Below are 57,671 nucleotides of genomic sequence, written 5' to 3' on the forward strand. Positions count from 1 at the left end.
AATTTGTCACTCCTTAAAATTATTGCAATGGATAAATACCAGTTTGACTCATTGCCTATTCAATCTACTGTGGTGTGACACGAACGTACTGTGGGACAGCAGTTCAACCTGCATAAAACGAACGCTGCGAATGAGGAGCCGGTTATCAGTCTTTTTTACGGACGCGAAGTCCAAGAAAGGCAGACGATATACCTATTGCTCTTACATTCTAACAGCTTAAGCAACAAGATGGATAATGTCCTAACTGGTTGTTAGGTACTATGACCATAAATATATTGTAGTAGAAAAGAGTATTAAATGGAAAAATATATTGAAAAGGCCAAGATTCTGATTGAAGCCTTGCCCTATATCCAACAGTTTAAAAAGAAAACCATGGTCATTAAATATGGCGGTAGTTTTATGTATGACGAGGCCCGAAAACAATCGGTCATGGATGATATTTCGCTGATGCGGCTGGTTGGTATCCGTCTGATCATTGTTCATGGCGGCGGCAAAGATATTTCCGGGATGCTTAATGACCTCGAGATCCAAACTGAATTTGTGGAGGGTCTGCGGATCACCAATGAAAAGGTCGTCGAAATTGCCGAAATGGTCTTATCCGGAAAAATCAACAAGGAAATTGTACAGCTGCTCCAGAACCGGGAAATGAACGCCGTCGGGCTTTCTGGCAAGGACGGCGGGATGATCAAGGTTAAGAAGAAATTTATCAATAATCTGGACATCGGTTTTGTCGGAGATATTATCCGGGTCGATAACCGGCTCTTGAATACGCTGTTAAAAGACGACTATCTGCCGGTGATTGCGCCGATTGGCACTGATAAAACCGGCCAGAGCTATAACATTAATGCTGACCATGTGGCCTATGCCATTGCCAAAGCGATGAAGGCCGAAAAGCTGATCTATCTCACCGATACCGATGGGGTCTATATGGATCCGGATAACCCGGATTCGATTATTCGGCGGCTATTTGCTGAAAATGTGCCCAAGCTGATTGAAGAGGGGATTATCTCCGGTGGAATGATTCCCAAGGTCGAAAACAGCGTCGACGCCTTGAACCAGGGGGTCAATTCAGTACATATTTTAGACGGCAAGGTGGAACACTCGATGTTACTGGAGCTGTTCACTGCTGCCGGGGTGGGGACGATGATTCGACGTTCCATTATTTAGGAGGACAATATGGATTTAATAACACGAGGAAACAAGGTGATCATGGAAACCTATAAGCGTTTTCCATTGGTCTTTGATAAGGGTCAGGGCTGTGTCCTGACGGATAATAATGGCAAAGAATATCTGGATTTTGTGGCTGGGATTGCTGTCGATGCCTTGGGGCATTCCCATCCGGGTCTGCTGGCGGCGATGCAGGCGCAAATGGAAAAACTGGTTCATATTTCCAATCTTTACTGGTCCGAACCGGGAATTGAACTGGCCGAAATGCTGACTAAAGCCAGCGGGCTGGACAAGGTTTTCTTTTGCAACAGCGGGGCGGAAGCCTGTGAAGCGGCCTTAAAACTGTGCCGGGTTTACGGCAAGCTCAAGAAAAATAAGGAAGCCGTGGAAATCATTGCCATGCAGCAGTCCTTCCATGGCCGAACCTATGCTGCGATTACCGCCACCGGTCAGCCAAAATACCAGGAAAACCTGGAACCGCTGATGCCGGAAATCTCACATGTGCCTTACAATGATATCGGCGCCCTGAAGGCTCAGATCAGCCCTAAAACCTGCGGCATTATTTTAGAACCGATTCAGGGCGAAGGGGGAATATATCCTGCCGGCCCGGATTATTTAAAAGAAGTCCGGAAAATTTGTGATGAACAAAACATCGTGCTGATTTTTGATGAGGTGCAAACAGGCATCGGCCGTTCGGGAAAACTGTTTGCCTATCAGCAATACGGAGTGGTCCCGGATGTGGTGACCATGGCTAAAGGCTTAGGGGGTGGGGTCCCCATCGGCGGCATTATTGCCAAAGATCACGTGGCCGAAGTTTTTACCCCGGGTACTCATGCTTCCACCTTTGGCGGCAATCCATTTGTGACAGCCACGGCCAAATATGTCATTGAAACCCTGACCGCACCAGGATTCTTTGAAGCGGTGGTTGAAAAAGGGGACTATCTGAAAACTAAACTGGAAGCGTTGAAAAAAGTCCATCCAACCATTAAAGAGGTTCGCGGGATGGGACTGATTGTGGGGATTCAGATTGATGCTGATCTGGGGGCCATCGTTGCCAAAGCGATGGAAAAAGGCTTACTACTGATCACCGCCGGTAGCAATGCGATCCGTTTTGTGCCACCCCTGGTGGTTACCAAAGCCGAAATTGATCAGGCTGTTCAGATTTTTTCTGAATGCCTATAAAAATAAAACAGGGCGATCTGCCCTGTTTCAGACTGTCAAAAAAGATAACCTAGTACCGACAATTGTTACATCATGTTGTACGCATCGGAGCGGACACGGCAGAGCCTGTCCGATTCCGCGGCGTACAACAGATTAACAATTGGTCGGTACGGTAGTTTATCGACAACCTCAAACGGGGCGATCTGCCCCGTTTTATTTTTAATGTTTTTTCAATAAAATGGTAGCCTGGGTGCCCTTGTTTAATTCACTGGTAATGACCAGTCTACCGCGATGAATACTGATGATGCTGTCAATAATTGATAAACCGAGGCCGGAACCGCCAGTGGATCGGGAACGATCGCTGCTGATGCGGTAAAAGCGTTCTTTGATTTTTTCAAGTTCGGAGGGGGGAATCCCACAGCCTGTATCGCTGACTATGATTTCATTCATGGTTTTGCTGTGGACTCGACAGCTCAGGGTGATGGTTCCGCCAACCGGAGTGTATTTGCGGCTATTGTCCAGCAGACCCCGAATGGCCTGAATTAACAGGCCTTCATTACCTCGGACAAAGGCATGATCACAGGATTCCATGATGTATTGGTGGTCCGGATCGATCATTTGACACTGAAAGAATATTTTTTCCAATAACGTCGAAACATCCAGAATAATAAAATCTTCATCAAAATAATTATTTTCAATTCGCGTAATCAACAGTAAATCTTCGACCATCTTATTCATACCCTGAATTTCATCCCGAATCGCCTCGATCGATTCATCCCGGAGCTGGGGATCGTTTTTGCCCCAATCCGATAAAATATCGATATAGCCCTGTATGACTGTCAGGGGAATCCGCAGCTCATGGGAGGCGTCAGAAACAAAGCGTTTCTGGTTATTAAAAGCCGACTCCAGTTTTCTAATCATTTGATTCAGAGACATGATCAGCTGATCCAGTTCATCCTTGTTTCCGGTTTCTTCGATCCGGACATTGAGGTTGTTTTCGGTAATGTTTTTGGCTGTTTCGGAAATTTCTATCAACGGTTTCAGGGTTTGTTTGGTACCATAAATACCGATCAGGATAATTGCAATCATTCCCAGAATGCTGATAGCGATCATCAGGACAAACAAGGTGGTCATAAACACGTAACTGTCATTAAGGTTTTTGATAATTTGCAGATAGATAATATCGCCGTCCTCAAGAACATAGTAAGACCCCAGATAATAGTATTCGATCTGGTTGTAGCGCAGGGAGTTGACCGAGATCATCTGATTATTATCGTCATTAAAACTGAACTCGAATAAATGAAAATTGTATTTTTCCAGATTTTCAGCAACCAGCAGATCAGTCAGAATTTCCGAGGACTGATAAATATTGCCCTGGGTGTCTTTGAGCTGATAGGCAATCAGGGAGTTGTCTTTAACATAGGGGTACAACTTATCAGAAATGAATTCCAGTCGCTGGTCCGCTGGTAAACTTAGCAGAGTGGCCATGTTTTCATCCAGGGTATTGATGACATAATTATTAAACCGGATCATCGTCGATTTGCTTTCGTTTAAAATAAGCTGTTGCGAAAAAAAGAACACCATTAAAAACGAAAGGGTCAGAACAGCGGTGAGGGCCAGAATAAAAAAGAAAACAATGCGGTGATAAATTTTCAACGGCTTTTTGCGACCCGGGATATTCAGCTTATCGAACCACATAGCCTCGCCCCCGAACGGTCTGGATCAGTTTTTCATCAAAATCCCGGTCAATTTTGTCGCGCAGATATTTAATATAAACATCAACAATATTATCCCCACCGTCATAATCAAAGCCCCAGACCTTGTCCAGGATCTGTTCCCGAGACTGAACCAGATCATGGTTGAGGACGAGATAATAAAACAGATCAAATTCGGTCCGGGATAAGCTTATTTCCCGGGATTGGCGTTTGACGCTGAAGGAGTCCAGATCGATTTCAATGTCTTTAAAAACCAGATGGGTGTTCAGTGCTGCTTCCGGCGTGTTTTTCCTTATATTGGCTTTGATCCGGGCCAGCAGCTCGTCAAAATTAAAGGGCTTAGTCACATAATCATCGGCCCCTAATTCAAAACCAGTTACCACATCGTTGGTATCATCCCTGGCGGTTAACAGGATAATCGGCAGGTGATGATTCTGGGCTTTGATATATTTGAGAACATCATAACCGGAGACTTCCGGCAGCATAATATCAAGTAAAATCAGATCAACGGCTGGGTTTTGGTGATAGGCTTCAATCCCTTCCCGACCGGTAAAAGCCTTAACCGTTTCAAAGCCTGCATGCTTAAGTTGCAGCTCGATGATCCGGGATATTTTCTTATCATCTTCAATAATAAGTATTTCTTTCATGAGGAACCTCCATAACCAATCGATAAGTTGAAAAACAAAAGCAATACCAACAATGACTTGGGGGTCAAACCCTTGTCAAAATAAATTAACAAGTGGTCGGTATGGTAGTTTTCAATTATTTTAAAATAATATCATAGTTTCCTTGTTTTATATAGCTTTAAGATTTCAGATCTATAATTAGACGTTAGCTTATAATCAAAATTCAAAATATGGAAGGAGTCGCTTTATGCGTATACTATTTGTAGAAGACGAAAAGAAAATAACCGATGCACTCCAGGAATTATGTAAAATACAAAACATCGATTGTGACATTGCCAACGATGGGGAGGAAGGTCTGTTATTTGCACTAAACCCTATTTACGATGTCATTGTTTTAGATATTATGCTGCCGATCAAAAGCGGGATCGAAATTCTGCAGCAGATCCGCGACCAGGGCATTAATACCCCGGTGCTGATGCTAACCGCAAAAGGGACCATTGATGATAAGGTCAAAGGCCTGGATTTGGGCGCCGATGACTATTTGATCAAGCCATTTTCAGCCAAAGAACTGTTTGCCCGGATTCGGGCCCTGGGCCGCCGCCCGGATCATGGGATCAAGGGCGAAACAATCGTCTTTGAAGACGTCAGCTTCAATACCAAAAAAAATATCCTGCAAACCGAAAACAAGGAATTCAAACTGTCTGTTAAAGAAGCGAAGATTCTGGAAATGCTGTTAAAACGGCCCAATCAGGTTTTCACCCGCGAACAGATTCTGGATCGGGTGTGGGGGTTTGATAAAGAAGTCAATGAGAATAATATTGAGATCTATGTTCATAACCTCCGTAAAAAAATTGTTGATACGCAGGTTAAAATTGATACCATCCGAGGGGTAGGATATACGCTTGGGAAAAAATAGGTTGGAGAGTTAAGGCCCATGTTTAAAGAAATTAAGCGAAAAATTACCTTGTTCAATACCCTGATCCTGGTTATTTTCATGTTTATGTTTATCTTTCTCCTGGGTTTTTTAGTGAACTGGAGTCTTACGCTTTCCGGAGAAATGTATTTGACAACGGTGGCCAAGGAAATCATCTCAAACAACGGCCAAACAACCGCTCAACCGATCAATTCCGGGGATTCGGTTCATGATAAATTTGGTTATCAATTTATTATGTGGGACAGCAGCCACGTTGTTAAATCGATGAAGGTAGAAGACCGCAATTTGATTATGATGGGTTACGAGCTGGCCATTAAGAAAAATGAAACCCCGCAGTTTAATCTGCTGGTCTCGGAAAATGTCGAGTATCGGGTGTATACCTTGCCATACTCCAATAATTCCAACGACTATGTACTCCAGGTCTTTCAGCAAGTATCGACTGAACGGTCCATTATAGCTTATGTTATTTCATTTTTGTTTTTAATTGGGTTAGGGTCCATTGCTGTGCTGATTCCGATCTCTTATTTTCTGGCCGGGAAATCGCTGCAGCCGATTAAAGATACCTTTGAGGATCAGAAAAAATTTATTGCCAATGCTTCCCATGAGCTGCGAACCCCGCTGACGGTTATCCAAACCAATGTTGAGGTGCTAAAGCTCAAAGAGGATGAACAGATCAAGGATAACATGAAGTGGCTGAACAACATTGCCAGCGAAGGGGAAACCATGGCCAAACTCATTTCGGAGTTATTGTTGCTGGCCCAGGCCGAAAATCAACGGCTGGCTATTGATAAGGAGCTTTTTGATTTATCTTCCATGTGTCAGCAAATGGTCGAGCTGATGACTGAATTGGCCAACGAAAAAGAAATAGAACTTAGTGAGAACATTTCACCCGGGATCCAGTACCGGGGGGATGAAGAACGACTCAAACAGGCAGTTCGGATTTTAGTGGATAATGCCATTAAGTACACGCCGATGGGTGGAAAGGTGCAATTATGTCTGGTCCAGGGAAAACGACACCTGGTTATCGAGGTTAAAGATACCGGAATCGGGCTTACCGAAGAAGAAAAGGCAAAAGTGTTCAGCCGTTTTTATCGGGTCGACGACGCCAGAAACCGGGAAACTGGGGGTGTCGGGCTGGGGTTAAATATTGCCGACTATATCGTTAAAAAACATAATGGTAAAATTAAAATTGACTCGATTCCCAACAAGGGCAGCACCTTTTCGATTGTTTTACCCAAAAGTAATCAAAAGCCGGATTCAAAGAAGAATAATATTAAAGGGGATACCCTTCAATAAAATGATTAATAAACATAACCAGTAATAAAAGTTCAATTTCTTTGTTGGTGTTAAGAGCACCCCGGATTTCCGGGGATGATCTTAAAAAAAGAAAGAAATTGGGCTTTTTTTCGATTATAATAAAATATGCAAATAATTTTAATGAAAAGGAATAAATATGAATATTTTACTGTATCAACCAGAAATTCCCCAAAACACCGGAAACATTGCCAGAACATGTGCATTGACAGAGACGAATCTTCATTTGATTAAACCGTTGGGTTTTTCATTGGACGAAAAACATTTGAAGCGGGCTGGCCTGGATTATTGGGAGCTTGTCAATGTGAGCGTTTACGATTCATTCGATCAGTTCATGGAAAAAAATCCCGAGGCAAAACTTTATATTTTAACGACCAAAGCCACCAAATTTTATCACCAGATTGAATATGATCAGGAAGCATTTCTGATGTTTGGGAAAGAAACTGCCGGAATTCCCCCGGAAATTCATGAAGCCCATCCCGATAACCGGTTCCGTATCCCGATGCGAAATCATGAAAAGGCCCGTTCTCTGAATCTTTCGAATGCTGTTAACATTGTCTTATATGAAGCGCTACGACAACACGAATTTCAGGGATTGATTTAGTATGAAAATTCATGAAAATTTCATGAAAATAGCTGAAAATTACATTACTTTACCATAACAGTGTGTTATAATTAGTTCAATTGAAATTAGGATGGTACACAATGGATCAAGCAGGAAGTAAAGAAAAGTTTTGGAAATCAGAATTTTGGAAAAAATACTCGAGCTATTTGTTCTTTGTTTTTTTAATCAGTGCAACAGCAATTGTGATCTTAACCCAAGTTGATCCGGAAACCTTTATAAGAACAATTAAACAGGCCAATGGTTATTTTCTCATTCTTGGAATTGGTTGTGTTTTTGGCTATTGGATATTAGAAGCTTATATGTTGTTAAAGCTGATGCGGCGGGATAATCCCAGTGAGACCTTTCATTTTGCCTGGACCGTGACAATGATCGGCCAGTATTATAATCTAATCACTCCCAGTGCCACCGGAGGACAGCCCCTTCAGCTCTATGAAATGTCCAGAAAGAACTATGGCTTTGGTTCGGGTACGGCAGTGCTGGTACAAAAATATGCATTGTATCAAGTGACGGTCACATTTCTGGCCATCATCGCTACAATACTCAGTATTACGACATTGCATCAGAGTTTGGATGCGGCCAAATGGCTGATTGGGATTGGCTTAATTGTGAACGTAGCCGGGGTGGTGCTGATATTTATCCTGGCCTTTAACGCCAATGCCGCAAAAGGAATTATGATGGCCTGCGTGCGGCTTTTATTAAAGCTTCGTATTTTAAAAAATGCGGAAAAATATGTTGAAAAGGTCAATCACTTTATCAAAGAATACCAGCTTGCCATCGATGCGCTGAAGAATCATAAAATGCAAACTGCAAAAATGTTTGTTGTTTCAATTTTACAGATCCTGATCTTTTACTCAGTCAATTACTGCGTGTATCGTTCATTGGGATTAAATGAAACCAACGCCATTACGATCATTTCACTTCAGGCGATTCTTTATGTGGCGGTAGCCTTTGTACCGACGCCAGGAGCCGCCGGAGGTGCAGAAGCAGGGTTTTTACTTTTATTTGGACCGATTTACGGCCCCGGCAATACAGCGGTGGCGATGATCCTGTGGCGTCTGATCACCTTTTATTTCGTCATTCTCTTTGGCGGAATCTATCTTTCCATCCACTCCATTAGAGTTGGAAAAGATAAAGCGAAGCAAATTGAAAAAGAGTGTGATGATCAAGTGGATAGCCTATAGAAAATCATTAAAAATAAGGAGAGTGCAGTGAAGAAAATTGGAATTCAGCAGATTATCGATCATGTGGCTGAAATGTGTATTGAAGCCAATACCTTTTTATCAGCAGATATGATGGAAGGTCTGCATCGGGCAAAGGGGTCAGAGGAATCAGAAAATGGCAAAGAGATTCTGGAAACCATGCTTTGTAATTTCGAAGTAGCTAAAAATAAAAATATTCCCATTTGCCAGGATACCGGCATGGTTGTGATGTTTGTCACTTTTGGGCAGGATTTGACCATTGTCGGGGGAAGTCTTGAAGAGGCCCTCCAGGCTGGCGTTGCCAAAGGATACGAGCAAGGCTATCTGCGGAAATCCGTTGTCGCCGATCCTTTTATTCGAACCAATACTGGGAATAATACCCCGGCAGTGATTCATTATCAGGTTGTGGCTGGTGACGGTTTAAAAATAAAAATCTTGCCCAAGGGCTTTGGTAGTGAAAATACCAGTGCGCTGAAAATGCTGAAACCTTCAGATGGTATGGCTGGCGTTAAAGAGTTTGTCCTCCAGACGGTGGAAACCGGCAGTCCCAATGCCTGTGCCCCAATTGTCGTCGGCGTTGGGGTTGGTGGCACGATGGAAAAAGCGGCGATTATGGCAAAGGAAGCCTTAAGTCGGCCGTTAGGAAAACATAATCCGCTGGGGCATATTGAAGCCTTGGAAGATTACCTTTTAGAAGCCAGTAATGCCCTGGGCATCGGGCCGATGGGGCTTGGCGGAATTAACACCGTGTTGGGCGTCAATGTGGAAGTCTTTCCGACCCATATCGCCGGCTTGCCGGTGGCGGTTAATATAACCTGTTACGTTAATCGACATGTGGAAAGGGAATTATAAAATGGCTGTTGTTGAGATCAAAACACCTTTAGATAAAAAAACCAGAAAGAAATTAAGAGCCGGCGATCATGTGCGGATTTCCGGGATCATTTATACAGCCCGGGATGCGGCCCACAAACGGATGATGGAAGCCCTGGAAAAGGGACTGCCTTTACCCATGGATTTTGCCGATGAAATTATTTACTATGTGGGTCCCTGTCCGGCGAAGCCCGGGGAAATTATTGGTTCAGCCGGACCAACAACCAGCGGTCGGATGGATATTTATACTCCAGAGCTGCTGGATCGCGGGCTGGCCGGTATGATTGGCAAGGGCAATCGCAGTGAACGGGTTATCAATAGCATGATGAGCAATGATGCGGTTTATTTTGCCTGTGTCGGTGGCGCCGGAGCGTTATTGCAGGACTGCATCAAGTCAGTTGAAATAATCGCCTATGAAGATCTGGGTACCGAAGCGATCCGAAAAATAGAAGTCGAAGATTTTCCGGCGATTGTCGTCATTGACACCCTGGGGAACAATTTATACGAAACTGAAAGAAAAAAATTTACAAATAAACTATGGATTTAGTGGGAGGAAACATGAAAAAAGCAGAAATGGTTATTGAAACGTCGTTGCGGGAGGGTGGTACCGACCCGATCTTCAGAATTGCTGGAGAAGCAGCAAATCGTACTAAAGAATTGGGACCGGAGGCTGTCATTAATTCAACCATCGGAGCTCTGATGGATGACAATGGCGAATTGGTGACATTCAAATCAGTTTATGATACATTGAAAGGTTTGCCGAATAATCTGATTGCTGATTACTCAGGACTGGCTGGTCAGCCGGATTTTTTAGAAAAAATTACGGAAGCTTGTTTTAAAGACTGTAAACCGGAAGGTTATATCCGGGCTGTTGCAACTCCCGGCGGAACTGGTGCGGTGCGCCATTCGTTTTGCAACTATACCCAGTTGGGCGACACGATTTTACTGACCGACTGGTATTGGGCAGCCTATGCCACTATCGCCGATGAAAATCACCGAAAGGTAACCACCTTCCCACTTTATAATGAAGCAGGCGGATTCAATTTAGAAGGCTGGAAAAAAAGCATGCTGGAGTTACTGGAAAAACAACAGCGCGTTTTAACCGTTCTCAATACCCCAGCTCATAATCCCACCGGCTATACCATTTCACTGGAAGAATGGGAAGCGATTAAGACCTTTGTTACCGAAACAGCCAAGGCTCAGCCTGAGTCCAAAATTATTCTGCTGGTAGATCTGGCTTACATTGATTTTGCCGGCGAAGGAGATGAAGCCCGCCAGTTTATGAAAATGCTGACCGGGATGCCCAATAACGTGTTGACTCTCTACGCATTCAGCTGTTCAAAGGGGTATACCATGTATGGACTGAGAAACGGTGCCATTCTTTGTGTGGCACCCACCGAAGAAATCGCCAGTGAATTTGCCAATGCCTGTACCTATTCCAACCGCGGCAATTGGTCAAATGGCACCCGAGGTGCAATGGAAACCATCACTAAAATTTTCAATAATGACGAATTGTATAATCAGGCCATGGCTGAACAGAGCTTCTACAAAAGTATCTTAAGACGTCGGGCCGCCGCCTTTGTAGAAGAAGCCCAAAAGATAGGTCTGGAAATGGTTACCTACTGTGACGGATTTTTTATCAGCATTCCCTGTGATAAACCAAAAGAAGTCAGCAGTCATTTAATGGAAAAAAACACTTTTGTTGTCGCATTGGGAAAAGGTCTCCGCTTTGCACCCTGCGCCGTGTCAGAAGAAAAATGCCGCCGTTCGCCCCAGTTAATCCTGGAAGCTATCAAAGAGGTGGAAGGCTGTTAATAATCGGCCGATAAATAAGTGATTGCGGATTAAAAGTTGCTGACGGCAGCTTCGCAATCACCTATTGTTTATGAAATTTGAAAGGTAAAGAGATGAGAGTAAAAATAGTAGATGTTGCCAGAGAAGCAAACGTTTCCGTTGCAACAGTATCCCGAGTTGTCAATAATATTCCCTTAGTAAACGAAGAAACAAAGGAACGGGTATTGGAAGCTATCAAAAAAACCGGTTACAAACCCAATGCCATTGCCAGAAGTCTAAAAATTCAAAAAACGAATACCATGGGGATTATGATCCCAGATATTACGAATCCCTATTATACCGAGATCGTCCGTGGGGCCGAAGATGTTTGCGGTATCTATCATTACAACATCATTTTGAGTAATACCGATTTCGATCCAGAAAAAGAAAAAAAATCACTGAATGTATTGGTCGAAAAACAATGTGACGGGATCATCTACGTCGGCAAAGATCTCAGTGCGGAAATGCAGGCCGAACTGATTGACGCTCCCAGCGAAGTCGTTTTAGGCTGTATTCCCGATGATAGCGGATTTCTCAGCGGGGTATTAATTAATAATGAAACAGCGGCTTACGAATTAGCCATGGAACTAATTAAAATGGGCCATAAAAAATTCATGCTGTTTTTCGATGAATTGGAAGAAGGCTATATTTATCAGGAACGAAAAAAAGGTTTTATCAAAGCATTTGAAGAAAATAACATCGAATTTGATGACAGCCGTATCCTAAGAGAAAAGCTGAGTCTTTCCGGCGGTTACACGATGATGCAGGAAGCCATTAATACAGGGGTCGATTTCACCTGCGTGTTCTGTTTTAATGATCAGACCGCGCTGGGGGCGATTCGCTGTGCCGAAGAGATGGGCAAGAAAATTCCCGAAGACATCAGTATCTGCGGCTTTAATAATTTCTGGATTGCCGAATGGACCAGACCACAGATTACGACGGTGGCCCAACCGATGTACGACATCGGAGCGATTGCCATGCGGATGTTGATCAAACTTTGCGAAAAAGACGGCGACCGAACCGTGAAAAATGTTTATGTACCGCACGAGGTTCATATTCGGGGTTCGGTAACAGAAATAAAGAAATAACTGGGCTTTTCATGAAATACATCGATTGGAAAGAAACCGATCCACAAATAAATCTGGCCTTTGAAGAGTATGTGTTTAATCAAATGGATAAAGACGAGAGCTATTTTCTGTTGTGGCAAAATGATAATGCCGTCATTGTCGGAAAACACCAGAATACCATTGAGGAAATCAACCAGGAGTATGTCAGGGAAAAGGATATTAAGGTGGTCCGCCGACTTTCGGGGGGCGGGGCAGTTTACCATGATTTGGGAAACCTGAACTTCACCTTTATTGTCAACGATCATGGTCAGGAACAATTTGATTTCCAGACCTTTACCCGGCCCCTGGTGGAGGCCCTTAAAACCCTTGGCGTCAATGCCGAATTTAACAGCCGCAATGATATTGCCATCGATGGAAAAAAGTTTTCCGGCAACTCCCAGTATGCAAAAAGAGGACGGATTCTTCACCACGGCACGATCTTGTTCAATTCAAATCTGGCGACCATCCAGAGTGCCTTAAAAGTAAAAAAGGATAAGATTGAATCCAAGGGGATCAAATCGGTTAAAAGTCGGGTCACTAACATTTCTGACTATCTGGATGAAGAGTATACGCTGGATGATTTCAAAACGGCGTTGCTGAAAGCGATGTTTGAAAATGATAATCTGGAAACGATCACGCTTTTAGAGGAAGAGATCCAGGCCATCGAACAATTAAAAACAGAAAAATATGCAACCTGGGATTGGAATTATGGAAAATCCCCCCAATATAATCTGAGAAAAGAACGAAAGTGTGACTTCGGCTTGATCACAGTCCTACTTCAGGTTGTCAAGGGTGAAATCAAAGAGATTCATTTTTATGGCGATTATTTTGGCAATGGGGATATCCAAGAACTGGAAGCCCTGTTTACAGGGATCAAGCCGACTGAAGAAGCCTTGCTGGAAGTATTGAAAAATATTGAACTGGCCGATTATATTAATGGACTGGATTCAAAAACATTAATTGATTTAATTTTATATTAAACTCAGCAATTAGGCGTTAGAAGAGCTGGTCAGCGTGATTGATTTTGGATCATACTGCGCTGACCAGTTTTTCTGTTGGGCCTGAAGAAAGGAAGTTCATTGGAATCAAATATTACACGGCTTAATTATAATGGCAAAGAAATTATTTTAATTGGTACGGCTCACGTTTCCAAAAACAGTGTCGATGAAGTCCGGGAAACCATAACAGCGGAGCAGCCTGATTCCATCTGTATCGAACTCGATCAACAGCGGTACGAAGCGATCAACCAGAAAGACAAATGGTCTAATACCGATCTGGTTCAGATCATCAAAAGCAAACGGGCCGGTTTTATGTTTGTTAATATTCTCTTGTCCAACTATCAACGCAAGCTTGCCGAGCAGTTCGGGATCGAATCCGGTCAGGAAATGATGGAAGGGATCGCCTGCGCCAAGGAGTATGGCGCGGAACTGGTATTGGCTGACCGCAGCATTCAGATTACCTTCAACCGGATCTGGCGGGGCTGCAGTTTATGGGAAAAGGTCAAGGTGCTTTTTTCGATTGTGCTCAGCGTGGTGGATGATGAAGAAATTACCGAAGAAGATCTGGAAAACCTGAAATCTGATGATATGCTGACCGCCGCTCTTTCAGAAATGGGTTCGGCTTTTAAAGGTGTTAAAAAATATCTGGTCGATGAGCGGGATCAGTACCTGGCCTATAAAATCAAGAACGCCCCGGGAAATAAGGTTGTCGCCGTCCTTGGCGCTGCCCATGTGCCGGGGATTAAAGAAGAAATATTTAAAGAACAGAATATTGCGGAGTTGGAGGTTGTTCCCCCTAAATCCAATGTCGGCAAGGTGATTGGCTGGATGATCCCAATCATTCTGCTGGCGCTGATTGTGGTGACCTTTATTGCCAACCCCAGTTCCGGTTGGGAGCAGGCCAAAACCTGGATCCTCTGGACGGGTCTGTTGGCGGCGTTGGGAACGCTGCTGGCTGGCGGGCATATCCTGTCGATTCTGACCGCGTTTGTGGCAGCACCGATTACGACGCTCCATCCGTTGCTGGCCGCGGGATGGTTTGCCGGAATGACCGAAGCTCATTTCCGGAAACCAAAGGTCGAAGATTTTGAATCACTGCCCAAAGATCTTGGCAGTATCAAAGGTCTCTGGCGGAATAAGGTTACCAAGGTGTTGATGGTGGTCGTTTTTGCTAACTTGGGAAGTAGTATTGGCACCTGGTTGGGCGGACTCAACATCATCGGAATTTTCATCAATACCTTTTCATAAGAAGTGAATAAAGCTTCTCACAGATCGTTTAAATATGCATTGGGTTTTAAAAAAACTTGTTAATGTTTACAAAATAATATATAATTAACAACATTAGGAATTTAGAAAGGAGAAGACTATGAAAAGAAAATTATTAGGTCTATCACTGGTTGTTTTACTGTTATCGGCACTTGTTCTGACTGGCTGTTCCTCCGGAGGATCTAAAACATCAGAAGATGCTTTAGCGGATGGTGTGTTAAGCATTGGTGTGGATGATACTTATTTGCCAATGGAATTCAGAGATGATCAAAATGAATTAGTTGGTTTTGACATTGACTTTGCCAATGCCTTAGCTGAAGAATTAGGGGTTAAAGTGGAATTCCAGACAGTTGCCTGGGATGGTATTTTCAATGGCTTAAATGCTAAACAATACGATGCTATTATTTCCAGCACAAGTATTACCCCAGAACGTCTTGAAGGCTTCAGTATGACAGATCCTTACGTTGCCAACGGAATTGTAATTGTTTCAAGAAAAGACGCAACTCCAGTTAAAACTTTTAAAGAACTTGAAGGAAAAACCCTGGGTGCCCAAATTGAAACCACAGCCGATATTGCGGCAGAAAAATTAAAGGTTGAAGAAGGCGTCAATGTTGAAATCAAAAAATTTGACGGTATGTTAGATGCATTCGCAGCTCTTCAAGGCAAACAAATTGATAACGTCATTACTGATGTCGGGGTAGCGATGTACTACGTTGCTCAAAATCCTGACCTGTATGTTGTCAGTTCTGATGTCTTAACTAATGAACCAATCGGAATAACCTCCCGCTTAGCTGACACCGCCACAACTGAAAAGTTTAATGAAGCCATTAAAGCTTTACAGGAAAGCGGTAAAATGACAGAGATTTCGATGAAATGGTTTGGCGAAGATATGACAAAAGATATCGATACCAAACTGGTTGTCATTGAATAGGATTGTCAATAACTGAATAAATCAATGGAATAGGACTTGGTACAGTTTCTGTGACAAGTCCTGTTCATATGTTTACAGGGCGGAAGTGATCCGGATAAGTATTGCCAGATTATCCCTCTGTAACGCTAAATGAAGAAATCCACCCCGTGTGTTTCTGTGCATCGTGAGCAAATGTTCGTGAGGGTTGGAGACAAAGTAATTAAGCTGTTAATGTCTTTTTCAGTGATGTGTATGACTGCGTTTTTGCATGGTTGAAAAAGGTTTTGTCTGCAGTCTGACATGAGTCAGTGTTCAAATTTTTTAATGACGAAGGGAAGATCAACGTGTTAACTGAAATCCAATTATGGGCAATTTTTAACGGAACCATTGTAACGCTTGAAATTGCAATTGTAGCAATTGTTTTTGGTGCGATTTTCGGCGTAGTTGTTGCTCTTGGGAGACTCTCGAAAAGCAAGGTAGCCAATGCGCTATCCTGGTTTTATATCTGGTTTTTTAGAGGAACCCCATTATTGCTCCAATTATTTATTATTTATTATGCCATTCCAATTATATATCTGGATGCAACCGGCATTACATTCGAAATCAATCCGATGATTTGTGCTTTTGTGGCATTTTCTTTGAATGCGACAGCTTATCTGGCGGAGATTATTCGGGCGGCTATTGAATCCATCGATGGTGGTCAAATGGAAGCCTCAAAGGCGTTGGGAATGAGCTATCGCCAGGCGATGACAAAAATTATTATTCCTCAAACCTATAAACGGCTGGTAGCCCCCCTGGGAAACGAGCTGATCATGCTGTTAAAGGATACCTCGCTGGTATCTACAATCGCTTTATTTGATTTATTAAGAACCACGAAAACAATGGCAAGTGCAACCGGATCATGGATTTACTACATTTATGCAGCCGCCATTTATCTATTCTTAACAACTATTATCCAGGTAGTATTTGATAAGATGGAAAAGAAACTTGGAATTTACGAAAGATAGGGAAATGAATATGAGTATGGTAAAATTAGTGAACGTCCGAAAATCTTTTGGAGATTTGGAAGTGCTCAAGGGTGTTAATCTTGAGGTTCAGCAAGGCGAAGTAGTCTGTATAATTGGTGCCAGCGGCTCAGGAAAAAGTACCATGCTGCGTTGTCTTAATCAATTAGAACGGATTTCCGATGGCGAAATATATATTGAAGATGTCCTCACGGATAAACGTGCCAACGACAAAGATCTGATGAAGATTGATCCCGTCACGGTGCAGTCATTGTGTACCGAACTGGGAATGGTTTTTCAGAACTTTAATCTGTTTCCGCATCTGACGGTAATCGATAATGTCACCATTGCCCCCCTGATTGTAAAAAAAACCGATAAAAAAATAGCCGAAACCAGAGCCCTGGATCTGCTCAGTATGGTCGGTCTGTCTGAAAAAAAAGACGAATATCCCTCCCGTTTATCCGGTGGTCAGCAACAGCGGGTAGCGATTGCCAGAGCTCTGGCCATGGACCCCAAGATTATGATGTTTGATGAGCCGACATCAGCGCTGGATCCCGAACTGGTTGGGGAAGTCTTGGCAACGATGCGGCAGCTGGCTGAAAAAGGAATGACAATGCTCATTGTAACCCATGAGATTGGCTTTGCCCGGGAAGTGGCCGATCGGGTTATCTTTATGGATGGTGGCGTGATCTGTGAAGAGGGAACCCCCGAAGAAGTGCTTCTCAATCCTAAAGAAGAGCGGACCAAAAGCTTTCTTAATAAAATTTTATAAACATGCTTTAAAAAAATTGTCGTATTGGCAATTTTTTTTTATTTGCTTTACAATACATGTCATGATACAATCATCACATGCAAACTTTTGGAGGGATCAAAATGTTACTGGCAAATTATCACGTTCATTCAGATTATTGCGATGGCACCAATACCCTTGAAGAAATGGTACAAGCTGGAATTTCAGCGGGACTAACCAGTTTGGGTCTGTCAAGCCATTTTCCCCTGCCATTTGCTAATGACTGGACAATGAAAGAAGAGAATATCGAGAGTTATCTGGACGACATCAAAAATCTGAAAGAAAAGTATGCATCACAAATTGAACTTTACTGCGGCATGGAAATTGATTTTTTCATCGATCGTCAGGATATCAGCGATCTGGCCAAAGCCGTGTTACCCCGATTGGACTACACGATTATGTCCATTCATACCTTGGGAAAAACCACCGGCGATGATGTTTCCTACATTGATGAATCCCAGCAGGATTTTAAGCGGGGCATCGAAAAATATTATCAGGGAGACACGCAGGCTTTTATTAAGGATTATTACCAGGGCATTGAAAAGATGGTGGAGATCTTTGAACCTGATATCTTGGGGCATGTAGATTTAATCAAAAAATACAATCAGAACAACTATTTTTTTAATGAAAATGATAACTGGTATCAGGAAACGGTGCGAGCCTGCCTAGATGGCATCGCAAAAAAAACGACGCGACTGGAAATTAATACCGGCACGAATATGCGGATTCCCGGAGTGGGTCGTTACCCCTCTGATTGGATGGTACCAGAAATGAGAAAAAGAAATATTCCCATTACAATTGGTGGTGACAGCCACTCCGTTGCGGGAATTGTTTTCGAATATAACCAGGCAGAAGTGTATTTAGAAAAATGTGGCTATCACGAATATTGGGTACTAAAAAAAGGCCGATGGGAAGCACAGCCTCTGGGAGTGTAATATGGATAAGCTCGATCGCAATAAAATCCTGTACATTCTCATCGTGCTTGTTTTTTTGGGCGTTTTTTGGGGTTGGTATCATTTTAAAGAAAGTAATGAGGCAACACTACGGGTTGCCGATACCACCGCTGTAAAAGAGGCAGACGGCGAAAACAGCCAGGCCGGTGAGAGCCGAATAATGGTGCACATCACTGGTGCAGTCAACAAGCCTGGGGTCGTTTCACTAAATCAGGACGCCCGGCTGATCGAGGCCATTGAAATGGTTGGTGGATTGACAGAATCTGCTGATGTTAATTCCTTGAATCTGGCCAGAAAATTACAGGATGAAGAGAAAATTCATATCCCTGCTATTGGTGAGGTTTCACAAACAACGACCGCCAGTGAAAATACTAAAGTAAATATCAATACTGCCAGTCTGGAAGAACTGAAAAGCCTGCCGGGGGTTGGCGACGTCATTGCTCAGGGGATCATCGATTACCGCGAAAAGAATGGTGGATTTACACAATTGGACGAATTAAAGAATGTGACACGGATAGGTGATAAAATATATGATGGACTATCTGAATCAATAACGATATGAAAAAGGTTACATGCAAACAAAATGATAAAAAATTATCAATAGAGTTTAAAAAAATATTTTAACTGTTTACAATAGAACGATATGTGTTATACTTAATAAATCAAACAGTCAAAGGGGTTGAAGATGGAGTTATCAAATAGACAAAAAGAAATTATCGAAATTGTTAAGGAAAAGCAACCCGTAAAAAGCAATGAAATTTCGGAGCTGCTCAATATCAACCGGGCGACGATTCGCCCTGATCTTAAGATTTTGACGATGATGGGTATTTTAGAAGCAAAACGAAAAGTCGGCTATTATTATACGGGCCGATCATTGTTGCATATTTTGGGAAGCTATATCAAAACCATTAATGTCATGGACATCCAGACAGAGCCAACAGTTGTAGAGGAAACATCATCCATCTACGATGGTATTATTACCATGTTTACCAAAAATGCCGGAACCTTATACGTTGTTGACGGGAAATACCTTTCCGGGATCGTGTCCCGAAAGGACTTTATTAAGGCCATGATTGGAAGAAAAGAGGTAGAGTCGCTGCCGATTCCGATGATTATGACCCGGATGCCCAATATTATTTACCTGGAACCAACTGAATCTGTATATGATGCCGCTTATAAAACGATGTTTTATGAGGTCGAATCGCTGCCTGTTGTGACCAAAGAAATTGATGAAAAGGGCGCTTCGCGGTTAGTCCTGATTGGTAAGGTTTCACGAACAAATATTACCCGCTATGTGGTTAACATGGGAAAAAGTGTTGAATAATGAGGTTAAAACTTGAAGAGCATAGTAATTTTCGTCGTTTCAGATACGCCCACTGAAATTGGTGAGCTGCTGGTAAAAGCAGGGACCAGCGTATTTGAAAACTCCATCCGGGAAGTACGGTTTCATCCCTTTGTGGATGATAAGCTGAGTATTGACTACCTGTTGGATTTGGCAAAACAGGAAAACGGATTGGTCGTTTATCGTTTTGCGTCAATCGAATTAAAACATCATATGGAAACTGAAGCTAAAATTAAGGATGTTCCCATCTACGATGTGATGGGGTCACTGATGGAAACACTGCGCAGCATAACTGGTGAAGAACCGGTCAGGAACTTGAAGTCCAGTCGGGAACTGGATGACCATTACATAAAAAAAATTGAAGCCATTGAATTTGCTGTAAAGTATGATGATGGCAAGAACACTTCCGACCTCGATGAGGCGGATATTATTCTGATTGGGGTGTCAAGAACATCCAAAACACCAATCAGTATCTATTTGGCCAACAATAATTACAAGGTGGCCAACATTCCGTTAATGCCGGAGGTTGAACCACCGCAGGAATTATTCGAGATTTCAAAAAATAAAATATTTGGGCTGATCCTGGATCCAAACCATCTGGTCAATATCCGCTCAGAAAGAATCCGGGCCATGGGGCTTACCGGAACATCAAACTATGGAAGTTACGAAAGAGTTATGTTGGAGTTAGAAAAAGCACAACAGCTTTTCGATAAATTGGGGTGTACTGTCATTGACGTCACATCAAAAGCAATTGAAGAAATTGCAGCGATAATACTTGCAAATATAACGAGGAGGTAGAGGAAATGTCAAAAAAATGGGTTTATTTGTTTAAAGAAGGTAATGCAAACATGAAGGAGCTGCTGGGGGGAAAAGGTGCAAACCTTGCGGAAATGACAAACATCGGTTTGCCAGTTCCAGGAGGCTTTACTGTAACCACCGAGGCTTGTACTGAATATTACAATCAAGATAAAAAACTTTCCGATGAAATAGTCGGTCAAATTAATGACTACATGAGTGTTCTGGAAAAAGAATGCGACAAAGAATTTGGCAATGCCGATAATCCGTTGCTGGTTTCTGTTCGTTCGGGAGCCAAGTTTTCGATGCCAGGAATGATGGACACCATCCTGAATCTTGGACTCAACGATGAAACCGTGGCAGGAATTGCCAAAGCGACTGACAACGAACGGTTTGCCTTTGACAGCTACCGACGTTTTATTCAAATGTTTGGGGATGTTGTTCAGGAAATTGGTAAAGAAAAATTCGATCATGTTCTGGAAGCTGCTAAAGAAAAAAATGGCTATAAAGATGATACCGAACTGACTGCCGACGATCTCAAAGCAATTGTTGTTGCTTATAAAAAAATCGTCAAAGACGAAACCGGGGAAGATTTTCCCTTGGATCCCAAAGATCAATTATTGATGGCGATTGAAGCAGTATTCAGATCCTGGAATAATAATCGAGCCATCAGTTATCGAAATATGAATGATATTCCTCACGATATTGGTACCGCTGTCAATGTTCAATCGATGGTTTATGGAAACATGGGAAATGATTGCGGAACCGGGGTGGCTTTCACTCGAAATCCCGCCACCGGACAGAAAAAATTGTTTGGTGAATTCTTGATTAATGCCCAGGGCGAAGATGTTGTGGCTGGAATCCGGACTCCCAAGGATATTGATGAGCTGAAAGATATTATGCCAGCAGTTTACAAACAATTCCATGAAACCGCCGAATTGTTGGAAAAGCATTATAAAGATATGCAGGATATTGAGTTTACCATTGAAAAAAGCAAACTCTTTATGCTGCAAACCCGAACCGGTAAGCGTACAGCTGCTGCTGCGATCTGTGCTGCCGTGGAAATGGTCGAAGAAGGGCTGATCACAAAAGAAGAAGCCATTCTGCGACTGGATCCGATTGCCCTGGATCAATTGTTGCACCCGACTTTCGAAGCGGCCGCTTTAACAGCCGCCGAACTTCTGGCCACTGGTCTACCGGCTTCACCGGGAGCTGCCACTGGTAAAATTTACTTTACTGCCGAAGCAGTTTGCGCCGCTGTCGCTAATGGCGAAGAAACCCTACTAGTCAGAAAAGAAACATCCCCAGAAGATATTGAAGGGATGTACGCCGCCAATGGGATTTTAACCGCCCGAGGTGGAATGACCTCCCATGCAGCGGTTGTTGCTCGAGGAATGGGAAAATGCTGTGTGGCTGGATGCGAATCCATCAAGGTAGACGAGGCAGCTAAACAATTCACCGTCGGTAACCAAGTTTTCAAAGAGGGGGATTATATCTCTTTAAATGGAAGCACCGGCAGTGTTTACAAGGGCAGTATCAAAACCGTCACCCCAGAACTATCAGGACATTTTGGACAGATCATGGCCTGGTCCGATGAATTCAGAACCCTGAAAGTCCGAACCAATGCTGACACTCCCAAAGACGCCTCTGTGGCTGTCGGTTTCGGGGCGGAAGGGATTGGCTTGTGCCGGACCGAGCACATGTTTTTTGATGAGCATCGGCTACCCAGTGTTCGTCGGATGATTCTCTCCGAATCAAAAGAACAACGGGAAAAAGCCCTCGCTGAAATTCTGCCAATGCAGAAAGAAGATTTTATCGGCATTTATAAAGCGATGGAAGGCCGACCGGTTACCGTTCGTTTGCTTGATCCACCACTCCATGAGTTCCTGCCCAAAGAAACCAAAGATATCGAAGCCTTGGCAGTTGATATGGGTTTTGCAGTGGAAGATATGCTGACCATTATTCAGGGATTGGAAGAATTCAACCCAATGCTGGGTCATCGTGGTTGTCGTCTGGCCATTACTTATCCTGAAATTGCCGAAATGCAGACTCGGGCCATTATGGAAGCAGCTATTGAAGTCAAAGAGAAATATGGCTTCAATGTAATCCCTGAAATTATGATTCCCTTAATTGGCATTAATGAAGAATTAACCTACCTGGATAAGGTGGTAAGAAATACAGCTGAAGTGATTCGGGATGAGAAAAAATCGGATATTGAATACCTGGTGGGGACCATGATGGAAATCCCCCGGGCGACTCTGATTGCCGATCAAATTGCTGAAACCGCCGAATTCTTCTCCTTTGGCACCAATGACCTGACTCAAATGACCTATGGTTTCTCTCGTGATGATGCCGGTAAGTTTATTACTGACTATAAAGAAAAAGGTATTCTGCCAAATGACCCATTCCAGAGCATTGACGTCGAAGGCGTTGGTAAGCTGGTTGAAATGGGTGTGACCTTGGGTCGTAAAACCAAGCCTGATCTTAAAATTGGGGTTTGCGGTGAACACGGCGGCGATCCTAAATCGATTTTCTTCTTCCACAGTGTTGGCTTGAGCTATGTTTCCTGCTCACCATTCCGGGTGCCAATCGCCCGTCTGGCAGCAGCGCAGGCTGCTTTAAGCAACAATAAAAGCGCCTTCACCGATAAATAAATCGCAAGAAACCCTTCGAGGTTTCTGAGGTTGTCGCTAAACTACCGTACCGACCAATTGTTAATCTGTTGTTCTCCGCGGAATCGGACAGGCTCTGCCGTGTCCGCTCCGATGCGTACAACATGATGTAACAATTGTCGGTACTAGGTTGTCTTTTTGACAGTTTGAGAAACCCTTCGGGGTTTCTTTTTTTTCGAAAAAGATCTATAATAAAGAGACGTTAAGGATTAAATAATAAAAATAGAAATAGAGGAACATGATGAAAATTTTAGTATGTGGCGGCGCCGGGTATATTGGATCACATGTGGTCAGGGTGCTGGTGGAGCGGGGCTATGAGGTGGTGGTGCTGGATAACTTCTCTACTGGACACCCGGGAGCGGTACCTGACGAGGCAGTGATTGTAGAAGGTGATATCCGGGATCAGGATTTTCTCGGCCAGGTTTTTGAGAACCACCAGATTGACTGTGTCATGCATTTTTGTGCCAATTCCCTGGTGGGAGAGTCGATGGAGCAACCGATCAAATATTACCATAACAATGTTTATGGCACCCTTTGTCTGCTGGAAACAATGGTGGCACATGGGGTTAAACGTTTTGTTTTCTCGTCCACCGCAGCTGTATACGGGGAACCGGAGGAAAGTCCGATAACGGAAGACAGTAGCAAAAATCCCACCAATACCTATGGTGAGACAAAACTGGCGGTCGAAAAAATGCTGCCGTGGATGGATCAGGCCTATGGTTTAAAATCGATGACCTTCCGTTATTTTAATGCCGCGGGGGCCCATCCCAGCGGAGAAATCGGCGAAGATCACAATCCCGAAACCCATTTGATCCCGTTGATTTTAAAAACCGCCCTGGGTCAGCGCGATAAAATCAGTATTTTCGGCGAAGACTATCCTACTCCTGACGGCAGTTGCATCCGGGATTATATTCATGTCATGGATATTGCCTCGGCCCATATTTTAGGGATGGAAAAACTACTGGCCGGGGCCGAAAGCGATGTATATAATTTGGGCGACGGCAAAGGTTTTTCTGTCAAAGAAGTCATTGCCAAAACAAAAGTGCTGACCGAAAAAGTCTTTGCTGTAGAAGTCACCGCCCGCAGAGTCGGAGATCCGGCTGAACTGATTGCTTCTTCTCAAAAAGCCCAGCAGAAATTGGGCTGGACTCCAGTCTATTCAGATTTAGGTGAGATCATAAAAACAGCCTGGAAGTGGCATCAAAACCACCCCCAAGGCTATGGCGAATAAAATATTGTTAAGCATGTAGAATAGTCAATAGATTAATAATTGATCGCGATAATTAGTTTCAGAGCGGTTAAAGATAAAAAATAAGTTAGAATTCCAGGGTGCTGAAATACTCGGCTGCCGTTAGATCCATGGCAGCGAGCAGTTTTTCAATGCCCTTTAATTTTACTGAATAGTGCATTTCCACACCGATTTTGCGGTTTTCGAGAATCCCGGCTTCCCGAAGTATTTTCAGGTGTTGGGACAGGTTGGCCTGGCTGTAGTCAAATAACTGATTCAGGACGCATACACACTGGGGTTCAATTAAAAGAAATTTTACGATTTGTAAGCGAACCGGATGTCCCAACGCTTTGAAGATTTTTACTGAAACATCATCAGCATTCATAATTGCCTCTTTTCTGTTAATCTTCTTTGGTGGCATCATAAAACTGAAAGCCCCCGGAGAGATTAAATACGTTTTTAAAGTCATGGTTAAGTAAAATGTTCTGGGTTGCATTACCGGTGACGCCCTTATTGCAATAGGTAATCACTGGTTGGGTCTGATCGAGTAGCGCCAGTTTGTTGCGCAGATCCTGATGGGGAATGTTTTGCGCTTCCGGCAGATGACCGGCAGCGTATTGTTCAGTTATCCGGGTATCAATAATTTGATAAGTTTCCCCATTATTCAGTTTTTTTTTAAGTCCTCGGGAGTGATCAGTTTTCGCCCTTTGTTCAGGGCGTTGTCCAGGATCATCCCGGTATAGTGAACCGGATCCTTGGTCGTTGAAAATGGTGGGGCATAAGCCAAATCCAGATTAAAGATTTCAGCCACGGTGGCGCCATAGGTAATCAGGGTGACAAAGACATCCAGTCGCTTGTCAACTCCTTCATAGCCGATGATCTGAACCCCCAGGAGTTTTTCGGTGGCCCGGTCGGCAATGGCTTTGATCAGCATTTCTTGCCCGCCATAATAGCCCGGCTTATCGGGTTTGATATTATGAGCAATCTCGACATCATAACCTTGGCTGCGGGCTTCCGATTCCGATAAACCGGTACTACCGATGCTGATATCAAAGACCTTAAAGATACCGGTACTCAGATTGCCCGGGTAAAGCACATCGCCCCCGGTAATATTATCACCACAGATGCGACCGGTTTTATTGGCAGTAGAGCCCAGCGGCCGGTAATGGGGTTTTTTAGTGACCGTCGACCAGGTCTCAATGCAGTCGCCACAGGCATAAATATCGGTATCGATGGTCATCATCCGCTCATCAACCCGAATGGCTCCGGTAACTCCCAGCAGTAAGCCAGCTTCCCGGGCCAGGGTTACATTGGGTTTTACACCGGTGGCCACAATGATCATTTCGCCCGGGATCAGCGTACCATTTTCCAGAACGACACCCTGGCTGGTGGCTTCAACGACATTGGCGTTTTTTAGAATGGGTATTTCTTTTTTGCTCAACAGTTTTTCAAGATATAAAGACATATCTTCGTCAAGGTTGGGGGTCAGTTTACCAGCCCGTTCAACCAGCGTTACCTTAATGCCACATTCGATCAGATTTTCCATCACTTCAAAGCCAATAAAGCCGGTTCCGACAACCACGGCGGTTTTAGGATGCTGACTGTTCATAAAGGCTTTGATTTTTACGGCATTTTGAACATTTCTAAGAAAAAAGACATTATCTAAATCAATTCCCTTTATTGGTGGAACAAAAGCTTGGGCACCAGTACTGAGAATCAGTTTGTCATAGGGATCTTCAAAAACGGCTCCAGATTGTAGATTTTTAACCACGACCGTTTTACCCGGAGTATTAATCTTTAAGACCTCATGGCGGATACGCACGTCAATATTGTATTTGGATTTAAAAAATTCAGGCGTTCGGGGGGTCAAGGCCATGATCGATGGGACTTTTCCGCCAATAAAATAAGGAAGCCCGCACCCGGAATAAGAAATATCCTGATCTTTTTCATAGATAATAATTTCGGCCGAGTCATCATTTCGTCGGGCTTTGGCTGCCGCCGAGGTTCCTCCGGCTACTGCTCCTATGACTATAATTTTCATGGTTTTCTCCTTTATTTTAAATCAGACTGTCGACAGCAGGCAGAAAGATAAAGCGCGTGCCTGAAAATAACGTTAACTACATTATAATCAATCAATGATTCAAAAGCAATGAAGATTTAGGGAATCGGGTTGCGAATCGCAGTAAGAAAAATCGGCTCAGGGGTAATTTATGGCTTTGTCGATGGCAGTGAAAATTTACCCCATGAAATCAGTTTCAATGAATATAAAAAGTGATAAAATAGTGAGGCTGAGAAAACTAGGTAATAGTAGCCGCTTTGTGTTTCAATTTAAAAAAAAATTGGTATAATAAAAAGAGCAGCAAAACTTTGAAAAGAACAGATGAGGAGAAAAAATGTTAAAACTCGAAAATATTTCGTTTGAAGTCGAAAATGAAAAAGAAATTTTGAAAGATGTTAATTTAACCATCGAAAAAGGTAAATTTATCGCCATAACTGGTCCAAACGGCGGTGGGAAATCAACTCTGGCCCGAATTATTTCCGGAGTATTGAAACCCACAAAAGGTAAGATTACTTTTTATGGCGAAGATATAACCAATTTATCGATCACTGAACGGGCCCAAAGAGGGATCAGCTTCGGCTTTCAGCAACCCGTGCGGTTTAAGGGAATCACTGTCCATGATCTGGTCAACATTGCCAAGGGTGAGGACCTGTCAGTAATGGAGGCCAGCCACTATCTGTCTGAGGTTGGTCTTTGTGCCAAGGATTATATCCATCGAGAGCTTAATGATGGCTTATCAGGTGGGGAAATCAAGCGGATCGAAATTGCCACCATCATTGCCCGAAATACGAAACTGTCAATTTTTGATGAACCGGAGGCCGGTATTGATTTGTGGAGCTTTAATCACCTCATTGATATTTTTATGAAAATGCATCAGAGCAAGGAAAATTCCATCATCATCATTTCCCATCAGGAACGGATTTTAGACGTTGCCGATGAAATCATTGCCATGGTTGATGGTGCTATTGTCAAGCGAGGCGCCAAAGAAAGCGTATTGCCGGAGCTCCTGCATTGTGAAGATCCGAAAAACTGTTTAAACTGTCAAGATATATTGGAGGCATAAGGAATGAACGACATTGCAAAAAAATTATTAAAAGAAGTCAGTGGTTTGGATGAAATGCCAAAAGGGGCCTATAATATTCGCGAAAATAGCAAAAGTGTGGCCAGACAGTCAAGCGAAAACATCGAGATCGTCAGCAAAGAGGACAAATCCGGCATCGATATTATTGTTAAACCCGATACAAAATCAGAAAACGTCTTTATTCCGGCGCTCGTTTCATGTAGCGGGGTTCATGATCTGGTCTATAACGATTTTTTTATTGGCGAAAATGCTGATATCACCATTATTGCCGGCTGCGGCGTCAGTACCGGGGACAGCTGTGACGGATCGGAGCATAATGGAATTCATCGTTTCTTTTTGGGAAAAAATTCAAAGGTTCGTTACGTTGAAAAACACATCGGTGAAGGAACGGGTACCGGTAAACGGGTTATCGATCCGGTCACCGAGGTGATACAGGAAGAGGGCAGCTACATGGAAATGGAAACAACCCAGATCAAAGGGGTTGATTCCACCCGACGCTTTACCACCGCCAAACTTAAAGATGGGGCAAAGCTGGTTATCAAAGAAAAACTGATGACCCATGGTGAACAATTTGCCGAATCCAAGTTTGAGGTGGACATGGATGGGGAGGATTCCAGTGTTAACCTGATTTCCCGCTCCGTCGCCCGGGATTATTCGCGACAGACCTTTATTTCTAAAATTAACGGCAATACCCGCTGTATGGGTCACTCCGAGTGTGATGCGATCATCATGGACCATGGCGTCGTCAGTGCGATTCCCGAAATAACGGCCAATAGTCTCGATGCCACCCTGATTCATGAGGCGGCGATCGGAAAAATTGCCGGCGACCAGATGATTAAGCTGATGACTTTGGGTTTGACCGAAGGGGAAGCTGAAGCAAAAATTATTGATGGCTTTTTAAATTAATCGATTCCGGAACTGAGAACTTCTGATTGCTTTTATCAGAGGTTCTTTTTTAGCCGATGCGGAACAATTTGAATATAAACGCAGCAATTGGGTAAGAAATCATGGAGTCATTGAAATTTATAGCGACCACGGTTTAATCTGTGTTGGTGCCAAAAGCGACATTGGATAAGAGTTAAAAATGCCGCTGGAAAAATAAACTAAATTTAGATTTTTAAGGGGAACCGCATCATGAATAAAGACATGGACATCAATACCCTTCAAGCCAAAAAAAAACGAAACCAAAGCAGTCTCAAAATGCGGGCGTGGTCTTATAATTATTTAATGAAACCATCGACTCTGGGGGTGCTTGTTTTGTTTGGGCTGCTTTTAGTTGTTTTGTTTATACCACCGGTCATCGGAATGGGTGACGATGGCAGCACCGCCGCCATTATTTCGGGCAGTAATCTTTATAATCTCGGGGAACTGAGTCCCAAAGAAGCGCTGGCTTTTTTTCAAAAAGACTGGGGTATTATGGAATATTTCAACGATACCGGTAATGCTCAGATCACTGCCCAAACGCCTTTTCTTAATGCCGCAAGAAATCTGGATCGGGCCTATACCTGGGATGGGCTGTTTGATATGCGGTTTTACGGTGCTGTCATTGCGTTTTTTTATCTGATTGCGATGTACTTTTTATTTGAAACAGTTACCTATGGCAAGCGTGCCACGTGGACTTATATCATTGTTGGTCTGGGGGTGATTATTTTCGGAGATACGGCCTATACCGCCTGGGTCAATTCGTTTTACCCCCAGGCCCTCAGTTTTTTTCTGGTGACCATTCTGGGGTCATCGCTTATTCTAATGGGGCAGGAAAAGCTGAATGATTATCTCCTGATTGGCTGCTTTTTCTTAAGTGCGCTATTGCTTTGCCTCTTAAACCAGCAATATGCCCTGCTTGGTCTTTTTTTGGGAATTCTGGGGATCAATCTCAAATACGTGGATGAAAAAAAACACTTTCAACGAATTTGTGTTATTTGTGGCAGTCTGCTGTTACTATCTTCACTGGCGGCATTTTTTATCATGCCCAATGAATTGTCAAAGCTAAGTACTTATCATAGTATGACTCGGGGGGTATTGATGACTGCCGACAACCCGGAGCAAGCCCTGGAAGAATTTTCAATCAATCCCCAGTACGCCGTTTTAACCGGAACCTCCTATTATCAGGCGATTTCGCCGGAAACCATGGACAGTCCGGAGATGGCGGCGACTTTTTTCAGCAAGGTAAATCCCACCGGGGTGGCGATTTATTATCTGGCCAATCCCGGTCAATTATATGAAATGCTCAATCGCTCGGTGGACAGCAGCTTTAATATCCGACCAGCCTGGCTTGGTAATTACGAAATAACCCAGGGTTATCCGCCGGGAGCTCAAACCAGCTTTTTTACCCTATGGAGTTATCTCAAAGCCAATTACTTACCAGGAAATTTTGGCTTTATCATCATCTGGACAGGGGTGCTTATTGGGGTTTACGTCCGCTTTTTCAGAAAAGGGATCATCGAAAAAAACGAACGCAATACCCTGCGTTTTGTGGGGCTGATGACCTGGCTGTTTATCGGGCTCTGGGAATTGTATGTGGCGATTATCACTTCCGGGGATACCGATACCCTGGGCCATTTATTTATTTTTTCGCTGACTTTTGATCTGATATCATTTGTTATTCTGGGGAAATTCATCCATTGGCTTGAGAAACAATTGCGAAAGGTTGATTGGGAGGCTCGCAAACAGGCATTTTTGCAGCGGAACAAGGATAAGCAAAAGAATCGGGAACAGCGAGGTTATCGACTATGAAGCAGAGCATTTTGATTCTCATCGTGTTGACTTTAATCGTTTTGCCGATGCCGGCTATTGATGGAGAAGAGGCTGACGCGAAAGATAACCTCACCATGACCACAAAGGAGGTATTACTGATCTATGACCAGTTGGCCGTGGACACGGTTTATCGCGATAATCTCAACACCGTGGAAACTCTGTTGAGTGCGCTGTCCCAGACGGCGGAAATAGTTGCCATCGATGATTACGATGCTGGACAGATGTCCGGTTATCAAAAAGTGATCATCTTAAAAAATACCAAAAATGTCATTAATAACCCAGCTTTTATGGCAGACTGTCAGAATTATTCCGGGGCACTGCTTTATATCGGCTTTGTTGCTCCGGGACTGATTCCAAGTCTGGACAGTGTTCCGATCAGCCGTCAAATGGGACGGACAGTGTCTGTGAATCTGAATGGCCTGGCTAGCAACAGCATCTGGGTTGATGATTTACGGGTAGTTGATGAACAGCCTGGTCCCGGACAAACAGCCATCAGCGTTGGGACATCAGTCTATCCGTTTTCCAAAACGATGGAGCGACTGACCTTTGTACCGACATTGATTGGTGATCCAGGGTTTACCCTGGGCCTGGGAGAAACCCTGAAAGACTGGTTTGGGCTGGCAGCAACGGCCCAGATGACCCTGTTAATCCCGGATATTTATCCTTTTTCGGATTTAAATATGGTCATCGAAACCAGTAATGCTTTTTACGCCAACGGTATCCCTTTTGCTCTGGGGGTGGTTCCCATCGATGATAACATGGATTTTCCGGCTATGGCCCGTTTTTATCAGGTATTGCGATATGTTCAGTCAAGAAATGGTACCATCATTGTCCACCGCCCCAGTCCTGCCACCGTGAGCGACGGCAATGCGGTGCTATCGGAAAAAATGTATGCGGTCATTACCAAAATGGTTGAAAACGGCGTCTATCCTCTGGGTCTGGCAACTGGAGAAAGCCTGTTTTTTGATGAAGTCAGCAACGTTAATCCCTTAAATCTTTTTTCATCAGGAATTATCCTGCCAGATTCCGGTGTTACTGAGCCAGGTAGCAAAGAAACCTGGGCGCTGCGTTGGGCCAGCCTGGGAGTCAGTCTTGAAACGATTGCCGGTACCAGCAGCCAGAATCGCAACTTTGGCAATTATCCCATTAATACCACCATTATTATGCCGCTGCCGGCAAATGAAGCGGCCCTGGCTGCCCAGCTGGGGATTATTAATAATAAGTGGCTTACGCTGACAGATTATAAACGGCTGAATAATTATTGGACCATCGGCCAGAATACCATCGCAAGCAGTGCTTCGGGAATTTGGGTCAATGGTCTTCCGGTCTCGCTGAGCTATGATGAAGAACCCATCGAAGCCGATTATCGCTATCAAAAAGCGCCGGAGTATAGTCTGGAAAAAATATTTACGGCTGGCAACACCTTTCTGCTGACGGTGGTCGGGATCATCATTTTACTTTTTATCGTTATCGTCATTTTTAGTCGCCGGGTGTATCTGAACAAGTTCAGAAAAGTAGTCAGCAATGAAGAAAAAAAGGAGCCGGTCAAAAATTTACCAGATCAGGAGGACAACACCCCGTGAATGTTTTTGATTATTTAATGCTGATCAACATCTTTTTAATCTGGAGTCTCTTATTTGTGAATATTGTCTTGATTGTGGCCGGATATGTTTATTATCTGAAGGTGGAAAAGGAGCCGCCACCGGAAATAATTGGCGAACATCCCTTTGTTTCGATTATGGTTCCGGCTCATAACGAAGGGGTGGTTATTGTCAAAACGGTGGCGGCGCTGCTGGCTTTTGACTATCCCTGGGATCGTTACGAAATTATTGTGATCAATGATAACTCATCGGATAACAGTGCCGAGTTGCTCAAAGAAATCCAGGACTCCAACCCCAGCCGCAACCTGACTGTCATCAATACCGATAATATAACCGGCGGTAAGGGCAAATCCAATGCTCTTAATATTGGCTATCAGCAGGCCAAAGGCGAGTTTATTGCCATCTACGATGCTGATAATACCCCGGAACACAAGGCACTCACCTACCTGGCTGCCGAACTAAGGGCTGATGATTCGCTGGGGGCTGTGATCGGAAAATTCCGGACCCGAAATAAGGAGGTCAATCTGCTGACCCGCTTTATCAATATTGAAACCCTGTCGTTTCAGTGGATGGCCCAGGCCGGTCGGTGGCAATTGATGAAGCTGTCCACCATTCCGGGAACCAATTTCATTCTCCGGCGGACCATCATCGAAGCTATTGGCGGATGGGATGAAAAAGCTGTGGCTGAAGATACCGAAATCAGCTTCCGGATCTATCTGATGGGCTATAAAATTAAATTCCAGCCTAAGGCAGTAACCTGGGAACAGGAACCCCAAACCCTGGGAGTCTGGTTCAGACAACGAACCCGTTGGGTCAAGGGCAATGTTTATGTGCTGATTAAAAATATCGGCTATCTGGTTGATAAGGATGCTAGGAAAATCCGTTTTGATATTTTCTATTTCTTATCCACGTATTTTTTACTCCTGACGGCACTGGTGGTATCGGATGTTATTTTCTTTATGAATATGGCTGGGCTGGTATCGACGACCATCCAGGGATTCAGCAATCTGCTCTGGTTTACTGCCTTCATCATGTTTATTTTGGGCGTCTTTATTGCGCTGACTACCGAAAAAGGGGAGATGACCGTTTCCAATTTTTTTATCATCGCGCTGATGTACTTTACTTATTGCCAAATGTGGATCATCGTAACCGTATACGGAGTTTTTCAGTATTTTATAGACCGCATAAAAAAACAGGACAGCAAATGGTACAAAACCGAGCGCTTCCAGGGCTGAAAGGATCGTATTTTAATACGAAACGGTCGTTAGCTTTAGGAACAATTTTTACACTGCACATAAAGAAAGCTTTGAACAACTTTATAGCTTCAAAAAGACCTCACTAAAATGACACAAAGGAGGAGAAGATGAAACGATTAACGATCATGATAATTTTACTGAGTTTGTCGCTGACGATGTTGATACAGCCGGTCAGCGCGGCCAATTATGGTGGGGTACCGCAGTCGGAAGCGCGGACGGCGCCCCAGACCTTTGTTACTAATTTTTCTGATCATTCCATGAAGGGGCTGTTTTCAACCGCCGAACAAACCTTCTGGATTGCCAAAGACTGGAATGTGGAATCGGTGCTGCTGCATCTCGAATATCGGGTCACTCAATTGGCCGACACGCAGCTGTCCAGTCTGACGGTGGCGATTAACGAGACTTATTTTTATTCGTTGCGCCCGGCTGATAATTCCGGAAACCGTCATGGCATCGATATCTATGTGCCACTGGAGTCACTTCAGCAGGGCTACAACAATATCAGAATTGACGGCTACATGCGGACCCAAAATGCGCTGCCCTGTGTCGATGATGTCAGCGAGGCCAATTGGCTGGATATTTTCAAAGAATCGAATCTTTCGGTCAGGTTTGACAAAAACGCTTTTACCACCAGTATTGATTCCTTCTATAATCGTTTTTTTGAAGTGGATGCCCTGAGATATGGGGAATCGGCGTTTGTTATTTCAGACGCTGACAATCCGGCGGAACTGAATGCCGCCCTGTTGGGAATCTCTGGTGTATCCAATCAGACCATTTATCCTGATGGATATTTTCCGATTTTGACATTCAGTGATCCAGCCGCAAATCTGCCACTGAACAGAATCGTTATCGCCGGGTACGATCAGCTTCCGGATAATTACCGGAGTCAGGCTGACCAGAATGGCATCAATGATGAGGATGCCCTATTGGTTCTAATCAACGAAGGAAGCGGAACGAATACCCTGATCATTACTGCCAAAAACGATGTGGCCCTGATCAATGCCGGTCGGATGTTGGGAAACCCGGCCTTGATGAATCAATTGCAGTCGACCACCAAGCTATTGGGAAAAACTGCAGACATTAAAACCCAAGTTTATGAGGCGGAAACCTATATCAGTTTTGCCGGTTCAGAAGGAACCTATTACAAAGGGCCCTTTCATCAGGTTAAAGAATTTGCCATCAATTATCCGTCCAATCGCAGTTTGACCAATGCCAGTGAATTCTACCTCAATTACCGGTATTCAGAAAACCTTGACTTTGACCGGTCATTGATGACAGTTTATATTAATGACGTTCCCGTTGGCAGCAGGAAGCTTTCACAGCATATGGCCGGGGGGGATGAGGCCACGATTCCGATTCCCACCGATATTGATATCGGGGGTTCATTTCAGGTGAAGGTGACCTTTGATCTGGAAATCAAAGATCTCTGGTGCAGTTTGCGCCAGGGCGATATGCCCTGGGCATACATCACCCCCAGTACGATGTTAAAAATCAACTCCGTCGCCAATCAGGATCTGGTTTTTGAAAACTATCCCGCCCCCTTTGTCACTGATTATAGTTACAACGCGGTCAGTCTGGTGGTGCCGGATCAGTTGGATGGTGAAACCACCAACCTGCTGGCCAAAATGTTTCGGGTGATGGGACGCTATACCAAAGGGAATACCGGGGAGATAACCGTGCTTTATCCCGAAGAAATGAACGAGGCGGCACTTTACGCCAATATTATTGCGGTGGGTACCTATGACAATAATAGCTTTATCAAAAGCAATAACGATAAGCTGTATTTTCAGTTTAACGAAGACGGTACCAGCTTCCTGTCCAATGAAAAGCTGGTAATCGACCCGTCCTATGGTAAGACCCTGGGTTCGGCCCAGCTGCTGGATTCCTTGTACAGTAAACCGGGCCGGGCCAGTCTGATGGTTGTGGCACCGGATCAGACGGGTTTGGTGGCGATCGGCAATAACCTTGGCGAAATGAAAAACCTGGGCAGACTGTCAGACGATGCCACTTTGGCAGACGCCAATGGTAAGGTGCTGACCTATCGCTTTAAAGCACCAAAAAATCCCACCATTGCAGTAGCACAACAAATCGCTGTGAGTCAGGAAGCCCAGATTTTTCTGGTCGTCAGCATTATGGTGCTGATTCTGCTGGCAGTGGGGTTGGTTATGGTGGTTCGCAAAAATGGGATTGAAATCAGGAAGGGAGGATGGCGAAAATGAAAAATCGGGATCAGGTTTTATCCGATATGGGGATTGTTTTCTTTCTGGTTTTAACCTTTGTTACCATTACCTTTACCGCCCAGGATTCCGCCCACTATATTCAGAATTTAGTGATGTTGAACGTTACCTTTCTGGTTATCCTGATTACTTATTTTAGTAATATAACCCTGGGTCTGGTCACCAACGGGATCGTGATTTTTTTCTATATCTCCTACACGATTTTTCTGGTGCTGGTCAATGGCGAACCCTTGACAGCTTCCTCATATTTCTGGATTGTGCTGCTGCCTCTGTTCACCTATGTGGTCAGCTTAATGACCGGAAGAAATCTGGCGCTGCAGAACCGGGTTAAAGAGCTGGAAGATGAAAATGTCAGTTTGTCCACCGTCGATCCGGCTACCGGACTGCGGAATTTTCGAACCTTGATCAGCGATGCCAAAATTTTCATCGGTATGTCAAAACGGGGACAGATTGAGTTATCGTTGATGATGATCAAATTTCGACATTATAAAGAAATCAAACGAATTTTGGGAGAAGAGCGGTTGCCGCTGTTTATCCGGCAAATGACGGAGGTGATGCACCGCAGTCTGCGGTCAGAAGATACCCTCTATTTGGTCGAAAAAGACGATATTACCTTTGGCTTGTTTTTAATTACCGATACGGCCGGAACAAAAATTGTCGAAAACCGGATCAGAAGTCACATGAAAAGCGAAGAATTTTATACCATTACGGCCCCTTATGAGGTGGAAATTGATCTAAAAATCGGAGTGTTCCATTGTGACGAGTGTAAATCGGGGGAAGCAGTTTCGCCGCTGGAATTTATTGAAAAAGCCCGAAAAGAAATGGAATACGATGTTGGTTAGGACTGAAATAGTTTTATGAGTTGTAAAAAAGACCAGGATTTATAGTGCTTTGGCACAAAAATCCTGGTCTTTTTTTATAAGTTAAAATATTCGGCGATGGCCGTACAGATGCGGTGGGACGTTTTGCCATCGCCATAGGGGTTAACGGCATGAGCCATGGTTTGGTAGGCATCGGGGTCGTCCAGCAGCTGCTGGGTGATTCGGATAATGTCGTTTTTATCAACGCCGCCCATCACGACGGTTCCGGCAGTGACGGCTTCGGGCCGTTCGGTTTCGTGGCGCAACACTACCACTGGCTTGCCCAGCGCCGGGGCTTCCTCCTGAATGCCGCCAGAATCGGTGAGCACCAGATAGGCACGACCCATCAGGTTGGACATTTGGCTGTAATCCAGAGGTGCCAGAATATGAACCCGGTCAAGATCAGCGAGCAACGGCAGGGCTGTTTCGGCAATCAGGGGATTGGGATGCATCGGAAAAACCACCTCCACATCCGGATTGGCCAGAACCAGTTCACGGATGGCAGAGAAGATATGTTCCATCGGCACACCGATATTTTCCCGGCGGTGCGAGGTCAATAAAATCACCCGCCTGTTTTGGTAGTCGATGGTGTTAAGAAGCGGGTTTTCAAAATGGTAGTCGGCCTTAACGGTCATGAGTAACGCATCGATGACCGTATTGCCAGTAATAATAATTTGGTTTTGGGGAATATCTTCCCGGATCAGATTATCCCGATTGCCGACGGTGGGGCAAAAATGCAGATCCCCCAGCTGGCTGATGAGGGTCCGGTTCATTTCTTCCGGGTAGGGGGAGTACTTATTTTTAGTCCGCAGGCCAGCTTCGACATGACCAATCGGGATCTGTTCATAAAAAGCCGACAGGGCTGCGGCAAAAGCGGTGGTGGTATCGCCATGAACCAAAATCATATCCGGAGCCTCAGCTGCCAGGATCGGTTTCAGCTCGTTGAGAATACTGGCCGTGAGATAGGACAGGGTTTGGCCGGGCTTCATCAGGTTCAGATCATAATCGGCGGTGATAGAAAAGAGTTCCAGCACCTGATCCAGCATTTCTCGGTGTTGGGCGGTCAGCGTTACCAGCGTCTGGAAACGGGGATCTTTTTTTAAAGCAATTACCAGCGGCGCCATTTTGATGGCCTCCGGCCGGGTTCCAAAAAGAATCATGATTTTGATTTTTTTCATGGTTACTCACTTTCTTCCAGTTCTAACATATCGATTTTTAGCGAGCGAGTGGGAGTCGCTGAGATATAAAAAAAGCTAAAGCAGTACCGACAATTGTTATATCATGTTGTACGCATCGGAGCGGACATGGCAAAGCCTGTCCGATGCCGCGGCGAACAACAGATTAACAATTGGTCGGTACGGATCCATTAAGGAATCCTGGTGCGAGCGATTATTTGTTATAAACCAGCCCCAGCAGAGCCTGAAGGTTATCGTAGGAGTAGGCATTATTGTTATAGCCGAAACCACCGTAGAAAGGACTCTGGGAATCGGCATTCTGATGTTTTTTTAGTTGGGTCAGGGAGTTGCCGGTTAAAAACTCATTTCCCAGCATCGCACCAATCTGAGCGGCGATGCCGTAGGCAGCTGAAGATTCCTGAGTATCCAGGGCCGCTCCGGTATGGGGATCATAATAAGAATAGAGGGTGCCACTGGCGACCTTTTCTTCCAGCCAATCAATGGATTGGGGGGAATAGATTCCGGCTTGAGCCAGATTCTGGATCACCATCAGGCTGTCCAGAATGTTTATTTTTCCGTCAGCATCGGTATAGCTGCGCTTTTGAGGATCATAGCTTTTATGATGAAGCGGCAGGGTTTCGCTAATAAAGCTGCCCAGCAGAATCTGCTGGTTTGTATTCACGGCTGTGGTGATTTCAGGTTTTGCAGCCGCCAGCGTCTGGAGGGCCGAAAGGTTGATATAAGCCACTTCGACGGTTTTATCCTGGGTGGGACTGGTGGCGCTGTAATAACTGACCAGGTAGTCGGACTGAAACCCCCTGATCGGTAATTGATTTTCCAGCATCTCAAGAATTTTCGACGCTGAATCATCGAGCGGCCATTGTGCTTTGGCCAGGGCCAGGGTCTGGTAAATCCGCAGATCATCGATGGTGGCTGAAACATTGGTGATCGGATCACTGTTTTCGACGATGCGCCACAACAAAATATCATCGAAGATCAGATGATCCTGGATATAGTCAGTGGTTTCATGAAAAAGTTGTTGGTCCCCGGTTAAGCGGGCATACTCCAATAATAATCCCATCGACTCAGAAAGAACCTCATGACCGGTCGATAGGTCTCCGGTTTGTGCAGTGTTCTGATAATTGGTATAAATACCGCCATCAGGAGAAGTCAGCTGATTGTGGATAAAGGCCTGGCAGTTCAGAGTTTCCCGGGAAAGCGGGTTGATCGGTGCTAACGGGGCAGATTTAATAGGGGCATAATCAGCCAGTTGGGTCGTATCCTCTGGCCGGGAAAAAAAAGATCCCCAGATTACCACAATCAAACCGGCCAACCCAACCAGAATAAGCGACCATTTAAGTTTTTTTGCCATGATTTAACTTCTTTCCTATTTTTGAAGAACCTTTCAGCATCACCTTACGAACCAGATTAACAGTGGATGAGACCATAATAATGCCCACCGCCAGTGCTCCGGAGATCAGCAGGGTGTGAATGCCGGTGGAGATCCCAAGATCGATCTCGCCGTTGATAAAATAAAGCATGGTATAGTAGATGCCGCCGCCGGGCACTAGTGGAATCAGAGCCACGGCCAGATAAATGGTGGTGGGTGATTTGGTTAAACGGGCCAGCACCTCAGCATAGAGTGAGATCGCAATGGTGGCTAGCAGATAGAGAAGGACGTCATTGGAAATAACCAGTTGAAAAAGGACATAAACCAATTGTCCCAACATCCCGCCCAGAGCGGCAAGGAGCAGCTTGTTCCGGGGGATATTAAAGACGATGGCAAAGGCCAGGGACGCGCCAAAAGCATATAAACAGGGTGTGATATAATTCATGGCTTCAACCTCCCCAGAATGGTCGCAATAAACTCAGAGGTACAGCTACCCCGGCGGCAATGGCCGCACCAATCAGCAGGGCCTCAATGCCCTTGGTCAAACCGGAAAGATAATCCCCGGCGATAATATCCCGGATCGAATTGGTAATCGCCAGTCCGGGTACCAGCGTCATAATTGAGCCAATAATAATGGTATCCATATTGGTGCTCAGCCCCAGACCGGCAGCAGTTAGGGCAACCGTGGAGACGATTAAGCCCCCGACAATATTGGTGAAAAAAACATTGGCCTCAAAGCGACCCATGATATCCATTTGCAGTTTAATTCCAATACCAATCAGAAATCCGACGCAGCTATCCATCAGACTTCCCCCAAAAAACAGGGTGAACATCTGAGAAATAAAGGCGAAAGCTAAAACATGAAGATAGTAAGGATAAGAGGGGATGGTATCGATACGTCTGATTTCTGCCAGTAGATCTTTGTAGTTGGTGGGTTCAAAGCAGATCTGACGGGACAAATGATTAATTTCCGAGACCTTGGTCAAATCTATTTTACGGGAGTGAATCCGTCGCGTTCGGGTCAGCGGAAGCTCCCCTTCCAGAGTGACAGAGATGATGATGGTGGTCGGGACAACAAAAATTTCAGCCTCCTTGGCACCAAGGGCAATACAGATCCGATGCATGGATTCTTCCACCCGGTAGGTTTCCGCACCATTGGAAAGGAGGATAACCCCCATTTCCATGGCAACATGACTGAGTTGGTTAATGGTCATTACAGTTCATCCAGGATCGCATCAAGAATCCGGTGGGCCACCGCTTCTTTGGATAAAAGGGGCAGGGCCTCGGTTTTTTCCAGGGTAATAATCGTCACCCGGTTGGTGGCGGTATTAAAACCGGCTCCCTTTTCCTTTAAATTGTTGGCCACCATCATATTCACATTTTTAAAATAAAGCTTTTCTTTGGTGTTCTCGATCATATTTTCAGTTTCCATCGAAAAACCGCAGATAAACTGGTCGGACCGCTTTTTTTCGCCAATTGTTTTTAAAATATCGATGGTCGGAGTCAGGTTGATAACAGGCCGTCCATCCCGTTTTTTGATTTTTTCAGTGGCCACTTCAGTGGGTTTGAAATCGGCAACGGCGGCGGCCTTAATGACGATATCGGTAGCCTCAAAATGATCCATTACCTGGGAGCACATGTCACTGGCGGATACGACCGGGACAAGATTGACAAAGGCTGGCGGGTTTAAAGCGGTTTTGCCACTGATCAGGGTCACATCAGCGCCCCGGAGCATCGCGGCCTGGGCCAGGGCATAACCCATTTTTCCGCTGGAATGATTGGTAATGTAGCGGACCGGGTCGATAGCCTCACAGGTCGGGCCAGCGGTAATCATAATTTTTTTGCCCTTGAGATCATGAAAAAAGGCAATTTCCTGAAGAATATGATTAACCAGTAGCTCCTCATCCGGAAGTTTCCCAGCACCGACATCCTTACAGGCCAGCATACCCACCGCCGGATTGATGATCTTGTAGCCCAGCTTTTTCAGGCTTTTGAGATTGTTTTGGACGATCGGATTTTCGTACATGGCGGTATTCATCGCTGGTGCGATCAGCTTGGGACAGTGGCAGGCCATGATCGTGGTGGTGAGCATATCGTCGGCAATCCCGGCATTGATTTTGCCGATCACATTGGCTGAAGCTGGTGCCACCATAAAAAGATCGGCTCGTTTGGCCAGACTGATATGGGCCACATCATAAGAGATATTGCGGTCAAAGGTATCAACAATACACTTATTGCCGGTTAAACTCTCGAAGACCAGGGGGGCAATAAACTCCTGGGCGTTTTTTGTCATTATGACTTGAACATCGCAGCCCATTTTGGCCAGACTGCTGGCCACGTTGGCCATTTTATAAGCGGCGATACTTCCGGTAATGCCCAGAACAACAGTTTTATTTTTTAATATATTTTTCATCGACTTTCCTTTTCCGGTTGTTTTCATTAGTTTTCATAATCATTATACCAAACCCGGGGGTCAGGAGTAAATATAAGTTTTTATTGTATTCAGATAGCCGGTTGCTACCGTACCGATCAATTGTTAATCTGTTGTTCGCTGCGGGTTCGGACAGGCTATCGCCATGTTCGCCCCGATGCGAACAACATGATGTAACAATAGTCGGTACTACGTTTTTTTTTAGAAGTAAATCAAATGTTAATATAAATTTTTATTGAAAATAAGTTAAAAAGGCGTTAAAATGTAGGTGCATTGTATCCGGCGTGACTGGAACGATAGCGGGAGGTTAAAATGAAAAATACAAAGACCAACGATTTGGTCAAACTATCCTTTTTTGTAGCGATTATTATTTTGTTGGCGGCGACACCGTTTCTTGGCTATATCCCCCTGGGATTCACCCGTGCTACCATTATTCATATCCCCGTCATTATTGGCAGTATTATTCTGGGACCATTCTATGGTGCTTTTCTGGGATTTGTTTTTGGACTGACTAGTTTAATCAATAACACCTTTAATCCCACGGTGACATCATTTGTTTTCACGCCGTTCTATTCCCTGGGAACTTATTCTGGTAATTTCTGGAGTCTGGTGATCTGTTTTGTCCCCCGAATTCTGGTCGGCGTAGTGCCCCATTATGTTTTTAAGGGGATGAAGAAAGTAAAGAACAATGATGTGTTGGCATTGACCCTTGCTGGAGTTGCTGGTTCATTGACTAATACTCTGCTGGTCATGAATTTTATTTATCTGTTTTTTGGACAAAGCTATGCCGAAGCCAAAAATGTGGCATTATCGACTTTATACGGCGTCATTCTGTCAGTAATTGCGATCAATGGTATTCCCGAAGCGATTGTGGCGGGAATTCTCACCACAGCGATTTGTAAGGCGCTATTGCGATATACCGGTAAACCAGCCCTGCAATAAGCCACTGGTTTTAGATTAACAATAATAAAAATGTAAACTGTTTCGGGCGAAAATCCTGAAGCAGTTTTTTTGTTAGTTTTTTGATCGGTTTTTATGGTATTAATTTGCGTAATGAATTAATTTTAATAAATTGAGTTTAATAAATTGATTTTATTACTTTGATATCCTGCGAAAAGAATATATAATGAAGATAAAATAACCGCAGATTAGTAAAAAGGAGTTGTGATGAAACAGATTAATAAGGTTCTTGGTTTACTGCTGATCGTGCTGATGATAATGGGATGTTGGGGATCCATGACCTTTGCGGCAACGGTCAATGATGATCAGACCATCACCCTCAAAATCATTCATACGAATGACACCCATTCCCGTTATAGTTACAGTGCCAAGAACAATACCATCGGCTATGCCAAGCTTAAGACCATTATCAATCAGGAGAGTCCTGATTTGACTGTTGATGCCGGGGATATCTTTCATGGCCAGTCCTTTGCTACCATCGAAACCGGCGGTTCGATTGCCGAACTGATGGCGGCGGTAGGCTTTGATGCCATGGCCCCCGGGAATCATGATTTTAATTATGGGAGCGCGCGATTGCTGGAATTGGGAATCATGGCCAACACCAAAATTCTGGGCAATAATGTGACCGATAGTGATTCCGGAAATCCTTTTTTTAATGATGACTACCTGATCAAGGAAATTGCGGTGGACGGCGAGATCTTAAAAATCGGCGTGTTTGGACTGATCAGTCCGGACATTTATGGGGATACGGCTCCGGCCAACGTAGCGGGACTAACCTTTGGCACCCGGGAGTCCGTCATTGCCACGGCCCAGCAGGCAGTAGCAGCTCTGGAAGCCCGGGACTGTGATGTGATTGTGGCTCTGACCCATATCGGTGATTCGGACAATGGAACCCTGATGCGCAGCGATGCCATTGCCCAGGGGGCACCGGGAATCGATGTGATTGTCGACGGCCATACCCATGATGTGGAAAACCGGGAAGTTAACGACACCCTGATTGTTCAGACCGGCTGTTTTTTTAGCGCGGTAGGTGAGGTTGAGATTACGCTGAAAAAAGCAGTAGCACTGGCCGCCCGGATTGAAATCCCGGAAGCTGAAAATACCGAAGCAGTACTAGCAGAAGAAACAGCAGAAGAAACAGCAAAAAATGAATTAATATCAGCTGAAATGATTGAACCAGAAATTCCGACGGAGGAAACGGGAGTGGTGGCAGCAGCGACGGAAGTCTCCTATACGGTTGTGAGTAAAACAGCCAATCTGACAACCGTGGCCGAGGCGACTGATGATGTGATTCCGGCGGACCCGACGGTGGCGGCCCTGACGGCTGCTATCGAAGCTCGGGAAGATCCGATAAAAAAACAGGTGGTTGGCAATACCCCGGTAAAACTGGGCGGGAGTACCGACAATATCTGGCAGGATGTGCGGCTGGGTGAACTGAACCTGGGTCGAGCCCTGTCCGACAGTTACCGGTTTGTCACCGGTGCTGATATTGCCGCTGAAAATGCCGGGGGAATCCGGGCTCAGATTCCGGCTGGAGAGATCAACAAGGGTCAGGTTATCGACGTGCTGCCCTTTGGAAATTATCTGGTGACCAAGTCGGTTTCCGGAGCTGATGTTAAAAAAATGCTGGAAACCAGCATTGAGATTGGTGTCAATAACCAGATTGCCAATGATAAAAATGACAACTCATGGCCCAGCAACAGCGGCAGCTACCTTCAGTGGAGCGGCATAACCGCCGCCTATGATTTAACGAAGCCCGTGGGCCAGCGGGTTTTCTCAGCCAAGGTGGGGACGGCAGACCTTGATCCCAATCGGATGTACACCATCGCCTGCAATAATTATCTGGCCACCAGTAGTGATTACCCGGGGTTACAGGCCGCCGCCATCATTAATGAGTATTCGGCCTGTGACGAAGCCTTTATCAGCTATCTCCAGAATGCCGGCAACGAACGCTTTATAACGGCAATTAACAGCCCCAATGTGACTGCCGGAACAGCGCCAAAACCGACGCCCAATCCCCAGCCGATACAGCCGGCGCAAAAGCAGTCGGCCAATAATCCCCGAACCGGCTATCAGACATGGCCCTGGACGATTATGTTCAGAGCAGTGCTTAACTTTGGGATTCTGTAAATAATGGTTCGTAGGGGTGGTTATTAACTGTCCGCAAGGTTGATCTTATAACAAGGGCCACTGGTAGGATTGCTCTAGCCATGAATAGAGGGGGAAACGATTATCGATAAAAAAAACAATCTGCAGAAGATCATGGCCCTGGCCATTGAAGCGGCAAAAGAAGGTGCGGCCAGAGGCGAGGTTCCGATCGGGGCGGTGCTGCTTTGCGACGGCAAGATCATCGCTCGGGCTCACAACCAGAAAGAAAGCCTAGCCGACCCAACCGCCCATGCCGAAATGCTGGTGATCCGGGCCGGGGCACAGAAACTGGGCCGCTGGCGGCTGGATGACTGTCAGCTCTATGTTACCGCTGAACCCTGTGTGATGTGTATGGGGGCGATTATCCAGGCCCGGATTCCGGTACTGGTCTATGGTGTTGCCGAAAAGAGATTTGGCGGGGTCGAATCCACCGCCCGGTTGGGACAACACCCGATGCTGCCCAAACAGATGGAGATTTACGCAGGGATTTGTGAAGCTGCCTGCGAAGAAATGTTGACTACTTTTTTTGAGAATTTGAGAACGGCAGAAAATGGTTGAATGGTGTTTTATTTTGGTTGCGATCAGACTAAGCAGCAATGTGGCAAAGGTCTAAAAACGGCTAATTTTTTAGATGGACCGATTAACAGGAGCGATTATTTTGAAGGAGATGCAATGAAGAAAATTTTATTTATCGATGCTTGTATGCGTGGGGAAGAATCCCGAACAAGAAAAATCTGTGAAAAACTAATTGAAAGTAGAATGGAAAAGGAAGACTATCAGCTGCAAACAGTTAAGCTGGAGAAAGAAAAGATTATCGCTCTGGATTGTGAGGCACTGAATTATCGAACCCGTTTAATTGAAGCGAACAGTTTTTCTGACGAAATTTTTGATTATGCCAGACAATTTGCATCAGCAGATCTGATTGTAGTTGGGGCACCGTATTGGGATTTATCATTTCCGGCTGTTTTAAAAAACTATTTTGAAGCAGTCAGTGTGTGCGGTATGGCCTTTTCATACGGCCCGGATGGCGTACCATATGGCTTGTGTCAAGCTGAGAAACTGTTTTATGTCACTACGGCGGGAGGTTTTATCGGAAGTTTGAATTTTGGTTATGATTATATCGCAGGATTGTGCGGACTATATGGCATCAAGGAAGTTGAACAAATCAAAGCTGAAGGTTTGGATATTGAAGGATTTGATATTCAGACGATTCTTAATCAGGCATTCAATCAGGTAGTAACCGCATAAGATGATGATCAGCCATGTATTCAGGATCAATTTGAAGGAATTTGACCTTGATAAAAAATAGAAAAACGATAAAATGTTTTAAATTAGAAACAATTGTACTTCTATTAAGAACAATATCCCGAACAGAATTGATTAAATTATAAGGAGAAAGATGATGAATCAAAAATCACAGGTTTATTTTACAACGCTGCGAACGACAGGATCGAATAACATTTTAAAAAAGCTGGAAAAACTGGTCACTGCGGCTGGGATGATGGACATTAATTTTGAGAATAAATTTGCGGCGATTAAGATCCATCTCGGTGAACCGGGAAATCTCGCCTATCTCAGACCCAATTACTCCAAAGTTATTGTCGATATGGTTAAGGAAAAGGGCGGGAAACCATTTCTGACTGACTGCAATACCCTTTATGTGGGACGACGTAAAGACACCCTGGAACACCTCGATGCCGCCTACGAAAATGGTTATAATCCCTTTGTCACCGGTTGCCATGTAATTATTGGCGATGGCCTGAAGGGCACCGATGACATTGAGGTGCCACTGGCAGGCGGCGAATGTGTGGCCACGGCCAAAATTGGCCGGGCGATTATGGACGCCGATGTCTTTATCTCGATGACTCATTTCAAAGGCCACGAAAATACCGGCTTTGGTGGCGTCCTGAAAAATATCGGCATGGGCTGCGGTTCCCGGCGGGGAAAAATGGAAATGCATTCAAATAGTAAACCCTTTGTAAAAGAAAAGAAATGTCGGAGTTGCGAAATGTGCGGTAAGATCTGTGCCGTGCAGGCTATTTCTTATGGGAAAGAAGATGGCAAAGCCAGCATCGACCACAACATTTGCGTCGGCTGCGGCCGCTGCATTGGGGTCTGTCCTTTTGATGCCATCTCACCTAAATATGATGAAAGCAATGATATCCTCAATAAAAAAATTGCCGAATATACCAAGGCGGTGTTGGACGGACGTCCGCATTTCCACATCAGCTTTGTTATCGATGTTTCACCTAACTGTGATTGCCATGTCGAAAACGATCTGCCAATCATTCAGGATGTCGGCATTTTTGCCTCCATCGATCCGGTGGCCCTGGATATGGCCTGCGCGGATGCCTGCAATAACGCCCGGATTCTCCGGGGCAGCTGTGCGGAGGAACGGATTATTGAGAATGAAGAAAAGGATCTGTCAGAACTGGATGTATTCACCCTGGTTCATCCGGATACAAACTGGAAGGTTTGTGTTGATCACGCCGTCAAGCTGGGTCTGGGTAATAAGGAATACGAAATTACCGAGGTTTAAGAGGATGCTTTGCGATGGTTCAATCTAGAAACCGATATCATCATTTCTTTGATATTTTGTGATTGACAAAGGCAAAATAAATAGATATAATGACTCAAATACAAAAGTTGTGATTGAAAAATAACCAAATAAAATAACTGCTATGACCAAGAGAAAGATACCAAAAATTGTATTTAAGAGAGTTGGAGAATGGTGTAATTCCAATAGTACAATGGTATGTAATACTCACTTGCGAGCTGCCAACCTGAAAATTTACCCAATTAGTAGGGAAGGCCGTGATCCCATCCGGGACGTCAACGTTAAATGACTATGGTTAGGTGCGCCTTGCGTTCAGACCAGAAGAGGAGATAGTTGTAAAGCTATTTCGAAGTTAGAGTGGTACCGTGGATACTTATATCCGCCTCTGTTGTTATACAGAGGCGGATTTTTTTAGTTTATAAAGCTATGCGGTTAAGAAAATTGAACAAACAAAAAGTAAGTACCGACAATTGTTACATCATGTTGTTTGCATCAGAGCGGACACGCCGTAGGCTGTCCGATTCTGCAGCAAACAACAGATTAACAATTGGTCGGTACGATTTACACAACTTACGTGAGTATATAATGGTCACATCAAGTGAATTTATATAATTGAAAATTAAATTATTAAAACATTTCAAGGAGGAAATTTAAAAATGGCAAAATTATTTTACGACGCAGATTGTAATCTGGGGTTACTCGATGGAAAAACAGTTGCAATTATTGGATACGGAAGTCAGGGTCATGCCCATGCACTGAATCTGAAAGAATCAGGTGTGAATGTAATTGTTGGTCTTTATGAAGGCAGCAAGTCATGGCCAATCGCTGAAGAAGCAGGATTAAAAGTCATGACCGCAGCTGATGCCACAAAAGCAGCAGATATCGTCATGATTCTTCTTCCGGATGAAAGACAGGCAGCGATCTACAAAGAAAGCATTTTACCAAATCTTGAAGCAGGCAACAGCCTTGTCTTTGCTCATGGTTTCAATATTCATTATGGTCAGATCATTCCACCAGCTGATGTCAATGTCTTCATGATCGCACCAAAAGGACCTGGACACACCGTCAGAAGTCAGTATCAGGAAGGCCGCGGGGTTCCCTGTCTGATTGCCGTTTACCAGGATCCATCAGGCAATACTCATGATCTGGGTTTAGCTTATGCTTCCGGAATCGGCGGTGGTCGTGCCGGTATCCTGGAAACAACTTTCAAAGAAGAAACCGAAACCGATTTATTCGGTGAACAAGCGGTTCTTTGCGGTGGCGTAACAGCCTTGATGAAAGCTGGTTTTGATACCCTGGTAGAAGCTGGATACCAACCAGAAAGCGCCTATTTTGAATGTGTCCATGAAATGAAACTGATCATCGACTTAGTTGTCCAGGGTGGACTGGGCTACATGCGATATTCCATCAGTGATACCGCTGAATATGGTGATTACATCACTGGCAGCAAAATCATTACCGAGGACACCAAAAAAGCCATGAAGGGTGTTCTAAACGATATTCAGGATGGTACTTTTGCCCGTAACTGGATCCTTGAAAACCAGGCTAACCGACCATACTTCAATGCTGTGCGACGAATTGAAACGGAAACTCAAGTAGAAAAAGTCGGCGCTGAATTACGAACCATGATGTCCTGGATTAAAAAATAGCACACACAAAAAAGACAACCCAGTACCGACAATTGTTACATCATGTTGTACGCATCGGAGCGGACACGGCAGAGCCTGTCCGATTCCGCAGCGAACAACAGATTAACAATTGGTCGGTACGGTAGTTATTTGACAACCTCAAAGGCAGAAGACCTTCTGCCTTTTTTTAAAACAAAAAAACAAAATAATTAGGAGGAGATGCAATGAGCAGAATAGTAAAAATATTTGATACCACCCTTCGAGATGGGGAACAGTCACCGGGTTGCAGTATGAACCTGAAAGAAAAATTAGAGATGGCGAAACAACTCGAACGTCTGAGAATTGACGTCATTGAAGCCGGATTTGCCATTGCATCTCCTGGTGATTTTGAATCGGTTCAACTGGTTGCCAATGAGATTAAAAATGCCACTGTTGCCAGTCTGGCCCGGAGCACCGAAAAAGATATCAGCACCGCCTATGAAGCCTTAAAAGGCGCGGTTAACCCACGAATTCATTACTTTTTGGCAACCTCGGACATCCATATGGAATACAAGCTGCGGATGTCCCCGGAAGCAGTGCTGGAAAAAGCCATTGCGATGGCCAAATTTGCCCGAAACCTTTGCGGTGAGGTAGAATTCTCTGCTGAAGATGCTTCCCGGACCCGACCGGAATTCTTATATCAGGTACTGGAAGGCGTTATCAATCAAGGGGTTACCATTGTCAATGTCCCGGATACGGTCGGTTATACCACCCCCGGTGAATATTTTAAATTCATTGAAGGCATTCGGAACAATGTACCAAATATCGATAAGGCCACCATTTCTGTCCATGTTCATGACGATCTGGGGTTGGGTGTGGCTAACTCGTTGGCCGCCATTCAGGCCGGTGCCGGTCAGGTGGAATGTACCGTTAACGGCATTGGCGAACGGGCCGGAAATGCGGCCCTGGAAGAAATTGTCATGGCCCTTAAAACCCGCTACGATGTTTATCAGGTGGATACAAATATTGATACCACCCAAATCTATCGTTCCAGCCGCTTATTATCCAAGTTAACTGGGGTTCGGGTGCAGCCGAATAAAGCCATCGTCGGCGAAAATGCCTTTGCTCACGAATCAGGCATCCATCAGCATGGGATGATGGCCAATAAAGAAACTTATGAAATCATGACGCCAGAATCGATCGGCTTAAAAGAAAACAAAATGGTGTTGGGAAAACATTCCGGCAAGCATGCCTTTGTGGATAAACTCACCTCGCTGGGCTATACCTTAAGTGACGAAGAGGTACTGGATCTGTTCAATCAGTTCAAGGTTCTGGCTGATAAGAAAAAAGTTATTTCTGATAAAGATATTCTGGCGCTGGTCGAACAAAAACAACTGGCCATTCCCGAAGTGTACTCGCTGGACCGCTTTGTCATCAGTACCGGGAATACCATTTCCACCGCCGCCACCATCCGCTTACGGAAAAACGGTGATCTCATCGAAGGGGTATCCCTGGCTGATGGACCCATCAGTGCCGGGTTTAAAGCCATCAGCGAATTGGTTGACTGTGAACTGACCCTGATTGATTATGGGGTTACTGCAGTCACCGACGGTACCGATGCCCAGGGTGAAGCACAGGTGAAAATTTCTGATGGCACCCATGTCTATCATGGCCGGGGCTTGAGTACCGATATCATCGATGCCAGCTTGAAAGCTTATGTTGACGCCGTAAACCAGATGCTTTACATAAAAGACAGTCAAAGCAAAGAAATCCAGGAACAAACAAGTTCAAAACCGTGATAAGGGGGAATTGGAATGTCAGAAAAAATATTAGTCTTTGATTCAACCCTCAGAGATGGGGCCCAGGCCGAAGGCATATCTTTCTCGGTAGAAGACAAAATCCGCGTGGTCGAAACGCTGGATAAAATGGGGATTGATTACATTGAAGCCGGAAACCCCGGTTCGAATCCAAAAGACATCGAGTTTTTCAATCGTATCAAAGGGATCCACCTTAATCATGCCAAGCTGGTTGCATTTGGCAGCACCCGCCGGGGTGGTATTGCCGTTGAGGATGATGCCAATCTTAAGGCGATTCTCGAAACAGAAACCCCGGGGGTAGCTATTTTTGGAAAAAGCTGGACCTTTCACATTACTGATATCATCAAAACGACCCTGGCCGAAAACCTGAAAATGATCGAAGAAACCATGGCCTATTTAAAAGCTCAGGGAAAAGATGTCACCTTTGATGCCGAGCATTTCTTTGATGGCTATAAGAACGATCCGGCCTATGCCATCGAAGCCCTGCTGGCGGCTCAGGAAGGGGGGGCCGATTGTCTGGCCCTCTGTGACACCAATGGTGGCACCCTGCCCTATGAAATTCAGGAAATCGTTACCGATGTTCGTCAAAAATTACGGATTCCCCTGGGGATTCATTGCCATAATGACAGCGGGCTGGCGGTAGCTAATTCATTGATGGCTGTTCATGCCGGTGCCCGTCAAGTTCAGGGAACCTTCCTGGGCTATGGTGAACGCTGTGGAAACGCCAATCTGGCCACCATTATCCCGAATCTGCAGTTAAAAATGGGATTCCATTGTCTGGCGGATGCGGAGCTTCAAAAACTGACATCTTCGGCGATTCGAATTGCCGAGATTTCCAATTACGCCCTCACCGGGCGTGAGCCCTTTGTGGGTAAATCAGCCTTTGCCCATAAGGGCGGCATGCATATCGACGCCGTCATGAAAAACCCGGCCTCTTTTGAGCATGTCTCACCAGAAGCGGTGGGAAATGAACGCCGGATTCTAATGTCCGAAGTTTCCGGCCGCAGCACCATCATTCAGCTGATCAACGAGGTCGACCCGAGCCTGACCAAGAAATCTGATGAAACCACCCGGGTGATGGATCGCATCAAAGAGCTGGAATACCAGGGTTATCAGTTTGAAGGGGCCGAAAGCAGCGTCAAACTGTTGATCCGCAAAGAGCTGGGGATGCACAAGCCATTTTTCACCCTGGAAGATTTCAAAACCATTGGTGAACAAACTCATACCAAAGAAGCCCTCAGCTCCTCCGCCGTGGTTAAAATCAACGTTGACGGTCAGTCGGAAATCAATGCTGCTGAAGGTGATGGTCCGGTCAATGCGCTGGATAAAGCCCTCAGAAAAGCGCTGGAAGTCTTTTACCCCAAAATCAGCGAGGTTCGCCTGACCGACTTTAAGGTTCGTGTCATTGATTCCAAATCAGCCACCGCCTCCAAGGTTCGGGTACTGATTGAAAGCTCCGATGGTGTGGACATCTGGACTAACGTCGGTGTTTCTACCGATATCATCGAAGCCAGTCTGATCGCTCTGATCGACTCCATCGAATATAAACTGTTAAACGACGAGGAACGGGAAAATAAATAATGACTATGCAAATGAATTATATGGCGCATCGCGGTGGAGGTCTAACCCTTAGTCGTTCTCAACCGCCCGTAAACGTCCATTTATAAAATAAAAACTGAAACCTAAAAGAGGAGAACAAATGAATTATAAAATAGCCGTGATTCCCGGAGACGGAATCGGCCCTGAAATTGTCGGGGCCAGTATCAAAGTTTTAGATAAAATTGCTGAAAAATTCAACCATACCTTCAATTATACCGAAGTTTTGGCCGGCGGCGCCGCCATTGATGCCTGTGACAACCCGCTGCCCCAGGAAACCGTTGACGTCTGTTTAGCCAGTGACGCCGTGCTGTTGGGTGCCCTGGGCGGACCAAAATGGGACAATCTGCCTGGTGATAAACGACCAGAAGCCGGTCTGCTGGGCTTGCGAAAAGCCCTGGGCCTGTATGCCAACCTGCGACCAGCGATTCTCTATCAGGAACTGAAAGCGGCCTGCCCGTTAAAACCGGAAATCATCGGCGACGGCCTGGATATCATGGTCGTTCGGGAACTGACTGGCGATGTCTATTTTGGCGAAAAAGGCCGGGACGGTGATTTTGCGGCCTGGGATATTATGAAATACACCCGGCCGGAAGTCCTGCGGATTGCCAAAAAAGCCTTTGAAATTGCCATGAAGCGCGATAAAAAAGTAACTAATGTCGATAAAGCCAATGTTCTGGAAGTTTCCCGCTTCTGGCGCAGCTGTGTGGAAGAAGTGGCCAAAGACTATCCTGAGGTCGAACTGAATCATTTATATGTCGATAACGCCGCCATGCAATTGGTCATCAACCCCAAACAATTTGATGTTATCGTGACTGGTAACCTGTTCGGTGACATCTTATCTGATGAAGCCAGCATGATCACCGGTTCCATTGGAATGCTGCCATCAGCCAGTATGGCCGACGGCAAATTCGGGATGTTTGAACCAATCCATGGTTCCGCCCCAGATATTGCCAACCAGAACAAAGCTAATCCCATTGCTACTATTGTTTCGGTAGCGATGATGCTGCGCTACTCCCTGGATCTGATCGCCGAAGCCGATGCCATTGAAGCCGCCGTTCAAAAAACGCTGGCGCAGGGCTACCGTACCGGCGACATCTTCAGTGAAGGGATGACCCTGGTCGGCACCGTCGAAATGGGCCAGAAAATTATCGAAAATTTGTAAAATCAGAATACCTGGTAGTTCCGGTTCATAGGGGCGAGTATTACCCGCCCGCAAACCGGACCGCTGAATCAAAACCACAATAGAAAGGATATCAAATGAAAAGTGATCGTGTAAAAAAAGGCGTCGAAACAACGCCGCAACGTTCTTTATTCAAAGCCATGGGTTATATCGACGAAGAACTGGAGCAACCCTTAATTGGCGTGGTTAATTCCTTTAATGAAATCATTCCCGGACATATTCATTTAAATACCATTACCAAAGCGGTTAAAGATGGCGTTCGCATGGCCGGGGGAACCCCCATCGAATTTCCGGCTATCGGGGTTTGTGACGGTATCGCCATGGGTCATGTGGGGATGAAATATTCTCTGGCTTCCCGGGAACTGATTGCCGATTCCATTGAAATCATGGCCACCGCTCATTCCCTTGATGCGCTGGTTTTGATTCCCAACTGCGATAAGGTCGTCCCCGGCATGCTGATGGCCGCCGCCCGGCTCAATATTCCTGCCGTGGTAGTCAGTGGTGGTCCGATGCTTACCGGTAAAGCGGTGGGTCAGAAAGATACCGATTTAAATACCGCCTTTGAAGCGGTGGGAGCTTTTAACGCCGGCAAAATTGACGAAAAAGAGCTTAAATCCTTTGAAGACTCAGTTTGCCCCGGCTGCGGCTCCTGTTCCGGGATGTTTACGGCTAACAGTATGAACTGTCTGACCGAAGTGTTGGGGATGGGTTTGCCTGGCAATGGCACCATTCCTGCCGTTTTTGCTGAACGAGTGCGACTGGCAAAAAAAGCTGGGATTCAGGTCATGGAAATGTGGAAACGGGACATCAAGCCCCGGGATATCATGACCGATGCCAACTTCAGAAATGCCCTGGCCTGCGACATGGCGCTGGGTTGTTCGACCAACAGCATCCTCCATCTGCCTGCCATTGCCAACGAAGCCGGGGTCTGCATCGACCTTCAGGAAGTCAACGAGATCTCTGCTAAAACGCCCCATCTGTGTAAGCTGGCACCAGCCGGAGATCACCATCTGGAAGATCTGTACTACGCCGGCGGCATTCAGGCGGTGATGAAAACTCTCGCCGATGCCGATCTGATTGATACCAGTTTAATGACGGTTACCGGCAAAACCATTGCCGAAAACCTGACCTGTGTCTTTAATAAAAACCCGGAAGTCATCCGCCCACTGACAAATCCTTACAGCCCCACCGGCGGTCTGGCCGTGCTCTTTGGCAACCTGGCCCCCGATGGCGGCGTAGTTAAACAGGGGGCCGTGGCTCCGGAAATGTTAAAACATCAAGGCCCAGCCCGGGTGTTTAACTCGGAAGAAGACGCTACCGCGGCGATTAAAGCCGGCAAAATTGTGGCTGGGGACGTGGTTGTCATCCGTTACGAAGGTCCGAAAGGTGGCCCGGGAATGCGGGAAATGCTGTTCCCAACCTCTGCCATCGCCGGCATGGGACTGGATAAGGATGTCGCCTTAATCACCGACGGTCGTTTCTCGGGCGCGACCCGGGGTGCCTGCATTGGCCATGTCTCACCGGAAGCTGCCGCTGGCGGCACCATCGGCCTGATTGAAGAAGGCGATATTATCGCCATCGATATTCCTAACCGGTCGATTGCCGTAAAGGTGGACGATGCCGTTTTGGCTGAACGAAAAGCCGCCTGGGTTCCCATCGAACCAAAGATCAAGACCGGCTATCTTTCCCGTTATGCCAGACTGGTAACCTCCGCCTCCACCGGCGCTGTCTTTGAAAAATAAAGAAATTTAAAATAAAAGTAGTAACTAAATGGTTTGTAGGGGCGGTTATCAACCGCCCGGAAAAGCAGTGTAACTAAACTTCAACAAGCGGGTACTAACGCCCCTACGACTACACCAAAAGCAGAAAGGAAGTGAAAATTTGAATAACAAAGAATTATTATTAGGGTCGGAAATCACCGTCCGTTGTCTGGAAGAACAGGGCATCAAACATGTCTTTTCATTCCCCGGTGGCGTCGTCATTCCATTATTCGACGCCTTCTACCGACTTGATCACGATATTACCGAAATTGGCCCCTGTCACGAACAAAATGGTGTTCATGCTGCCGATGGCTACGCCAGAACCAGCGATACGGTGGGGGTTGCCATTACCACTTCGGGACCAGGTGCAACCAATGCGATCACCGGGATTGCCAATGCCTATCTGGACTCGGTACCGCTGGTTGTCATTACCGGACAGGTTGCTTCACCTTTGCTGGGCAAGGATTCCTTCCAGGAAATTGACATCACCAGCGTGACGATGCAGATCACCAAGCATAATTATCTGGTCACTGATGTGGAAGATCTGGCTGATACCATCCGGGAGGCCTTTGTGATCGCCCAATCGGGACGACCGGGACCAGTTGTAATCGATATTCCCAAGGATATCTTCCTGGCGAAAACCGAATACGAAAAAATGTTTATTCCCAAACTGCGTCAGATTTATCCGGAAATCAAGGAGTCAAAAATACTTGAAGCGGTTGAAGCCATTAATGCCGCCGAACGGCCAATGATCTATGCCGGCGGTGGGGTGCTTAAATCCAAGGCGCACGAAGAATTGCTGGCTTTTGCCGAAAAATCCGGAATTCCGGTGGCCAACTCTTTAATGGGCTTAGGCGGTATTCCCCGCGATCACGAACTGTCAATGGGAATGGTCGGTATGCACGGTTTCCAGGAAACCAATCTGGCTGTCATCAATTCTGACGTCCTGATTGCCATCGGCGCCCGCTTCAGTGATCGGGTCACCGGCAACTGCGATGCCTTTGTCAGAAATAAAAAAATCATTCACATCGATGTGGATCCCACCGAATTCGCCAAAAATATCCCGGCTGAAATTCAGATTCAGGGCAATATCAAAGATGTTTTGCCGCTGTTGACGAAAGACATCGAGGAAAAATCCTACCCGGAATGGTACGAAAAAATCAAAAACTGGATCATTCCTTGTGCCGAAAAAGGGAATTATCATCCCAAGAATATTCTTAACACCATCAATGCCGCCTATCCGGAAGCCTTTGTGGTCACCGAGGTGGGACAGCATCAGATGTGGGTGGGCCAATACTGGAACGTCAAGCGCCCAGCTCAGTTTATTACCTCCGGCGGTTTAGGCACCATGGGCTACGGCCTGGGGGCTTCCATCGGCGTTAAACTGGCCAATCCCGATGCCGATGTGCTGCTGGTTGCCGGGGACGGTAGTTTTCGGATGAACTGTCAGGAGCTGATTACTGTCAGTAAGTACAAGATCCCGTTGAAAATCTTCCTGTTTGACAACGAAGCCCTGGGAATGGTGCGGCAATGGCAGAAGCTGTTCAGCGATAAACGCTATGCTCAAACCGACATCGTCCAATGTACCGACTATATCATGCTGGCTGCCGCCAGCGGGATCCCCGGCTACAAGGTTACCAACATGACTGAACTGGACGAAACGTTAGAAGCGATCAAAGACCAACCAGGACCACTGTTGGTTCATGTAAAGATCTCAAACGAAGAAGGGGTTTACCCCATTGTTCCGGCCGGCTGTGCCATAGATGAGATTTATTACGAATAGTATCGAATAAATAAAAATCACCGTGATTAAAAAAAATCAAGGTGATTTTTTTTAATCACGATAGGATTATGGTGCCAAGCACCTATTAGCTGCTCTTTGAAGAATGAAGTTTTTCTTCTAATATTCCCAAATTATCAAAGTGATTGAAGCCGGTACAGTTAATCAGGACTGATCGGCAGTTTTCTATTTGGTATTTATCTTTTATGATAAAAATTTTGGCACAGTGCGTGCCACACATTGTCTAGTGTACTTCTCTGTGTTAAAATGAAAAGAATGGAACATTTTATATAAATAAATCTGCTTATGCAGGCTGAGTAAACGTTATCCAAGTAAGAAGGTGAAAAAATGCTATTACAAAAAGAACGACAAGATGTGGTTAGCTATTGCCGTAAGATGATTAGTGCCGGGTTAACGAAAGGAACTGGCGGAAACATCAGTATTTTAAATCGGGACAGCGGACTGATGGCAGTCAGTCCCAGCGGCATTGACTATTTTGAAACCGAAGCGGAAGATGTGGTGGTTATGGATCTCGATGGGAAAACGGTAGACGGTCGAAGAAAACCGTCCAGTGAATATGAACTGCACCGGATTTTTTATGTCAGACGGGATGATATTGCAGCGGTGGTTCACACCCACTCGGTATATTCCACAGTGCTCGCAACGTTGCGACAGTCGCTACCGGCATCCAGTTACCTGGTGGCCTATTCCGGTTTGGATGTACGGTGTGCTGATTATGCCTCCTTTGGAACGATGGAGCTGGCTGAAAAAACCTTTGCAGCGATGACGGATCGCTATGCGGTTTTAATGGCCAACCATGGCTTGCTGACCGGCAGTAAGGATATCCTCAATGCCTTTAATATTGCGGAACAAATTGAACACTGTGCCGAGGTGTATGTAAAAGCCCGGTC

Annotated in this window: 50 protein-coding genes (1 of these 50 running past the window's edge); 40 read left to right on the forward strand and 10 right to left on the reverse strand. The window is 45.1% G+C overall.

Annotated features, from left to right (window positions below):
* The first annotated feature begins 297 nt into the window (after window positions 1-297).
* Window positions 298-1,167 (forward strand): acetylglutamate kinase, encoded by an 870-nt coding sequence (argB, locus tag A3KS_RS0107395; protein WP_026394372.1) that lies wholly within the window; start codon window positions 298-300, stop codon window positions 1,165-1,167.
* 9 nt (window positions 1,168-1,176) lie between these two features.
* Window positions 1,177-2,349, forward strand: coding sequence for an acetylornithine transaminase (locus tag A3KS_RS0107400; protein WP_026394373.1), 1,173 nt, complete (start codon window positions 1,177-1,179; stop codon window positions 2,347-2,349).
* Between the two features lie 198 nt (window positions 2,350-2,547).
* On the opposite strand, the gene A3KS_RS0107405 is transcribed toward A3KS_RS0107400, so the two are convergent.
* The gene (locus tag A3KS_RS0107405; RefSeq protein WP_026394374.1) at window positions 2,548-4,026 is read right to left on the reverse strand and encodes a sensor histidine kinase; all 1,479 of its coding nucleotides are present in this window, start codon (window positions 4,024-4,026) and stop codon (window positions 2,548-2,550) included.
* On the reverse strand, window positions 4,013-4,690 hold the full coding sequence (locus A3KS_RS0107410) for a response regulator transcription factor (RefSeq protein WP_026394375.1): 678 nt from the start codon (window positions 4,688-4,690) through the stop codon (window positions 4,013-4,015). Before A3KS_RS0107410 ends, A3KS_RS0107405 begins: the two co-directional genes overlap by 14 nt.
* A gap of 226 nt (window positions 4,691-4,916) precedes the next feature.
* Between A3KS_RS0107410 and A3KS_RS0107415 the strand changes: the two genes are divergently transcribed.
* From A3KS_RS0107415 to galE, 19 genes are all read left to right on the forward strand, one after another.
* On the forward strand, window positions 4,917-5,585 hold the full coding sequence (locus tag A3KS_RS0107415) for a response regulator transcription factor (protein WP_026394376.1): 669 nt from the start codon (window positions 4,917-4,919) through the stop codon (window positions 5,583-5,585).
* Between the two features lie 18 nt (window positions 5,586-5,603).
* A complete protein-coding gene (locus A3KS_RS0107420; protein ID WP_026394377.1) occupies window positions 5,604-6,899 on the forward strand; it encodes a sensor histidine kinase in 1,296 nt (431 codons plus the stop codon).
* Between the two features lie 157 nt (window positions 6,900-7,056).
* On the forward strand, window positions 7,057-7,521 hold the full coding sequence (gene trmL, locus A3KS_RS0107425) for a tRNA (uridine(34)/cytosine(34)/5-carboxymethylaminomethyluridine(34)-2'-O)-methyltransferase TrmL (protein ID WP_186894430.1): 465 nt from the start codon (window positions 7,057-7,059) through the stop codon (window positions 7,519-7,521).
* 101 nt (window positions 7,522-7,622) lie between these two features.
* Window positions 7,623-8,723 (forward strand): lysylphosphatidylglycerol synthase transmembrane domain-containing protein, encoded by a 1,101-nt coding sequence (locus A3KS_RS0107430; RefSeq protein WP_026394379.1) that lies wholly within the window; start codon window positions 7,623-7,625, stop codon window positions 8,721-8,723.
* Window positions 8,724-8,750: 27 nt separating this feature from the next.
* Window positions 8,751-9,593 (forward strand): fumarate hydratase, encoded by an 843-nt coding sequence (locus tag A3KS_RS0107435; RefSeq protein ID WP_026394380.1) that lies wholly within the window; start codon window positions 8,751-8,753, stop codon window positions 9,591-9,593.
* A 1-nt stretch (window position 9,594) separates the two neighbouring features.
* Entirely contained in the window at window positions 9,595-10,158 is a 564-nt protein-coding gene (locus A3KS_RS0107440) for a Fe-S-containing hydro-lyase (protein WP_026394381.1), read from the forward strand.
* 11 nt (window positions 10,159-10,169) lie between these two features.
* Window positions 10,170-11,426: a pyridoxal phosphate-dependent aminotransferase gene (locus A3KS_RS0107445; protein WP_026394382.1), complete on the forward strand. Its 1,257-nt coding sequence runs from the start codon at window positions 10,170-10,172 to the stop codon at window positions 11,424-11,426.
* Between the two features lie 92 nt (window positions 11,427-11,518).
* On the forward strand, window positions 11,519-12,532 hold the full coding sequence (locus A3KS_RS0107450; protein ID WP_026394383.1) for a LacI family DNA-binding transcriptional regulator: 1,014 nt from the start codon (window positions 11,519-11,521) through the stop codon (window positions 12,530-12,532).
* An 11-nt stretch (window positions 12,533-12,543) separates the two neighbouring features.
* Window positions 12,544-13,530: a lipoate--protein ligase gene (lplA, locus tag A3KS_RS0107455; protein ID WP_026394384.1), complete on the forward strand. Its 987-nt coding sequence runs from the start codon at window positions 12,544-12,546 to the stop codon at window positions 13,528-13,530.
* Between the two features lie 99 nt (window positions 13,531-13,629).
* Window positions 13,630-14,796, forward strand: coding sequence for a TraB/GumN family protein (locus tag A3KS_RS0107460; RefSeq protein ID WP_026394385.1), 1,167 nt, complete (start codon window positions 13,630-13,632; stop codon window positions 14,794-14,796).
* Between the two features lie 118 nt (window positions 14,797-14,914).
* Window positions 14,915-15,745, forward strand: coding sequence for a transporter substrate-binding domain-containing protein (locus tag A3KS_RS0107465; protein WP_026394386.1), 831 nt, complete (start codon window positions 14,915-14,917; stop codon window positions 15,743-15,745).
* Between the two features lie 323 nt (window positions 15,746-16,068).
* Window positions 16,069-16,731, forward strand: a complete 663-nt coding sequence (locus tag A3KS_RS0107470; protein WP_051355738.1) for an amino acid ABC transporter permease — start codon at window positions 16,069-16,071, stop codon at window positions 16,729-16,731.
* A 10-nt stretch (window positions 16,732-16,741) separates the two neighbouring features.
* Window positions 16,742-17,500 (forward strand): amino acid ABC transporter ATP-binding protein, encoded by a 759-nt coding sequence (locus tag A3KS_RS0107475; protein ID WP_026394388.1) that lies wholly within the window; start codon window positions 16,742-16,744, stop codon window positions 17,498-17,500.
* A 101-nt stretch (window positions 17,501-17,601) separates the two neighbouring features.
* Complete coding sequence (hisJ, locus tag A3KS_RS0107480; protein WP_026394389.1) at window positions 17,602-18,453, forward strand: histidinol-phosphatase HisJ; 852 nt, start codon at window positions 17,602-17,604, stop codon at window positions 18,451-18,453.
* A 1-nt stretch (window position 18,454) separates the two neighbouring features.
* Window positions 18,455-19,033 carry a helix-hairpin-helix domain-containing protein gene (locus tag A3KS_RS0107485; protein WP_026394390.1) on the forward strand — a complete coding sequence of 193 codons (579 nt, stop codon included), beginning with the start codon at window positions 18,455-18,457 and terminating at the stop codon, window positions 19,031-19,033.
* 123 nt (window positions 19,034-19,156) lie between these two features.
* Window positions 19,157-19,795 carry a helix-turn-helix transcriptional regulator gene (locus tag A3KS_RS0107490; protein ID WP_026394391.1) on the forward strand — a complete coding sequence of 213 codons (639 nt, stop codon included), beginning with the start codon at window positions 19,157-19,159 and terminating at the stop codon, window positions 19,793-19,795.
* Window positions 19,796-19,807: 12 nt separating this feature from the next.
* A complete protein-coding gene (locus A3KS_RS0107495) occupies window positions 19,808-20,611 on the forward strand; it encodes a pyruvate, water dikinase regulatory protein (protein ID WP_026394392.1) in 804 nt (267 codons plus the stop codon).
* A gap of 5 nt (window positions 20,612-20,616) precedes the next feature.
* Window positions 20,617-23,262, forward strand: coding sequence for a pyruvate, phosphate dikinase (gene ppdK / locus A3KS_RS0107500; RefSeq protein ID WP_026394393.1), 2,646 nt, complete (start codon window positions 20,617-20,619; stop codon window positions 23,260-23,262).
* A gap of 259 nt (window positions 23,263-23,521) precedes the next feature.
* Entirely contained in the window at window positions 23,522-24,511 is a 990-nt protein-coding gene (galE, locus tag A3KS_RS0107505; protein WP_026394394.1) for a UDP-glucose 4-epimerase GalE, read from the forward strand.
* Window positions 24,512-24,596: 85 nt separating this feature from the next.
* On the opposite strand, the gene A3KS_RS0107510 is transcribed toward galE, so the two are convergent.
* Genes A3KS_RS0107510 through A3KS_RS20525 form a run of 3 tightly spaced genes read right to left on the reverse strand, consistent with a single transcriptional unit; the run spans window position 24,597 to window position 26,549 of the window.
* The gene (locus A3KS_RS0107510; protein ID WP_026394395.1) at window positions 24,597-24,893 is read right to left on the reverse strand and encodes an ArsR/SmtB family transcription factor; all 297 of its coding nucleotides are present in this window, start codon (window positions 24,891-24,893) and stop codon (window positions 24,597-24,599) included.
* Window positions 24,894-24,909: 16 nt separating this feature from the next.
* Window positions 24,910-25,278: a rhodanese-like domain-containing protein gene (locus A3KS_RS24210; protein WP_341349834.1), complete on the reverse strand. Its 369-nt coding sequence runs from the start codon at window positions 25,276-25,278 to the stop codon at window positions 24,910-24,912.
* A complete protein-coding gene (locus A3KS_RS20525) occupies window positions 25,173-26,549 on the reverse strand; it encodes an FAD-dependent oxidoreductase (RefSeq protein ID WP_341349831.1) in 1,377 nt (458 codons plus the stop codon). The genes A3KS_RS24210 and A3KS_RS20525 overlap by 106 nt, the downstream gene beginning before the upstream one ends.
* 352 nt (window positions 26,550-26,901) lie before the next feature.
* Here A3KS_RS20525 and A3KS_RS0107525 point away from each other — a divergent pair, with 352 nt between their 5' ends.
* The 7 genes from A3KS_RS0107525 (at window position 26,902) to A3KS_RS0107555 (ending at window position 36,338) form a co-directional block, all read left to right on the forward strand.
* Window positions 26,902-27,630 carry an ABC transporter ATP-binding protein gene (locus A3KS_RS0107525; RefSeq protein ID WP_026394396.1) on the forward strand — a complete coding sequence of 243 codons (729 nt, stop codon included), beginning with the start codon at window positions 26,902-26,904 and terminating at the stop codon, window positions 27,628-27,630.
* 3 nt (window positions 27,631-27,633) lie between these two features.
* The gene (locus A3KS_RS0107530) at window positions 27,634-28,554 is read left to right on the forward strand and encodes a SufB/SufD family protein (protein ID WP_026394397.1); all 921 of its coding nucleotides are present in this window, start codon (window positions 27,634-27,636) and stop codon (window positions 28,552-28,554) included.
* Between the two features lie 228 nt (window positions 28,555-28,782).
* Window positions 28,783-30,381, forward strand: a complete 1,599-nt coding sequence (gene wsfD, locus A3KS_RS0107535; protein ID WP_026394398.1) for a glycan biosynthesis hexose transferase WsfD — start codon at window positions 28,783-28,785, stop codon at window positions 30,379-30,381.
* A complete protein-coding gene (locus A3KS_RS0107540; protein WP_026394399.1) occupies window positions 30,378-31,985 on the forward strand; it encodes a DUF2334 domain-containing protein in 1,608 nt (535 codons plus the stop codon). The genes wsfD and A3KS_RS0107540 overlap by 4 nt, the downstream gene beginning before the upstream one ends.
* Window positions 31,982-33,238 carry a glycosyltransferase family 2 protein gene (locus A3KS_RS0107545; RefSeq protein ID WP_026394400.1) on the forward strand — a complete coding sequence of 419 codons (1,257 nt, stop codon included), beginning with the start codon at window positions 31,982-31,984 and terminating at the stop codon, window positions 33,236-33,238. The genes A3KS_RS0107540 and A3KS_RS0107545 overlap by 4 nt, the downstream gene beginning before the upstream one ends.
* 128 nt (window positions 33,239-33,366) lie before the next feature.
* A complete protein-coding gene (locus A3KS_RS0107550) occupies window positions 33,367-35,478 on the forward strand; it encodes a cellulose biosynthesis cyclic di-GMP-binding regulatory protein BcsB (RefSeq protein WP_026394401.1) in 2,112 nt (703 codons plus the stop codon).
* The gene (locus tag A3KS_RS0107555) at window positions 35,466-36,338 is read left to right on the forward strand and encodes a GGDEF domain-containing protein (protein ID WP_026394402.1); all 873 of its coding nucleotides are present in this window, start codon (window positions 35,466-35,468) and stop codon (window positions 36,336-36,338) included. The genes A3KS_RS0107550 and A3KS_RS0107555 overlap by 13 nt, the downstream gene beginning before the upstream one ends.
* Window positions 36,339-36,412: 74 nt before the next feature.
* Here A3KS_RS0107555 and wecB read toward each other — a convergent pair whose 3' ends face one another.
* From wecB to coaBC, 5 genes are all read right to left on the reverse strand, one after another.
* Window positions 36,413-37,534 (reverse strand): non-hydrolyzing UDP-N-acetylglucosamine 2-epimerase, encoded by a 1,122-nt coding sequence (gene wecB / locus A3KS_RS0107560; protein WP_026394403.1) that lies wholly within the window; start codon window positions 37,532-37,534, stop codon window positions 36,413-36,415.
* A gap of 211 nt (window positions 37,535-37,745) precedes the next feature.
* A complete protein-coding gene (locus A3KS_RS0107565) occupies window positions 37,746-38,903 on the reverse strand; it encodes a hypothetical protein (RefSeq protein ID WP_026394404.1) in 1,158 nt (385 codons plus the stop codon).
* Window positions 38,887-39,366: a threonine/serine exporter family protein gene (locus A3KS_RS20530; protein WP_035355663.1), complete on the reverse strand. Its 480-nt coding sequence runs from the start codon at window positions 39,364-39,366 to the stop codon at window positions 38,887-38,889. Before A3KS_RS20530 ends, A3KS_RS0107565 begins: the two co-directional genes overlap by 17 nt.
* Window positions 39,367-39,370: 4 nt before the next feature.
* Window positions 39,371-40,135 carry a threonine/serine exporter family protein gene (locus A3KS_RS0107575; protein WP_026394405.1) on the reverse strand — a complete coding sequence of 255 codons (765 nt, stop codon included), beginning with the start codon at window positions 40,133-40,135 and terminating at the stop codon, window positions 39,371-39,373.
* The gene (gene coaBC, locus A3KS_RS0107580) at window positions 40,135-41,334 is read right to left on the reverse strand and encodes a bifunctional phosphopantothenoylcysteine decarboxylase/phosphopantothenate--cysteine ligase CoaBC (protein WP_341349833.1); all 1,200 of its coding nucleotides are present in this window, start codon (window positions 41,332-41,334) and stop codon (window positions 40,135-40,137) included. Before coaBC ends, A3KS_RS0107575 begins: the two co-directional genes overlap by 1 nt.
* Before the next feature lie 330 nt (window positions 41,335-41,664).
* On the opposite strand from coaBC, the gene A3KS_RS0107585 reads away from it, so the two are divergent.
* The 12 genes from A3KS_RS0107585 to A3KS_RS0107640 form a co-directional block, all read left to right on the forward strand.
* Window positions 41,665-42,294, forward strand: a complete 630-nt coding sequence (locus A3KS_RS0107585) for an ECF transporter S component (RefSeq protein ID WP_026394407.1) — start codon at window positions 41,665-41,667, stop codon at window positions 42,292-42,294.
* Window positions 42,295-42,519: 225 nt separating this feature from the next.
* Window positions 42,520-44,442, forward strand: a complete 1,923-nt coding sequence (locus A3KS_RS0107590) for a bifunctional metallophosphatase/5'-nucleotidase (RefSeq protein WP_026394408.1) — start codon at window positions 42,520-42,522, stop codon at window positions 44,440-44,442.
* Between the two features lie 120 nt (window positions 44,443-44,562).
* Window positions 44,563-45,018: a nucleoside deaminase gene (locus A3KS_RS0107595; protein ID WP_278247307.1), complete on the forward strand. Its 456-nt coding sequence runs from the start codon at window positions 44,563-44,565 to the stop codon at window positions 45,016-45,018.
* Between the two features lie 114 nt (window positions 45,019-45,132).
* Window positions 45,133-45,708 (forward strand): NAD(P)H-dependent oxidoreductase, encoded by a 576-nt coding sequence (locus tag A3KS_RS0107600; protein ID WP_026394410.1) that lies wholly within the window; start codon window positions 45,133-45,135, stop codon window positions 45,706-45,708.
* Between the two features lie 154 nt (window positions 45,709-45,862).
* Window positions 45,863-46,999, forward strand: coding sequence for a DUF362 domain-containing protein (locus A3KS_RS0107605; RefSeq protein ID WP_026394411.1), 1,137 nt, complete (start codon window positions 45,863-45,865; stop codon window positions 46,997-46,999).
* 674 nt (window positions 47,000-47,673) lie between these two features.
* Window positions 47,674-48,666: a ketol-acid reductoisomerase gene (ilvC, locus tag A3KS_RS0107610; protein ID WP_026394412.1), complete on the forward strand. Its 993-nt coding sequence runs from the start codon at window positions 47,674-47,676 to the stop codon at window positions 48,664-48,666.
* A gap of 203 nt (window positions 48,667-48,869) precedes the next feature.
* Window positions 48,870-50,423: a 2-isopropylmalate synthase gene (locus A3KS_RS0107615; protein WP_026394413.1), complete on the forward strand. Its 1,554-nt coding sequence runs from the start codon at window positions 48,870-48,872 to the stop codon at window positions 50,421-50,423.
* 15 nt (window positions 50,424-50,438) lie between these two features.
* A complete protein-coding gene (gene cimA, locus A3KS_RS0107620; protein WP_026394414.1) occupies window positions 50,439-52,022 on the forward strand; it encodes a citramalate synthase in 1,584 nt (527 codons plus the stop codon).
* Between the two features lie 118 nt (window positions 52,023-52,140).
* On the forward strand, window positions 52,141-53,202 hold the full coding sequence (gene leuB / locus A3KS_RS0107625; protein WP_026394415.1) for a 3-isopropylmalate dehydrogenase: 1,062 nt from the start codon (window positions 52,141-52,143) through the stop codon (window positions 53,200-53,202).
* 95 nt (window positions 53,203-53,297) lie between these two features.
* On the forward strand, window positions 53,298-54,962 hold the full coding sequence (ilvD, locus tag A3KS_RS0107630; RefSeq protein WP_026394416.1) for a dihydroxy-acid dehydratase: 1,665 nt from the start codon (window positions 53,298-53,300) through the stop codon (window positions 54,960-54,962).
* A 139-nt stretch (window positions 54,963-55,101) separates the two neighbouring features.
* A complete protein-coding gene (gene ilvB / locus A3KS_RS0107635) occupies window positions 55,102-56,763 on the forward strand; it encodes a biosynthetic-type acetolactate synthase large subunit (RefSeq protein WP_026394417.1) in 1,662 nt (553 codons plus the stop codon).
* A 345-nt stretch (window positions 56,764-57,108) separates the two neighbouring features.
* A protein-coding gene (locus tag A3KS_RS0107640) for an L-fuculose-phosphate aldolase (RefSeq protein ID WP_026394418.1) crosses the window boundary here: on the forward strand, window positions 57,109-57,671 show its 5' portion. 106 nt of this gene lie beyond the right edge of the window; 563 of the gene's 669 nt are visible here — the first part of the coding sequence; its start codon is at window positions 57,109-57,111; the stop codon falls past the right edge of the window.

Source organism: Acetobacterium malicum subsp. dehalogenans DSM 11527 (genome assembly GCF_000472665.1).
Classification (GTDB): domain Bacteria; phylum Bacillota; class Clostridia; order Eubacteriales; family Eubacteriaceae; genus Acetobacterium; species Acetobacterium malicum.

Coding starts and splice junctions, on each gene's coding strand:
- leuB (WP_026394415.1), top strand. CDS start 52,141: ATGAATTATAAAATAGCCGTGATTCCCGGAGACGGAATCGGCCCTGAA.
- A3KS_RS0107490 (WP_026394391.1), top strand. CDS start 19,157: ATGGAGTTATCAAATAGACAAAAAGAAATTATCGAAATTGTTAAGGAA.
- A3KS_RS0107405 (WP_026394374.1), bottom strand. CDS start 4,026: ATGTGGTTCGATAAGCTGAATATCCCGGGTCGCAAAAAGCCGTTGAAA.
- cimA (WP_026394414.1), top strand. CDS start 50,439: ATGTCAGAAAAAATATTAGTCTTTGATTCAACCCTCAGAGATGGGGCC.
- ilvC (WP_026394412.1), top strand. CDS start 47,674: ATGGCAAAATTATTTTACGACGCAGATTGTAATCTGGGGTTACTCGAT.
- A3KS_RS0107510 (WP_026394395.1), bottom strand. CDS start 24,893: ATGAATGCTGATGATGTTTCAGTAAAAATCTTCAAAGCGTTGGGACAT.
- A3KS_RS0107590 (WP_026394408.1), top strand. CDS start 42,520: ATGAAACAGATTAATAAGGTTCTTGGTTTACTGCTGATCGTGCTGATG.
- coaBC (WP_341349833.1), bottom strand. CDS start 41,334: ATGAAAAATATATTAAAAAATAAAACTGTTGTTCTGGGCATTACCGGA.
- A3KS_RS0107420 (WP_026394377.1), top strand. CDS start 5,604: ATGTTTAAAGAAATTAAGCGAAAAATTACCTTGTTCAATACCCTGATC.
- galE (WP_026394394.1), top strand. CDS start 23,522: ATGAAAATTTTAGTATGTGGCGGCGCCGGGTATATTGGATCACATGTG.
- A3KS_RS20530 (WP_035355663.1), bottom strand. CDS start 39,366: ATGAATTATATCACACCCTGTTTATATGCTTTTGGCGCGTCCCTGGCC.
- wsfD (WP_026394398.1), top strand. CDS start 28,783: ATGAATAAAGACATGGACATCAATACCCTTCAAGCCAAAAAAAAACGA.
- ppdK (WP_026394393.1), top strand. CDS start 20,617: ATGTCAAAAAAATGGGTTTATTTGTTTAAAGAAGGTAATGCAAACATG.
- A3KS_RS20525 (WP_341349831.1), bottom strand. CDS start 26,549: ATGAAAATTATAGTCATAGGAGCAGTAGCCGGAGGAACCTCGGCGGCA.
- lplA (WP_026394384.1), top strand. CDS start 12,544: ATGAAATACATCGATTGGAAAGAAACCGATCCACAAATAAATCTGGCC.
- A3KS_RS0107440 (WP_026394381.1), top strand. CDS start 9,595: ATGGCTGTTGTTGAGATCAAAACACCTTTAGATAAAAAAACCAGAAAG.
- A3KS_RS0107550 (WP_026394401.1), top strand. CDS start 33,367: ATGAAACGATTAACGATCATGATAATTTTACTGAGTTTGTCGCTGACG.
- A3KS_RS0107525 (WP_026394396.1), top strand. CDS start 26,902: ATGTTAAAACTCGAAAATATTTCGTTTGAAGTCGAAAATGAAAAAGAA.
- A3KS_RS0107485 (WP_026394390.1), top strand. CDS start 18,455: ATGGATAAGCTCGATCGCAATAAAATCCTGTACATTCTCATCGTGCTT.
- trmL (WP_186894430.1), top strand. CDS start 7,057: ATGAATATTTTACTGTATCAACCAGAAATTCCCCAAAACACCGGAAAC.
- hisJ (WP_026394389.1), top strand. CDS start 17,602: ATGTTACTGGCAAATTATCACGTTCATTCAGATTATTGCGATGGCACC.
- A3KS_RS0107430 (WP_026394379.1), top strand. CDS start 7,623: ATGGATCAAGCAGGAAGTAAAGAAAAGTTTTGGAAATCAGAATTTTGG.
- A3KS_RS0107605 (WP_026394411.1), top strand. CDS start 45,863: ATGAATCAAAAATCACAGGTTTATTTTACAACGCTGCGAACGACAGGA.
- A3KS_RS0107445 (WP_026394382.1), top strand. CDS start 10,170: ATGAAAAAAGCAGAAATGGTTATTGAAACGTCGTTGCGGGAGGGTGGT.
- A3KS_RS0107555 (WP_026394402.1), top strand. CDS start 35,466: ATGGCGAAAATGAAAAATCGGGATCAGGTTTTATCCGATATGGGGATT.
- A3KS_RS0107585 (WP_026394407.1), top strand. CDS start 41,665: ATGAAAAATACAAAGACCAACGATTTGGTCAAACTATCCTTTTTTGTA.
- A3KS_RS0107600 (WP_026394410.1), top strand. CDS start 45,133: ATGAAGAAAATTTTATTTATCGATGCTTGTATGCGTGGGGAAGAATCC.
- A3KS_RS0107530 (WP_026394397.1), top strand. CDS start 27,634: ATGAACGACATTGCAAAAAAATTATTAAAAGAAGTCAGTGGTTTGGAT.
- A3KS_RS0107615 (WP_026394413.1), top strand. CDS start 48,870: ATGAGCAGAATAGTAAAAATATTTGATACCACCCTTCGAGATGGGGAA.
- wecB (WP_026394403.1), bottom strand. CDS start 37,534: ATGAAAAAAATCAAAATCATGATTCTTTTTGGAACCCGGCCGGAGGCC.
- A3KS_RS0107465 (WP_026394386.1), top strand. CDS start 14,915: ATGAAAAGAAAATTATTAGGTCTATCACTGGTTGTTTTACTGTTATCG.
- A3KS_RS0107450 (WP_026394383.1), top strand. CDS start 11,519: ATGAGAGTAAAAATAGTAGATGTTGCCAGAGAAGCAAACGTTTCCGTT.
- argB (WP_026394372.1), top strand. CDS start 298: ATGGAAAAATATATTGAAAAGGCCAAGATTCTGATTGAAGCCTTGCCC.
- A3KS_RS0107565 (WP_026394404.1), bottom strand. CDS start 38,903: ATGGCAAAAAAACTTAAATGGTCGCTTATTCTGGTTGGGTTGGCCGGT.
- A3KS_RS0107410 (WP_026394375.1), bottom strand. CDS start 4,690: ATGAAAGAAATACTTATTATTGAAGATGATAAGAAAATATCCCGGATC.
- ilvD (WP_026394416.1), top strand. CDS start 53,298: ATGAAAAGTGATCGTGTAAAAAAAGGCGTCGAAACAACGCCGCAACGT.
- A3KS_RS0107575 (WP_026394405.1), bottom strand. CDS start 40,135: ATGACCATTAACCAACTCAGTCATGTTGCCATGGAAATGGGGGTTATC.
- A3KS_RS0107400 (WP_026394373.1), top strand. CDS start 1,177: ATGGATTTAATAACACGAGGAAACAAGGTGATCATGGAAACCTATAAG.
- A3KS_RS0107475 (WP_026394388.1), top strand. CDS start 16,742: ATGAGTATGGTAAAATTAGTGAACGTCCGAAAATCTTTTGGAGATTTG.
- A3KS_RS0107415 (WP_026394376.1), top strand. CDS start 4,917: ATGCGTATACTATTTGTAGAAGACGAAAAGAAAATAACCGATGCACTC.
- A3KS_RS0107540 (WP_026394399.1), top strand. CDS start 30,378: ATGAAGCAGAGCATTTTGATTCTCATCGTGTTGACTTTAATCGTTTTG.